54 protein-coding genes and 3 pseudogenes (1 of these 57 running past the window's edge) are annotated in these 57,101 nt (G+C 55.4%); 27 read left to right on the top strand and 30 right to left on the bottom strand.

Features of this window, described 5'->3' with window-relative positions; translation table 11 throughout:
• On the top strand, positions 1–518 hold the 3' portion of the coding sequence (locus AC2FIT_RS16965) for a recombinase family protein (protein ID WP_496831212.1). It extends 49 nt beyond the left edge of the window; 518 of the gene's 567 nt are visible here — the last part of the coding sequence; the start codon falls outside the window, past its left edge; its stop codon occupies positions 516–518.
• Between the two features lie 75 nt (positions 519–593).
• Here AC2FIT_RS16965 and AC2FIT_RS16960 read toward each other — a convergent pair whose 3' ends face one another.
• Positions 594–833 carry a hypothetical protein gene (locus AC2FIT_RS16960; RefSeq protein ID WP_496831211.1) on the bottom strand — a complete coding sequence of 80 codons (240 nt, stop codon included), beginning with the start codon at positions 831–833 and terminating at the stop codon, positions 594–596.
• Between the two features lie 259 nt (positions 834–1,092).
• On the opposite strand from AC2FIT_RS16960, the gene AC2FIT_RS16955 reads away from it, so the two are divergent.
• Genes AC2FIT_RS16955 through AC2FIT_RS16945 form a run of 3 tightly spaced genes read left to right on the top strand, consistent with a single transcriptional unit; the run spans position 1,093 to position 3,242 of the window.
• Entirely contained in the window at positions 1,093–1,593 is a 501-nt protein-coding gene (locus tag AC2FIT_RS16955; protein ID WP_496831210.1) for a Dps family protein, read from the top strand.
• 47 nt (positions 1,594–1,640) lie between these two features.
• Entirely contained in the window at positions 1,641–1,949 is a 309-nt protein-coding gene (locus AC2FIT_RS16950; protein WP_496831209.1) for a sll1863 family stress response protein, read from the top strand.
• Positions 1,950–1,967: 18 nt separating this feature from the next.
• Entirely contained in the window at positions 1,968–3,242 is a 1,275-nt protein-coding gene (locus tag AC2FIT_RS16945) for a DUF2254 domain-containing protein (protein WP_496831208.1), read from the top strand.
• A 340-nt stretch (positions 3,243–3,582) separates the two neighbouring features.
• Here AC2FIT_RS16945 and AC2FIT_RS16940 read toward each other — a convergent pair whose 3' ends face one another.
• Entirely contained in the window at positions 3,583–4,428 is an 846-nt protein-coding gene (locus tag AC2FIT_RS16940) for a LysR family transcriptional regulator (protein ID WP_496831207.1), read from the bottom strand.
• Positions 4,429–4,514: 86 nt separating this feature from the next.
• Between AC2FIT_RS16940 and AC2FIT_RS16935 the strand changes: the two genes are divergently transcribed.
• From AC2FIT_RS16935 to AC2FIT_RS16920, 4 genes are all read left to right on the top strand, one after another.
• Positions 4,515–4,982 carry a c-type cytochrome gene (locus tag AC2FIT_RS16935; protein ID WP_496831206.1) on the top strand — a complete coding sequence of 156 codons (468 nt, stop codon included), beginning with the start codon at positions 4,515–4,517 and terminating at the stop codon, positions 4,980–4,982.
• A gap of 13 nt (positions 4,983–4,995) precedes the next feature.
• Positions 4,996–5,904 (top strand): c-type cytochrome, encoded by a 909-nt coding sequence (locus AC2FIT_RS16930; RefSeq protein WP_496831205.1) that lies wholly within the window; start codon positions 4,996–4,998, stop codon positions 5,902–5,904.
• Positions 5,905–6,061: 157 nt separating this feature from the next.
• Complete coding sequence (locus tag AC2FIT_RS16925) at positions 6,062–6,943, top strand: cation diffusion facilitator family transporter (protein WP_496831204.1); 882 nt, start codon at positions 6,062–6,064, stop codon at positions 6,941–6,943.
• 159 nt (positions 6,944–7,102) lie between these two features.
• Positions 7,103–7,906 carry a hypothetical protein gene (locus tag AC2FIT_RS16920; protein ID WP_496831203.1) on the top strand — a complete coding sequence of 268 codons (804 nt, stop codon included), beginning with the start codon at positions 7,103–7,105 and terminating at the stop codon, positions 7,904–7,906.
• A gap of 94 nt (positions 7,907–8,000) precedes the next feature.
• Here the strand turns inward: AC2FIT_RS16920 and AC2FIT_RS16915 are convergent.
• The 4 genes and pseudogenes from AC2FIT_RS16915 to AC2FIT_RS16900 all read right to left on the bottom strand — a co-directional run bounded on the left by AC2FIT_RS16915 (position 8,001) and on the right by AC2FIT_RS16900 (position 11,882).
• Positions 8,001–9,252, bottom strand: a pseudogene (locus tag AC2FIT_RS16915) (IS3 family transposase).
• Positions 9,253–9,332: 80 nt separating this feature from the next.
• Positions 9,333–9,980 (bottom strand): response regulator, encoded by a 648-nt coding sequence (locus tag AC2FIT_RS16910; RefSeq protein WP_496831202.1) that lies wholly within the window; start codon positions 9,978–9,980, stop codon positions 9,333–9,335.
• Positions 9,977–11,380: a sensor histidine kinase gene (locus AC2FIT_RS16905; protein ID WP_496831201.1), complete on the bottom strand. Its 1,404-nt coding sequence runs from the start codon at positions 11,378–11,380 to the stop codon at positions 9,977–9,979. Before AC2FIT_RS16905 ends, AC2FIT_RS16910 begins: the two co-directional genes overlap by 4 nt.
• 103 nt (positions 11,381–11,483) lie before the next feature.
• On the bottom strand, positions 11,484–11,882 hold the full coding sequence (locus AC2FIT_RS16900; protein ID WP_496831200.1) for a MerR family transcriptional regulator: 399 nt from the start codon (positions 11,880–11,882) through the stop codon (positions 11,484–11,486).
• Between the two features lie 99 nt (positions 11,883–11,981).
• Between AC2FIT_RS16900 and AC2FIT_RS16895 the strand changes: the two genes are divergently transcribed.
• The gene (locus AC2FIT_RS16895; protein ID WP_496831199.1) at positions 11,982–12,305 is read left to right on the top strand and encodes a hypothetical protein; all 324 of its coding nucleotides are present in this window, start codon (positions 11,982–11,984) and stop codon (positions 12,303–12,305) included.
• Between the two features lie 4 nt (positions 12,306–12,309).
• Complete coding sequence (locus tag AC2FIT_RS16890) at positions 12,310–12,528, top strand: GDCCVxC domain-containing (seleno)protein (RefSeq protein ID WP_496831198.1); 219 nt, start codon at positions 12,310–12,312, stop codon at positions 12,526–12,528.
• 191 nt (positions 12,529–12,719) lie between these two features.
• On the opposite strand, the gene AC2FIT_RS16885 is transcribed toward AC2FIT_RS16890, so the two are convergent.
• Positions 12,720–13,613: a MurR/RpiR family transcriptional regulator gene (locus AC2FIT_RS16885; RefSeq protein WP_496831197.1), complete on the bottom strand. Its 894-nt coding sequence runs from the start codon at positions 13,611–13,613 to the stop codon at positions 12,720–12,722.
• Positions 13,614–13,896: 283 nt separating this feature from the next.
• Here AC2FIT_RS16885 and AC2FIT_RS16880 point away from each other — a divergent pair, with 283 nt between their 5' ends.
• Positions 13,897–15,207, top strand: a complete 1,311-nt coding sequence (locus AC2FIT_RS16880; RefSeq protein WP_496831196.1) for a cyanophycinase — start codon at positions 13,897–13,899, stop codon at positions 15,205–15,207.
• Positions 15,208–15,354: 147 nt separating this feature from the next.
• Here AC2FIT_RS16880 and AC2FIT_RS16875 read toward each other — a convergent pair whose 3' ends face one another.
• Positions 15,355–16,137, bottom strand: coding sequence for an IclR family transcriptional regulator (locus tag AC2FIT_RS16875; RefSeq protein ID WP_496831195.1), 783 nt, complete (start codon positions 16,135–16,137; stop codon positions 15,355–15,357).
• 169 nt (positions 16,138–16,306) lie between these two features.
• Here AC2FIT_RS16875 and AC2FIT_RS16870 point away from each other — a divergent pair, with 169 nt between their 5' ends.
• From AC2FIT_RS16870 to AC2FIT_RS16830, 9 genes are all read left to right on the top strand, one after another.
• Positions 16,307–17,446: a TAXI family TRAP transporter solute-binding subunit gene (locus AC2FIT_RS16870; RefSeq protein WP_496831194.1), complete on the top strand. Its 1,140-nt coding sequence runs from the start codon at positions 16,307–16,309 to the stop codon at positions 17,444–17,446.
• A 97-nt stretch (positions 17,447–17,543) separates the two neighbouring features.
• Positions 17,544–18,122, top strand: coding sequence for a hypothetical protein (locus AC2FIT_RS16865; protein WP_496831193.1), 579 nt, complete (start codon positions 17,544–17,546; stop codon positions 18,120–18,122).
• The gene (locus AC2FIT_RS16860; RefSeq protein WP_496831192.1) at positions 18,098–19,501 is read left to right on the top strand and encodes a TRAP transporter permease; all 1,404 of its coding nucleotides are present in this window, start codon (positions 18,098–18,100) and stop codon (positions 19,499–19,501) included. The genes AC2FIT_RS16865 and AC2FIT_RS16860 overlap by 25 nt, the downstream gene beginning before the upstream one ends.
• Positions 19,501–20,994 (top strand): class I adenylate-forming enzyme family protein, encoded by a 1,494-nt coding sequence (locus tag AC2FIT_RS16855; RefSeq protein WP_496831191.1) that lies wholly within the window; start codon positions 19,501–19,503, stop codon positions 20,992–20,994. Before AC2FIT_RS16860 ends, AC2FIT_RS16855 begins: the two co-directional genes overlap by 1 nt.
• A 39-nt stretch (positions 20,995–21,033) precedes the next feature.
• Positions 21,034–22,218, top strand: a complete 1,185-nt coding sequence (locus AC2FIT_RS16850) for an acyl-CoA dehydrogenase family protein (RefSeq protein ID WP_496831274.1) — start codon at positions 21,034–21,036, stop codon at positions 22,216–22,218.
• A 3-nt stretch (positions 22,219–22,221) separates the two neighbouring features.
• Positions 22,222–23,301 (top strand): acyl-CoA dehydrogenase family protein, encoded by a 1,080-nt coding sequence (locus AC2FIT_RS16845; RefSeq protein WP_496831190.1) that lies wholly within the window; start codon positions 22,222–22,224, stop codon positions 23,299–23,301.
• Positions 23,298–23,684: a PaaI family thioesterase gene (locus AC2FIT_RS16840; RefSeq protein ID WP_496831189.1), complete on the top strand. Its 387-nt coding sequence runs from the start codon at positions 23,298–23,300 to the stop codon at positions 23,682–23,684. The genes AC2FIT_RS16845 and AC2FIT_RS16840 overlap by 4 nt, the downstream gene beginning before the upstream one ends.
• Positions 23,685–23,724: 40 nt before the next feature.
• Entirely contained in the window at positions 23,725–25,812 is a 2,088-nt protein-coding gene (locus tag AC2FIT_RS16835; RefSeq protein WP_496831188.1) for a 3-hydroxyacyl-CoA dehydrogenase NAD-binding domain-containing protein, read from the top strand.
• A gap of 10 nt (positions 25,813–25,822) precedes the next feature.
• Positions 25,823–27,001 (top strand): acetyl-CoA C-acyltransferase, encoded by a 1,179-nt coding sequence (locus AC2FIT_RS16830; RefSeq protein WP_496831187.1) that lies wholly within the window; start codon positions 25,823–25,825, stop codon positions 26,999–27,001.
• A 767-nt stretch (positions 27,002–27,768) separates the two neighbouring features.
• On the opposite strand, the gene AC2FIT_RS16825 is transcribed toward AC2FIT_RS16830, so the two are convergent.
• The 10 genes from AC2FIT_RS16825 to AC2FIT_RS16780 are packed head-to-tail and all read right to left on the bottom strand — an operon-like array spanning position 27,769 to position 36,982.
• On the bottom strand, positions 27,769–28,116 hold the full coding sequence (locus AC2FIT_RS16825; protein ID WP_496831186.1) for a RidA family protein: 348 nt from the start codon (positions 28,114–28,116) through the stop codon (positions 27,769–27,771).
• 13 nt (positions 28,117–28,129) lie between these two features.
• Positions 28,130–29,230: an NAD(P)/FAD-dependent oxidoreductase gene (locus AC2FIT_RS16820; RefSeq protein ID WP_496831185.1), complete on the bottom strand. Its 1,101-nt coding sequence runs from the start codon at positions 29,228–29,230 to the stop codon at positions 28,130–28,132.
• Positions 29,227–30,252, bottom strand: coding sequence for a histone deacetylase family protein (locus tag AC2FIT_RS16815; protein WP_496831184.1), 1,026 nt, complete (start codon positions 30,250–30,252; stop codon positions 29,227–29,229). The genes AC2FIT_RS16820 and AC2FIT_RS16815 overlap by 4 nt, the downstream gene beginning before the upstream one ends.
• Positions 30,249–30,725 carry a GNAT family N-acetyltransferase gene (locus AC2FIT_RS16810; protein ID WP_496831183.1) on the bottom strand — a complete coding sequence of 159 codons (477 nt, stop codon included), beginning with the start codon at positions 30,723–30,725 and terminating at the stop codon, positions 30,249–30,251. The genes AC2FIT_RS16815 and AC2FIT_RS16810 overlap by 4 nt, the downstream gene beginning before the upstream one ends.
• A complete protein-coding gene (gene kce / locus AC2FIT_RS16805; protein ID WP_496831182.1) occupies positions 30,725–31,651 on the bottom strand; it encodes a 3,5-dioxohexanoate:acetyl-CoA acetone transferase in 927 nt (308 codons plus the stop codon). The genes AC2FIT_RS16810 and kce overlap by 1 nt, the downstream gene beginning before the upstream one ends.
• A 1-nt stretch (position 31,652) precedes the next feature.
• A complete protein-coding gene (locus tag AC2FIT_RS16800) occupies positions 31,653–32,984 on the bottom strand; it encodes an aminotransferase family protein (RefSeq protein WP_496831181.1) in 1,332 nt (443 codons plus the stop codon).
• Position 32,985: 1 nt separating this feature from the next.
• Positions 32,986–34,062, bottom strand: coding sequence for an ABC transporter ATP-binding protein (locus AC2FIT_RS16795; RefSeq protein WP_496831180.1), 1,077 nt, complete (start codon positions 34,060–34,062; stop codon positions 32,986–32,988).
• 58 nt (positions 34,063–34,120) lie between these two features.
• Positions 34,121–35,260, bottom strand: a complete 1,140-nt coding sequence (locus AC2FIT_RS16790) for an extracellular solute-binding protein (protein ID WP_496831273.1) — start codon at positions 35,258–35,260, stop codon at positions 34,121–34,123.
• Positions 35,261–35,315: 55 nt separating this feature from the next.
• Positions 35,316–36,101: an ABC transporter permease gene (locus tag AC2FIT_RS16785; protein WP_496831272.1), complete on the bottom strand. Its 786-nt coding sequence runs from the start codon at positions 36,099–36,101 to the stop codon at positions 35,316–35,318.
• A gap of 14 nt (positions 36,102–36,115) precedes the next feature.
• Positions 36,116–36,982: an ABC transporter permease gene (locus AC2FIT_RS16780; protein WP_496831179.1), complete on the bottom strand. Its 867-nt coding sequence runs from the start codon at positions 36,980–36,982 to the stop codon at positions 36,116–36,118.
• Between the two features lie 92 nt (positions 36,983–37,074).
• On the opposite strand from AC2FIT_RS16780, the gene AC2FIT_RS16775 reads away from it, so the two are divergent.
• Together AC2FIT_RS16775 and AC2FIT_RS16770 are read left to right on the top strand one after the other, a co-directional pair.
• Entirely contained in the window at positions 37,075–38,043 is a 969-nt protein-coding gene (locus tag AC2FIT_RS16775; RefSeq protein ID WP_496831178.1) for a LysR family transcriptional regulator, read from the top strand.
• Between the two features lie 660 nt (positions 38,044–38,703).
• The gene (locus tag AC2FIT_RS16770) at positions 38,704–39,702 is read left to right on the top strand and encodes a YeeE/YedE thiosulfate transporter family protein (RefSeq protein ID WP_496831177.1); all 999 of its coding nucleotides are present in this window, start codon (positions 38,704–38,706) and stop codon (positions 39,700–39,702) included.
• A gap of 42 nt (positions 39,703–39,744) precedes the next feature.
• On the opposite strand, the gene AC2FIT_RS16765 is transcribed toward AC2FIT_RS16770, so the two are convergent.
• The 7 genes from AC2FIT_RS16765 to AC2FIT_RS16735 form a co-directional block, all read right to left on the bottom strand.
• The gene (locus AC2FIT_RS16765; protein ID WP_496831176.1) at positions 39,745–40,299 is read right to left on the bottom strand and encodes a hypothetical protein; all 555 of its coding nucleotides are present in this window, start codon (positions 40,297–40,299) and stop codon (positions 39,745–39,747) included.
• Positions 40,300–40,495: 196 nt separating this feature from the next.
• Positions 40,496–41,401 carry a sugar kinase gene (locus tag AC2FIT_RS16760; RefSeq protein WP_496831175.1) on the bottom strand — a complete coding sequence of 302 codons (906 nt, stop codon included), beginning with the start codon at positions 41,399–41,401 and terminating at the stop codon, positions 40,496–40,498.
• A complete protein-coding gene (locus tag AC2FIT_RS16755; RefSeq protein ID WP_496831174.1) occupies positions 41,398–42,453 on the bottom strand; it encodes an L-idonate 5-dehydrogenase in 1,056 nt (351 codons plus the stop codon). Before AC2FIT_RS16755 ends, AC2FIT_RS16760 begins: the two co-directional genes overlap by 4 nt.
• 8 nt (positions 42,454–42,461) lie before the next feature.
• A complete protein-coding gene (locus AC2FIT_RS16750) occupies positions 42,462–43,739 on the bottom strand; it encodes a TRAP transporter large permease (RefSeq protein ID WP_496831173.1) in 1,278 nt (425 codons plus the stop codon).
• Complete coding sequence (locus AC2FIT_RS16745; RefSeq protein WP_496831271.1) at positions 43,739–44,236, bottom strand: TRAP transporter small permease; 498 nt, start codon at positions 44,234–44,236, stop codon at positions 43,739–43,741. The genes AC2FIT_RS16750 and AC2FIT_RS16745 overlap by 1 nt, the downstream gene beginning before the upstream one ends.
• Before the next feature lie 67 nt (positions 44,237–44,303).
• Positions 44,304–45,281, bottom strand: a complete 978-nt coding sequence (locus AC2FIT_RS16740; protein ID WP_496831172.1) for a TRAP transporter substrate-binding protein — start codon at positions 45,279–45,281, stop codon at positions 44,304–44,306.
• 20 nt (positions 45,282–45,301) lie between these two features.
• The gene (locus AC2FIT_RS16735; RefSeq protein WP_496831171.1) at positions 45,302–46,012 is read right to left on the bottom strand and encodes a GntR family transcriptional regulator; all 711 of its coding nucleotides are present in this window, start codon (positions 46,010–46,012) and stop codon (positions 45,302–45,304) included.
• Positions 46,013–46,128: 116 nt separating this feature from the next.
• Between AC2FIT_RS16735 and uxuA the strand changes: the two genes are divergently transcribed.
• A complete protein-coding gene (gene uxuA, locus AC2FIT_RS16730) occupies positions 46,129–47,337 on the top strand; it encodes a mannonate dehydratase (protein WP_496831170.1) in 1,209 nt (402 codons plus the stop codon).
• The gene (locus AC2FIT_RS16725) at positions 47,321–48,805 is read left to right on the top strand and encodes a mannitol dehydrogenase family protein (protein ID WP_496831169.1); all 1,485 of its coding nucleotides are present in this window, start codon (positions 47,321–47,323) and stop codon (positions 48,803–48,805) included. Before uxuA ends, AC2FIT_RS16725 begins: the two co-directional genes overlap by 17 nt.
• Before the next feature lie 63 nt (positions 48,806–48,868).
• Here the strand turns inward: AC2FIT_RS16725 and AC2FIT_RS16720 are convergent.
• Positions 48,869–49,180: pseudogene (locus AC2FIT_RS16720) on the bottom strand (transposase family protein); the annotation flags it as partial.
• 220 nt (positions 49,181–49,400) lie between these two features.
• Between AC2FIT_RS16720 and AC2FIT_RS16715 the strand changes: the two are divergent.
• The 3 genes and pseudogenes from AC2FIT_RS16715 to AC2FIT_RS16705 all read left to right on the top strand — a co-directional run bounded on the left by AC2FIT_RS16715 (position 49,401) and on the right by AC2FIT_RS16705 (position 53,259).
• Complete coding sequence (locus tag AC2FIT_RS16715) at positions 49,401–49,814, top strand: universal stress protein (protein ID WP_496831168.1); 414 nt, start codon at positions 49,401–49,403, stop codon at positions 49,812–49,814.
• Between the two features lie 46 nt (positions 49,815–49,860).
• A complete protein-coding gene (locus AC2FIT_RS16710) occupies positions 49,861–51,612 on the top strand; it encodes a BCCT family transporter (protein WP_496831167.1) in 1,752 nt (583 codons plus the stop codon).
• Positions 51,613–51,963: 351 nt separating this feature from the next.
• Positions 51,964–53,259 (top strand): annotated as a pseudogene (locus AC2FIT_RS16705) (MFS transporter).
• 223 nt (positions 53,260–53,482) lie between these two features.
• Here AC2FIT_RS16705 and AC2FIT_RS16700 read toward each other — a convergent pair.
• The 4 genes from AC2FIT_RS16700 to AC2FIT_RS16685 form a co-directional block, all read right to left on the bottom strand.
• On the bottom strand, positions 53,483–53,815 hold the full coding sequence (locus AC2FIT_RS16700; RefSeq protein WP_496831166.1) for a GYD domain-containing protein: 333 nt from the start codon (positions 53,813–53,815) through the stop codon (positions 53,483–53,485).
• Positions 53,816–54,254: 439 nt separating this feature from the next.
• Positions 54,255–55,889: an acyl-CoA synthetase gene (locus AC2FIT_RS16695; RefSeq protein WP_496831165.1), complete on the bottom strand. Its 1,635-nt coding sequence runs from the start codon at positions 55,887–55,889 to the stop codon at positions 54,255–54,257.
• Between the two features lie 4 nt (positions 55,890–55,893).
• Complete coding sequence (locus tag AC2FIT_RS16690; protein ID WP_496831164.1) at positions 55,894–56,694, bottom strand: enoyl-CoA hydratase; 801 nt, start codon at positions 56,692–56,694, stop codon at positions 55,894–55,896.
• Between the two features lie 22 nt (positions 56,695–56,716).
• Positions 56,717–57,101 (bottom strand): OsmC family protein (locus AC2FIT_RS16685; RefSeq protein ID WP_496831163.1); only part of this gene is annotated, 385 nt, incomplete at its 5' end.

Here is a 57,101-nt window from a genome sequence, read left to right as displayed (position 1 = left end):
ACATTCAGGAAGCCAAACTGAAGGCAGCGGGCTGTGAGGTCATCCGCTCGGAAACGGTTTCCAGTGCGTCTCGCGATGATCGTTCCGAGCTGGCGACAGTGATGGAGTTCCTGCGTGACGGCGACGAACTGGTCGTGCACCGCCTGGACCGTCTGGGCCGATCCACCCGTGATGTGTTAAATTTGGTTCACGAGTTGGACGCCAAGGGTGCGTCACTCCGCGTACTCGAACCCGAAGTCACCACCGCCGGTGACATGGGCCGAATGGTCATCACCGTGCTGGGTATGGTGGCCGACATGGAGCTCAAGTTCATCCGTGACAGGCAGCGTGCTGGGATTGACGCCGCTAAGGGCAAAGGCGTCTACAAGGGGAGGCGGAAATCCGTCGATGAGGAGGAGATCCGTCGATTGGCAGGCGAGGGCATCGACAAAGCCCAAATCGCCCGTCAATTGGGGGTGTCGAGAATGACCGTCTACCGCGCGCTCGCAGACACCGAAACCGAAGCCGACGTTGATTGAGACAGCGGCGAAGATGCCGAATGAGCCCAAAGCGGGCATAGTTACTTTGACAGCGGATCGAGCACTATACGGTATTCAAAAGCCGAGCGCGCGATACCGCGAACCGTCCTGGGACTTCACCAGAATGTTCTGCGGACTTTCCTGTCGCTCGTCCACAACCCGAAACTCACCGGAAGGCGCGTCAGTAGGTGGTTCTTCGAACTCATTGGAAATTAGACCGCGGCGGATGAGTTCACGAATGGCGGCCGCTCTGGATGGCAACCTGTTCTCGAACCGCCAATCATCGATTTCTTTAAGCTCTTCGAGGTCGAGCATCAGTTGCAGTTTTTCAGTGCGCTTTGGTGGTCGATTTTGATCAGACACTGGCATGACCTCAGTAGCTTACGTCAGTTACTCCAAGCATGTATGGCAATGGGCCTGTATGTCTGCATCAATGTTGGCATGTTGGACCGGATACCCAGGATCATGAAGTACCCCATGATGTGTCGGATACCCATGTTAAGTATATGTTTTTATTTTACTTTTTACGTATCGCCCTTAAGTTTTACTCCACAAGCAACGAAACGGAGTAATAATGATACAGCAAGTTTTGAAGTCTGAAGTTCAGGAAGAAACGAACGAAACAGGTATCGACAAGAACGCCTGGATCGCCAACGCGGTGACGGAAGTATTGGCCGATACCACGGTCCTGATGGTGAAAACGCAAGGCACACATTGGAACGTCGTGGGCCCACTTTTCCTGCCGATCCATGAGCTCACAGAGCGTCAGTATCGCGACCTTTTCGAAGCCGCGGATGAATTGGCAGAGCGTGTGCGCGCGTTGGGTCAGGTGGCACCCATCTCGTTCACTGACATGGTTAGCCAAGCCAAGCTGAACGAAGAAGAGACGGTCAAAGATGCAGAGGGCATGATCAAACAATTGGTCGCAGACCATGAAGCGATTGCCCGGAACCTACGTGAGACTGCCGCGACCGCCGCCCGTTATGGCGATGGAGCAACAGAGGATCTGATGAACGCCAGGATGGCGAAGCATGAGGAAGCGGTCTGGATGCTCAAGGCAATTGTTGCGGCCTAATGGGCGACTCCCCTTGATCTGAACCACCGCTTGAGAAGAAAGGAAAAATGATGACACGTGTTGGGTACGAGAAAAAAGCACAGCTGCAACTGGATAGTTGGAAGGCCCAGATTGATGTTCTTGAAGCCAAGCTGAAGGTGGCTGAAGCGGATGCCAAACTCGAGCTTGAGGAACAACTCAGCAAGCTCTACCAGTTAAGGTCCGACGCAGAGGCTCAGCTGAAAGAGTTGAAGTCAACCAGCGACGAAGCCTGGGAGGATGTCAAACAGGGCTACGAGGCTGCATGGGACGATATGCAGAGTGCTTTGAAGAAGGCGGCCGACCGGTTCGCGAAAAGCTCCATGCTGGGTTCATGAACAAAGCGCGTGTTGTGAATGGGGACCGGAATGCAAACACCTAGAGACTTAGTGAGGTATTTTCGCGGGTTCCTAACCATCCCTGCCGCCATTAGTCTGTCTGGGCTTTTGGTGGCTGGGGTTGTCTTCAAGACTGAGCATGCGCTTGTGGGCTGGGGTTGGACTACATCCCATTGGCTAAGCGTTTCAAATCGCACTGCGAGCGATGTACTGAGCGCAATCTCGGCAGCATCCATGTCCGCGTTGGTCATGGTCTATTCCATTGTTCTGCTGGTTTACACTTTGGCAGCAGGATCTATTGGACCCAGGCTCTTGCAGCGCTTTGGCGAAGACAGGGTAAATCAGATTGCGGTTGGCTCCCTTGGAGCAACGTTTTTATACAGCTTGATGATCTTGTGGCTGATACGCGACGACACATCCGTTAATTTGGCCGTTGCGATAGGAATAATCTATTCGATCATCTCAGTTCTTTTGCTGTTGCTGTTCGTTCATACAGTATCGACGCGCGTAACAATTGATCAGGAGGCGGCGCGGATTTCTGAAGCCTTGGATCGCCAAGTGACCACCGCAATCGAAAACAGTGCAGATATTCCGTCTTCAGCGGCAATCCCTGAGCACGGGGACAAACGTCAAGTCTCGGCTTCGGGCACTGGATATGTGAACTCGATCGATACCGAAGGTCTGGTGAGTGCGGCCGAAGAAGCAGGAGCAGTCGTCGTTTTTGATGTGCAGCCAGGTGACTTTATGGTTCCAACGGACACTTTGGCCAATGTTTATGGGGATAGTGACGAGAGCCTCAATGATCTAGTGCAAGCAGCAGCTCCGTTGATCCCCGCTCGAGATCCTAATGGAGATATCCGTTTTTCTGTCCATCTTCTCGTTGAAATCGCACTCCGGGCGTTGTCACCGGGTGTCAACGACACGTTTACCGCAATAGTCTGCATCGACCGACTTTCGGCGTCTCTGGCTCGAGCGTGGTCGTCCAAGCTCTGCACGGGTGTGTATCGGGATGACGACGGAGCCGTGCGGGTGGTTTATCCATCCATCACAGCAGAGTCCTTGTTTCACGACTCGATGCCAGCACTGAGACGCGCAGCCAGAGGCAATGGTCTCGTAACAGCAGCCCTCATACGAGCTTTGGCACGTATTGCTGAAGCAGCTCTAGAAGAAGATCTGCGGGCTGTTGTAGATGAACTATCTGCGGTCAGAGATGAGACCCGAGAAAGCGATATGCTTGAGCGCGATATTGATAAGCTTTGCGGTCAAGTAGAAACCGCAATTGAAGGGTTTTAGTCAACCGTCCTGGACCTTTGCAGTCCAGTTCGGCTGGGGGGTGATTTGTGAGTGGGCCATCCCCCAACTTATGAAAAAGTGCTTTTCGATTGGCCTTAGTTGCATTTCATCGAAAGGTAGTCACTGGGTTGTGAAACCAAACGGCTACTTTGTCCCGCACTACCGTCATTAGCTAATCAAGCAGCTAAGGCCCGGAATGAGCCCAGACCTACCAAGCAAAGTTAAAGCTATGCTGCATTTTTGATCAGCAGGTCAGAGCGCAAAGCAGACATATCCGACTGGACTTTGCAAATTTGGAAAGTCAAAAATGCAAGATCTCGAAAATCTGTGTTGCATGAAATCACCTAGCTAGCGCTTCAGATATACGCTCAACTAACGCCTTTTGAACAATGGCAAACCTAGGGGTTTGCGAGATTTCCTCTAACGTCGCGACCCACAGCGGAACTTCAATCTCAGAACATACGTCCTGCGACCTTTTAAGGCGGGTATCCGCATCGCCAAAAAATGACGGCAGAAAGGTTTTTCCAGCTCCCGATGCAGCCATCTGTTGTAGCACCAGAAAACTGTCTGCTCCGTTGGTCATTTCGTCGGCGCTCACATTCGCCTTCAGCCATTTGGCAGGAAGTGAACGGCTTAACGCCCCATCAAGCCTCATCCATTTGCGATTTGGGCAACCATCGTCAAAGACGCCGAAGGACAGCGTTCCTGCACGCTGCCCAACTAGTCCTTCTCCAAGCTTTATCGATGGGCGCACAGCAATGTCTGCTGTCAGTCTGGAAAGATCATGGTGGCTATTTTGGCTCAGCAGAGTCAAATTCAAGCCTGGGTAAAGAAGTGAGATCTCGTTCAGGATGCGAGGGAGAACGATCTGACAAAGACTATCGGTAGACGTAATGCGCACGTGACCCATAGGAGACCGGTTTGCTCCTACAACTGCTCGCTCCACCGACAGCACAGCGTCTTCGACGCTTTCCATGGCCGAAAAGATCGCACTGGCTTCGGGCAGAACGGAATATCCTGACGGGTTTTTTTGAAAAATCCGGCAACCATTGCGCTCTTCGAATGCGGCCACTCTGCGCAAGACTGTGGCATGCGTAACGCCCAGAGCCGCCGCCGCCGCGTTTAACGAACCGTATTTGCTTACGGCTAACGCGTACCTAATATCATTCCAGTTTTCATTGTTCATAAATTAACAGGGGACGACCAATAACAAACAATTACAAGTAAATTCGTTCAAGATAACATTCGGAGTATTGAACAGGGAGACACACCATGATGCAGAAAATTTCGATCATTGCGGCCGGTATTTTATCAGTGGCTGCAATTGGCACTGCCATCGCCCACGAAAGCGAAAACCCGGCTGTGAAGGCTCGAACCTCAATCATGCAACTCTACGCCTTCAATCTTGGTACACTTGGCGGCATGGCCAAAGGCGAGGTGGATTATGATGCCGAGGCCGCAACACGGGCTGCAAACAACCTTGTTGTACTAACGCAGATCGACCAATCCGCGATGTGGCCCCAAGGATCTGACAATGTATCCGATCCGTCCTCCCGAGCGTTACCTGCGATCTGGGAAAATTTCCCCGACGTGGGTGCCAAAGGGCAGGCCATGGCAGACGCCGCTATTGCGATGCAGGCTGCGGCTGGCCAAGATGTTGATGCCCTGAAAACGGCTATGGGCGATCTGGGTGGAAGCTGTTCGGCATGTCACAAAGCGTACAGAGCACCGAAAGACTAAATGGTAGAAAGCTGTGAAGCGGTTTTTCCTTTTCACTGCTTTCGTTGCACTTTTGGTTGGGTTGGCCGGTTTGGTGCTGACCCGACCACAAAGAATGGATCGATCTCAACTTGACGGTTTGAACCCAGATCTCGCCAGAGGTGAAATCGTGTTTTACGCCGCAGGATGCGCATCCTGTCATTCAGCGGCGGATGCGGTTGGTGAAGAAAAGCTCATGCTCTCCGGTGGTCGCCGTTTTGAGACGGAATTCGGCACGTTCATTGCCCCCAACATTTCCAGTGACCCAGAAGTTGGTATTGGGTCCTGGTCTGCCCTAGACCTGGCTAATGCTCTGATCCATGGAACCGGACCCGAAGGGCAGCACTATTTTCCAGCATTCCCCTATACATCTTACGCCAATATGTCGGCGGACGACGTCGTTTCGCTCCATGCATTCCTTGGCACTCTTCCAGCGACACCTTCCCTAAGCGCTGTGCATGAAGTTGGCTTTCCCTTCAACGTTCGACGTGGACTAGGAGGGTGGAAGCTTTTGTTCATGTCACCAGGCTGGGTGGTCGAAGGTGAGCTGACCGACCAACAAAAACATGGCAGGTATTTGGTCGAGGCGCTGGGTCATTGTGCTGAATGCCATACGCCGCGAAATAGTCTAGGTGGTTTGAAACGAGACCTTTGGCTGACAGGTGCACCAAATCCAAGCGGGAAAGGTCGCATCCCCGGCCTTACCTCAAACCAACTTGATTGGTCCGAGGCCGACATTGCCGAATACCTGAAATCTGGCTTCACGCCGGATTATGACAGCGCAGGTGGTGAGATGGTGGAGGTTATCGAGAACACATCTCGCCTCACGGATGAGGATCGTTTGGCGATTGCCGCCTATCTCAAATCTGTTCCTGTTTCGTCGACGGGGCTTCCATCAGAGTAACAGTCATTTGGCGTCTTGCGGCGGGGACCAGATGCTGTCGCCGTTAAGAAGCCGTGAGGCCTATTCCCTTTTCACCAAATACCTGTTTACGTTTTGAACATCGGAGCTCACCAATAACCCGAGTTTCTGTTCATGATTGACTGAGGGTCGTGGTCAAATGGCACAAAAAATTGCTCTTTGGTCCATTCCGATATCCATTGCCGTACTGGCTCTGAAACTTCTCGCTTGGTGGCTGACAGGCTCGGTGGCTTTGTTATCTGACGCGATGGAATCCACCGTGAATGTCGTTGCGGCGCTGTTGGCGTATTTCGCAGTTCGGGTCGCAAACAAGCCTGCTGATGAAAACCACCCCTTCGGTCACAAAAAAGCCGAGTATCTTTCTGCCGTCGTCGAGGGCGTTCTGATTGTGCTGGCAGCGTTCTTGATCATTAGAGCAGCCGCACTAGCGCTCCCGAACCCCCATCTTGAGGATGCACCACTTCTTGGAATCGCCGTCAATGTCATTGCAACGGGCGTGAATGGCGTATGGGCCTACCTATTGCTCAAAATCAGCAGGCGCGAGGGTTCGCCTGCATTGGAGGCAAGCTCCCGGCACATTTTCACAGATGTCATGACTTCAGTTGGTGTCATCGCGGGGCTTATACTTGCGCTTGTTACCGGCTGGCTTATCCTCGACCCAATTCTGGCAATTCTCGTTGCGCTGAACATCTTGTGGGAGGGATCGAAAGTTATTCGAGCATCCGTCGATGGCCTTATGGATGTGAGCCTTTCCGATCATGACTTGCAGACGGTTTCTAACGCTATCGAAGCAAATCTCGGAGCAGCCTTGGAATACCACGACCTAAAAGGGCGTAGATCCGCAAATGTCATATTCGTGGAGTTTCACCTTGTTGTGGACGGCGAAATGCCAGTCAGCGCGGCGCATGATATATGCAATGACATCGAGGAAGAATTGGATCGTTTGTATCCGGGTTCCGTATTTGTCATTCACCTCGAACCTGATGACGAATTGAAGGGTGACGGGGTTAGAACCCACTAAACTGGTCACATGGCTCAGCAAAAACTCTATTGGTTTGACTGATCTGACTAAGACGTTCGGCTTGAAATTCGTCAGACCTAAGCCCGATGTGGGAAAGCCGAACCAGAAGTAACCTGCCTCCAACGTCACGAAGCGTGATGCTCAGAATTGGAGGCGAAAATGAAAATTCAAAGAAAGCTGGGTCAACTTCTTAGTACCGCGGCATTGGCTTCGTTGATTGCGGCGACGCCTTATGTGCCAGCGTTTGATGCCGATGGTCGCCTGCATTTTGAACCGTCCTATGCCTTTGCCAAGAGCGGCAAGGGAAGCGACGGGGATGGTCGCGACGATGATCGTGACGACAACTCTGGGTCAGACAATAGCGGCGGTGGTGGCGACCGGGACGATGATCGTGATGACGATAGAGACGATGATCGCGACGACGACAGAGATGATGACCGTGACGACAAATCGGGATCAGGAAAAAGTGGTCGCGACGACGATGATGATGACTCCAAGCGTTCCAATAAAGGCAGCGGAAAGAAGGATCGGTCTCAAGCAGGGGGCAAACCGTCGGGTTCGGCGGGGATAACGAAGGTCGAAACAAACGCTAACGGCATTGAAGTGCGTTACGCCGACGGAACCAAGGAGGAAATCGAAAACGGTCGGTATGAGAGAAAAAATGCTCAGAACCGAACTGTTGAAGAGCGTCCCGCGACTGGTGCTGACATCTCAAGGCTTCGGTCTTTGGCAAATGGCATCTCAATCGACAACGTGCGTTCTTCCGGGCAAGGCGGCACTGCTGGAAGTCGGCCCACGAAGATCGAACGTCAGGGCAACAATATCGAAGTAAACTATGCCAATGGTTGGAAAGAGGAAATCGAGTTTGGCCGCTACGAGTTGAAAGACCCTTACAACCGGACTGTTGTTGAGAGAAACGCAACGGCCTCTGATCGCCGGAGGCTACGGTCGGTTGCCAACTGAACAGCAGCACCAGTCGATAATTCGTTGGCGGCTTCTGATAGAGAGTGGCCGCCATCGTCGTTAAAGATGACCTGCCCCCCCGAGGCTCCCTCATTCATAACGTGAGTCTGCGGGCCTGGCTTTCATATTCCTCAGTTTCGGTCTGGGCAAGCGCGCCGGCCGCGGAGCCCTCAAATTGCTCAAGCGTCCGGCACGCTTCTGCAGGTGTCTGGTTCCCGAGCGATGAGTGTGGTCTGACGTTGTTGTAATCGTAACGCCATAGCGCCAGCTTTCGGCGGGCATCGTCCAGACTGTCGAACATCTCCTCGTTCAAAAGTCCATCGCGTAGACTGCCGTTGAAGCTCTCGATGAAGGCGTTCTGCTGCGGTTTGCCAGGATCGATGTAGTGCCAGTCGACATTGTTGTCGTTGGCCCATTTCAGGATCGCCCGGCTGGTGAACTCTGATCCATAGTACGTTGGGAATTTCCGGCTGCTTAGGTCAGCAGGTCATGGAGCATCCGGAGCCCCGGACGCCCTGACAGGTTTGCCGCAGAGCCGGACAAGCGCGTCCAGCTCCCGCACGACACGGGCACCTGAAATGCTGGTATCAGCCATCAAGCACAGGTTCTCGCGGCAACAATCATCGTTCACAGCCAGAATGCGGAACCGGTGTGAGGCCCCGAATGTGTCGGACAGGAAATCCAAGGACCAGCGCTCACCTGGCCGCAACGCCTCCGGCATCGGCGTCCTCAATCCCCGCGCCCGCTTCCGGCCCCGTCGTCGCCTGTCGCCCAGTTTCTCCTCCGTGTACAGCCGATACAGCTTCTTGTGGTTCATGATCATTTCCTTGCGCTCCAGCAGCACCCCGATCCGCCGATAGCCGAACCGACGGCGCTTGGCGGCGACGGCCTTCATCTCTTTGCGTATCTCTGGGTTGTCCCCCTCTCATCGAAACTGCGTTTCGACTGCCGGGGCAGGCGGGACGGGCGTTCGTGTCGGACGGTCTGCGGATCGACACTGACAAGTCGGCAGGCCCGGCGTTGCGAGATGTCGTGATCCCGCATCGCTCTGAGCGCTGCCTCTCGCCGCTCATTCGGTGTCGTCAGTTCTTTCCTAGAAGATCCTTCAGAACTGCATTGTCCAGCATCGTATCGGCCAGCAGGCGTTTAAGCCTGGTGTTCTCGTCTTCCATTGCCCTTAGCTTAGCAACGTCGGACACATCCATGCCGCCATATTTCGACTTGTATTTGTAGAACGTGCCCTGGCTGAGACCGTGCTTGCGGCACACCTCCGCCGTCGGCATCCCGGCTTCCTGTTCTTTGATCATCCCAATAATCTGGGCTTCCGTGAAACGGCTCTTTCGCATCTGTTTGCTCCTTCAAGAGGTTGAGCAAACTCTACATCAGATCGAGGGAAGATTCGGGGCGCAGGTCAAAGAGACCGCTGTTAATCTCCCTTGTTCCAAACATCATGTGCAATAAGCGCGGCCTCTACCCGATTTCGCGCATGAAGCTTGGACAGGATTGCCGTCATGTAGTGCTTCACGGTCTTTTCCTGAAGGTCTAACTCTTCAGCGATTTCACGATTACTCAGTCCTTTGGCCAAACGTCTAAGTATTTCTTCCTCACGACGCGTTAGGTCATCAAGAATGCTGCTGTTAATTGACATGCCGGTGTCAGCGTTGAGTTTAAGCAAAACCCGCGAGGCCAAGCCTGGAGAAACGAACCCTTCACCTGCGGCGATGCTGTGTAGGGAAGCAGTCAATTCGCTCGCGGTTACTCCCTTCACAATGTACCCAATCGCGCCCGCCTCCAAGGCGTCCGCGACATCGCTTCTATTCTCTGAGACAGTCAAGATTGCAATGAACGGCGGATTTGCCATCGCTGCAATTTCACGTGTCGCACTTATCCCGCCACCGGGCATCGAGAGGTCAAGAATGGCTATGTCCGGCTGATGCGTGACGACCAGCGATACTGCCTCTTCCGCACTGGACCCAGCAGCTAAAACTTCAAAACCATCAGCTTCATCCAGCGTGCGTTGCAAACCATCCCTGAATATCGGGTGATCATCGGCTATTACGACAGATGTAGTCATGATGTGCCTAACTTTCTGGGAAAGAGTGTCATAGAAACAGTGGTGCCCTCACTGGGTCTCGATGCGACTTCAAACCTACCGCCAATACTCTCGACCCGATCCCGCAAGCCCATAAGCCCCTGGCCACCATCGTCTCGCAACGCGGTTTTTTCTGACCTGTCAAAACCAGGTCCGTCGTCTTTGACCTTTACAACTATGCGGTCGTTCTGCGCCTCAGAGATAACAATGCACTTGGAAGCTGGAGCATATCTCGCGGCATTGGAAAGCGTCTCCTGAAGGAACCGAAAAACGCACAGCTTGTCGGACAATGACAACTCTGGGGCCTGGCTACCCAAAAGTGAAATGTCCGGTCGCAACGGGCTGTGTTCGACGTGATCCTCTACGGCTCTCTTCACAACATCGACGAGTGACAAGCTGTCGATATCTGGCGCGGAAAGCCCTCGCGATATTGCACGAATTTCAGCCAGAGATTTTTGCAAAGACTGCTGAATTTCCTCTGCCTCTTTAGGCCTTTCGGACTCTTTGGAAAACGCCGCCTCCAGTCTAAGTGCGGCGAGCGACAGGTATTGCGCAGGACCATCATGTAGCTCGGCACCGAGTTTTTTGAGGAACCGATCTGTTTGCGTGGCATATCTTTCTGACGCCTCGACCACACGCAAACGCAGCCGAGCATTCTGCTCGGCCATCCTCTCACTTTCTGTCAGACGCTGATTAAGAAGAGCCCCCTGTCGTCTAATTGTCTTGTCACCAATTGCGACGATGGAATACAGAACAATAGTACTTGCCAGAAATGCGGAACCGACGACCAACCAACTTGTTCGCCTAGCCTTGGCCAAATCTATCTCCAGCTGATCAGCTCTTTCGTAGAACTCCGCAACTGCGATGATTTCGCCGGACCAGAGTTCGCGGATGGGACTGTAAACTTCAAGTAGTGGTATCCCCAATGCCGCCTCGGCGGCGCTCTCGGCGTGATCAAGCTCTTCGAAAGAGCCAGAGATATCACCGCTCCACGCTCGCCTTAAGTCATCCGTTGGATTGAAGCGGTTTCCAATTATGTCTGCATCCGAGGCATGCGCAATCACACCGCCTTGCTTCCAGAATTTGTAGGAAACGATGCGGTCACGCATTGGCTGGGTCATAAAAATCTCGTCCAGCGCTCGGCTCGCCTGCTCAGAAAGGCGGTCGCCATGTGCCAATTCCTGGCTGAGCGGGGATACTACGCTTTCCATATACAGCGCTGCGGAGTCGGCGGAGTTTTGCACGACTGCGTTCTGGATTCGATTTGACACCCAGACCCCGACGAATGCGGTAGCAGTACCCATCACGAAAATGCTGGCCGCAAGGAAGACTCGCGACAACGACCAATTGCCAATCGTCAGGTCAGCTACTTTCGTTCTCATCGTGAAATCGACTATGAACTACAATCTGTTATCGCACCACAGACCTTGGTCTGACGTCATTTAGCTAAATCTGAGACCCTGAGCTTCCGCGCAGCGGCCAGAGTCAGATATCATCCATCGTTCTCAGTCTTTGCAGCATCGGGCAGTGAACGTTACCACTATCACAATTGGCTGTAAGCTCACTCAAGGCACGCTCCAGGCGTCTGAGCTCATCAATCTTGCTTCGAACGCTGGCAATGTGTGCCTCGGCCATTTCTTTCACTGACCGGCAATCTTCAGCACTTCCCTCTGACAGCTCTAAAAGCACCTTTGTGTCAGATAGAGGAAACCCCAGGTCGCGGCACTTCTTCAAAAATCGAAGTCTTCCCACATCGTTTGCTGAATAGAGGCGACGATTGTTCAGAGCTCGTGCGGGTCTTGGTACGATACCTTCGCGTTCGTAGTAGCGGATGGTTTCTATGCCGACCCCGCTTTGCCGGGAAGCCTCACCTATCGCAATCATGTGAAGTGCCTCCACTTGATCCTGTAGTTACTACAGGAGTTATACGCTCTGAATGTCGACTCCTCAACACAATCAAATCGAGTACCCAGGGAGCGCATGATGAAGAAATATGTGACTCTCAGCTACCTGGGATCGGTTTCCGCTCTGGGGATCGCAACATGCTGTGTTCTTCCAATGGCCATGATGTTGTTAGGCTTGGGTGGCAGTTGGTTGGCGGTATTCGGAAGAATAGCCGCGACAAGCTATTATGTTCTCGCCATTTCAACAGCGCTCGTCGCGGTTTCATGGATCGTAGCGCATCGAAACGGGACGCTGGCAAATCTGAAATGGTGGCTTGTCGGAAGCACGGCGATCACCGCGCTTTCATGGGCCATCGTGTTCAATGAGGCGCAAATCAACGATTATTTAATCATGCAGATGTGAGACAATGACAAAACAAACTGTGGTGTTGGATAGCACTTTGACCTGCCCTCGGTGTGGACACATTGAAACCGAAAGAATGCCAACTGACTCGTGCCAGTGGTTTTATGAATGCAAATCATGCAAGGCAGTCTTGAAACCATTGGAAGGCGATTGCTGTGTTTTTTGTTCCTACGCAACTGTCCCATGTCCGCCAATTCAAGACGGCAGTTCTTGCTGCGGTTAGCGGCAATGCCAGCTTTCTGCGCATTTCTGACGTTCTACGACCGGGATGCTGCTTGGCAGCGAATTGGAGCTTTGTCCCGCATCCTACCTGTTCAAACAACGCGCAGCGAATGGTCACTGCATCGTGCGTTCCTCTTGTGTTCCTCATAACCCCCATCTGTGCACGTTCGGGGCGGTTGGGCCTTATTGGTTCTACCCCGAGACAAAGCGCGCCAATGCTGCCGCAAGCTTTTCTGACCGCTTGATGTTTTCCACGTCAGAAATGATGAACTCGCTGACCAATGCCTCGATCAGGGCCAGGCCCGGCAACGATGAGGAGGACAGGACAGGGTGTGCGGCTGGGGCGAGAAGCAGCTCGCTGCAGTGCGGAACAATCGGGGCCACCCTTGCGTCGGTCAGGCCCAAAACACGCGCACCGTTTTCCTTGCAATACCGCGTTAATGGCACAACGTCTGCGGAATACCGGGGGAAGGTGATCGCTATCAGAAGGTCAGCCTCTGAAACTGCCACAAGCCGGGCTGCGGCGGCCTCTGTGCCGCCAAGGTCGACCACGCTGTGCACCCCTTCGCGATAGGGTTGCAACCCAAGGCTTAGCATTGCTGCCAGATGTGCGCTCAGGCCAAAACCCATCACCCAGACCTGCCGCGCATCTGCGATCAACTTGCACGCGGTAGAAATGGCACGAAGCATCTCGACATCAGACAGCAACTGCATTTGCGCGTGGGCCGAGGCCAGGCTTTCGCCAGCTGCCCCCGGACCCGGACCCGGCGTGCTGAACCTAAGCCCAAGCTTCGACACCGGTACGATCAGTTCATGCACGGCGTCAGCGACTTGGGCGCGAAACTGGGCATAGCCGTCGACGCCAATCTCCTTCACATAACGGCTGATCGTCGCGGCCGAAATCCCAGTCGCCGCCGACAAATCTTCGATACCGCGCGTCGCAACGAAGACCGGATCTTGAAGGATCAGGTCCGACAGCCGACGCTGCGACGCCGACCCTTCGGTCTTAAGCACCGTGATGCGCCGCCCGATTTCAGACTCTGCGAACTGCTGGTCTGCAGAGACCGACCAGGCTTGAGTTGACATTTTTTCTTTCATTTTATATTCGATGAAAAATAATCGATCATACTATAAACCAGCGACCAATGGCACTCAAGAGCCGACGCCTGGTGGATGCGTACCGTAGTGGTGCCATCAAACAGGGCCTCAAACACGTAATCAAGACAATGGGCGCGTATGCTATGGCGCTCTGGCAGGCGTTAGCTGACGTAACGCCTGCGCCCGTTGTCAAAACGGGGTCTTTTTGGGCGCGGGACGACTGGAACCATCGCCGCCGGGCGTATCCCGGCTACTTAAGGGAGAGAAGACCGTGACAACTACCAAAAATATCATCCAGATGACCGGCCCTATAGCGCGTCGCAGCATTCTGGCAGTCGGCCTGGCCGCAACTGCGGCCCTGGCTTGGATGCCTGCTGCGCCTGCCTTGGCCGATAGCAATTCTGGCGGCGGTCTTTTACTTGTCGGCGGCGCGCTCCGCGCATCCAACACGGCCGTTTACGAGCGTTTCATTTCGATGGCCGGCGGCGTTGATACTGCCCGTATCGGGGTGATCCCGGCCGCGTCGGGCAAGCCTTATCGCAACGCCCGTAAGTTCCTGGACGAGATGGCCGCGTTGGGTATTTCCGAGGACCGACTGATCCTTTTGCCAATTTCCGTCAAAGACGACAGCAAGACTGACGAGGACGAATCGACTTGGGTCGACAATGGCGACAACCCAGAGGTCGTGGCCCAGATAGACGGGCTGAGCGCGATCTGGATGATCGGCGGGGACCAGATGCGTTTGCGCCAAACGCTCCTGAACGCCGAAGGCAAAGCACGACCCGCAGCTGAGGCGATGTCACGCGTTCTGGCACGCGGCGGTGTGATCGGCGGCACCAGTGCTGGTGCGGCGATCATGAGCCAGGCAATGATCGCCTCGGGCGACAGCTATTCCGCGCTAACGGTGGGGTTCGCCGATACCTACGGGTCATCCGCGGAACAGGATTATGGCCCGGTCTGGCTTGATACCGGTCTTGGCATCTTTGAACATGGGGTGATCGACCAGCATTTCGACCGCCAGGCCCGCTATGGCCGTCTGGTTGCCACCACCTACAAGCACCGCGACACCACACCGCTTGGGTTCGGGATTGAGGAGAATACCGCACTTGTCGTGACCGGCAATACCGCCGAAGTGCTGGGCAGCGGCGGAGTGCACGTGATCGACGTGCGCGGCACTGAGCGCAGCGAGGATGGCAGCTATGACAACGTCCGCGTCAGCTTTTTCCAACAGGGCGATGGCTGGACCTTTGGCGAAGGCTTTGTGAACACCTCCGAGAAATACGAAACGATTGGCGGCGACGAGTATTTCCAGACCCCCGATCCGGCCGTCTCTGGCGTTTTCAGCCGCAACGCCACGCTGAAGCACTTTGTCTCTTATGACCTGGTGGACAACGCCTCGGCCAGCGAAGTCGTGACGTACCTGTTCAACCCACGGATTTCCGACAAAGGGTTCGAGCTGCGCTTTAGCCAGGACGAGAACACGAAGGGCTATTGGAAGGCGCTGGATGGACAGGCCGACAGTTATGCCTACACCGACGTGCGTCTCGACATCACGCCAGTCACGGTCGCGATCTCAAAGTAACCACGCAGGACCCCGGAGGCTCTTTCCCGTCTCGCCGGGGTCCATCCCAAACCTTTTCGGGTTCGGCAGATCACTATGAAACAAGTCGGCTTTGCTGCACACGCCACATGACGCTCTCAGCGCGTTGCCTGTAGCAGACTCGCGATGCTATTTGGACGAAAGCTGCCTACCCGCTACCATTAGCCGTTCCGCGTAGTCATTCTCCAACTCTTCGGGTGAGACAAGGAAAGACGGCCCACCGACGTTGAGGCCGTAGATCGTCGAGCCATCCAGCGACGTCACAGGAACAGCGATTGCGTTGATCTCTTTCTTCCAGTCGCCAAAGCTGCGCACATAGCCAAGTGTTTCATAGTCGCCTACGGCAATATCGACACTCGCCTGGATACGGGCCTTTTGCTCCGGGAACTCCGCAGCCCCTAACGAAACAGCCGCTGCCCTTGCATCTGGCTTAAGCCGAGCAAGTATGGCCCGTCCAACAGCGGAGTAAAAAAGAGGCAACCGCGCGCCGACATAAAGCGACAATGTCACCGCTTGCGTAGACTTTTGCGTTGCAACATAAATCGCTCGGTTTCCCACCTGCTCTGCCAGAGCAACGGTGACGTAGGAGTTGGGCCCGACGCTCAGGGCTTCCATTTCGGGCAGATAAAGTTCGCTGACACTCATGGCGGAAAGCGCGCTGAAGCCCAGTTGCAACACCTTCGCGCCCAGCCGGTATTCGCCGGACTCGGGGTTACGAACCAAATGGCCGGTCCGGGTCAATGTGTGTGTAAGCCGCGACACCGTAGGTTTCGCGAGGCCTGATCGCATGGCCAAAGCCGAATTCGAGAGGTAACGGTTTTGGCCATCAAAGGCGGAAAGTATATCCAGCCCGCGCGCCAAGGCGGTCACAAATTGCCGATCAGTTTCAGCGTCGCCATCAAATTTCTCCATACAACTTTTTCTCCCAAATAATCGCGCCATCATTTCGCTATGCGAACCACAAGTCAACATTTAGGCGCTGTTCATTTGAGCATCAGCAAAAAACATTGACTGAAGAATTATTTTGCGAAAGATGCGTTCGCATTGCGAACCTAATTCGCGTTCGAGGGGGATCGATTCTATGAAGTTTCTGACTGCCGTGGCCGCCGCCGCATTATTGGGTGTTTCGACAGCCGCACGTGCTGCTGATCTTAATCTGCCGAAGCAGCTTTCCTGGACGGCCTACGGCACGGGAACCGCTGGCTACAATCAAGCTGTTGCCATTGGCGCTGCCCTGCAAACCGCCACCGGTACCAACCTTCGGATCTTGCCGGGGAAGAACGACGTGTCGCGGACAGAACCCTTGCGTCAGGGCCAGGTGCAATTCTCAGCCACAGGCGTAGGCGGCAGCTTCATGGCGCAAGAGGGCGTCTTCCAGTTTGGTGAGCAGAAATGGGGCCCGCAGCCCATACGTGTATTATTAGCCAACTCCGGTGGTGCCATTAACCTTACGGCTGGAGTTGCAGGTGACGTGGGAATTCAGGAATTCTCTGACCTCAAGGGCAAGCGTGTTGCCTGGGTCACTGGAGCGCCGGCGCTCAACGCAAACACGACGGCTTATCTGGCCTACGCTGGTCTGACTTGGGATGACGTCGAGCGCGTAGATTTCGGTGGCTACTCTGCATCCTGGAAAGGCTTGATCGAAGGTCAGGTTGATGCGGCTTTTGCTTCAACCAATTCGGGACCCGCTTACGAAGCGGCGTCTTCACCGCGCGGACTTTTTTGGCCTGAAATTGATGAGAACAACACCGAGGGTCTTGCACGCATGCAAGAAATCGCGCCGTTTTTCCAAACGAACACGGCCAAAGTTGGCGCGAATATCGACGGAACCGACGGTCACAAAGGCGCTGCGTATGCCTACCCGGTTCTCGTAACTACGGACGCACAAGAAGATGCTCTCGTCTACAATATGACGAAGGCGATGATAGACCTTTACCCAGAGTATGACGGTAAAGCGCCAGGCATCGGTGGCTGGTCCATCGACAACCAGAACTTCGAATGGGTTGTTCCATACCACAAAGGTTCCATCCGCCTGTTCAAAGAGCTGGGTGTATGGACCGACGCGGCCCAGGCGCATAACGACGAACTCCTGCGCCGGCAGCAAGTTCTGCAAGACGCGTGGAACGAGTTGAAGGAAACAGGCGCTGATGACTGGACGACCGCGTGGGAAACCAAGCGCCGGGAAGCACTCAAAGCAGCCGGCCTTCTAGTCGTTTTCTAATCGATCAGACTGTATCTGTCTGGCCCGACGGAAAAGCTGGGCCGGGCTAAAACAATTCTCTGCGGCGCGCTGAACGTGCCGACAAAAAGGTCTTGTTATGCAAGAACTCGAAAACGAAGCCGGAACAGCTGAAACCTACGACACCGGGCGCAATCTGGCGCTGATCGTCGGCACAACTGGCGCAATTCTTCTTGTCGTTCATCAGTTGTTCAACATTCAGCTGTTCGGAATCGTGCTTTTGGATGGCAGGTATCTTGCCCTTCTCGCAGCCACCTTCCTGTCGCTGAGTTTTCTTGTCTTCAATCGTCGCGGCGAGCGTCTTGGACCAGTCGCCTTTTATGACTGGATTCTTGCCACCGTCGCTGTTGCCAGCGGTGTCTATCTGGCTTGGGTGGCGAAGCTCAATCTATCCGAAGGCTGGGAATACGCAGCCCCCCAAACGGCCCAATGGGTCGCCTATGTGTTTTTTGCCCTTGTCTTGGAAGCTACACGCCGAGCCGGCGGAAAAGTCCTGTTCGCAATCGTGGCCCTTTTTTCGCTTTATCCAACCTTCGCAGGAGATGTGCCAGATCCGTTTTCCGGATTTCAGAGTACATTTTCGGAAGCGATTGCCTATCACGTTTATTCCTCTGAAAGCATCTTGGCATTCCCATGCGCGCGTTCGGGGGTGTGGTGATCGGCTTCATTATCTTTGGCGCCGTGCTTCAACACACGGGCGGCGAGCAGTTCTTCAACGATCTCGCCCTTGCCCTTGTCGGCCGATACCGCGGTGGTGCCGCGAAGGTTTCGATCTTTGCCAGCGGGTTCATGGGTTCGATGTCTGGCAGTGTGATTTCCAACATCCTGACAACTGGTGCGGTATCGATCCCGGCGATGCGTCGTACTGGCTTCTCAGCGAAGACAGCCGCAGCGACCGAGGCCTGCGCCTCGACAGGGGGTGTGTTGATACCACCGATCATGGGTGCGACGGCCTTTGTCATGGCCTTTTTCCTGTCGATGCCTTATGTCGAGATCGCGATTGCCGCCGCGATACCATCCCTGCTGTTTTACTTTGGGCTTTTTGTTCAGATTGACGCCTATTCCGCACGCCTTGGTCTGCGCGGCATGTCCGGGCCCGATCTGCCTCGGCTAAATGCAACCTTGCGGGAAGGTTGGCCCTATGTGCTGGTTTTTGCAGTTCTGATTTTCATGATGATCGTGCTGCGCCAGGAAACTGCTGCACCTTTCTATGCGACGGTTCTGCTGCTTTTCGTCAACCAGATTTTCCCCCATTACCGCCTTACGGTAGCAGGCCTCATTGACGTTCTTAAACGTGTCGGAACCGGTTTGACCGAATTGACAGCAATCATTCTTGGCGTCGGTTTAATTGTCGGCTCTTTCTCGGCCACTGGCCTAGCAGGTACGCTGGTAAACGAGCTTCTGGCCCTGGCTGGAGATAACGTCTTTATCCTGTTGATCGCCGGTGCCATGACAGCCTTTGTCTTTGGCATGGGTATGACGGTAACCGCCTGCTATATTTTCTTGGCTGTGGTTCTTGCGCCCGCACTGGAGGCAGGTGGCCTCAACATACTCGCGGTGCATCTCTTCATTCTTTATTGGGGCATGGTCAGCTACATCACACCTCCTGTGGCGCTTGGCGCCTATGCTGCGGCGACCATGGCGGGCACAAGCGCGATGAAGGCAGGACTGGAGGCCATGCGACTGGGTGGAATTATCTACATCGCGCCATTTTTCTTTGTGCTCAATCCTGCGCTGGTTGCGCAATCCCCGGCGATCGAAGTCTTTATCGCTGTAACCTGTGCCCTTTTGGGTCTGGCTTTGATGTGCATGGCGCTTCAGGGCTACGTTATCTTTTTAGGACCGCTTTCCGGCGCAGGCGAGTTTCCGTTGCGCATTGTCCTTTTTGTTGCGGGGTTTTTGATTGCCCTGCCAGAAATGGACTATGTAGGCGTACCCTTCGGACCAAGCCTGATTGCTGGTATCCTTGTTGCGATCCTACCCCTTCTCGTGGCCCTGCGGCGGCGCAGCACAGACCTTGCGGGAGAAAACACCTGATGAACCGGATCCACGAAATCCTGATTGCAGCGGATCAAAACTCTATTGCACTATCGGATTATGACGGTCGAACCTACACATATGGCGAACTCAATGAGATGAGCCAACTGGCCGCTGAACGCCTGGTAGACCATGGCGTGCGTCCCGGCGACCGGGTGCTGCTTATCAGCGAAAACTGCGCGGCCTATCTTGTAGCGATCTTTGCGCTGAGCCGCCTTGAAGCCTGGGCGGTTCTGGTCAATGCGCGCCTTACAGATACTGAAGTTCTGCGACTTTCTGAGCTGAGCGAGGCACGCTGTGCTCTATTTACGCCAGATGCATCGCCAGCATCCGCAGCGCACGCTGATCGCATGGGCCGGGTTGAGCTAAAACCTCTGGCTTGTGGCTCGCTTACTGTATCCGCTATCCGCGACGTACAGGTTGAACCCGTCGAGCCTGACCGCACGCAAACCGCGATCCTGATATATACGACCGGCACCGTGGGTGAGCCAAAAGGCGTGATGCTGACTCATGGGAACCTTTTGTTTGTATCCCAACTTTCTGCCGACGCCCGGCGCCTTATGCCGTCAGATGTGATGCTGGCTGTGTTGCCGGGCACGCATATCTTTGGGCTTTCTTCTGTTTTTCTTGGTGCCGTTCGTGGCGGGACACGCTTGATCGTGCGCCCCCGTTTTGACGTGGATGATGTGATTGAGCAGTTGAAGACAGCGACGCTTTTTCCGGCTGTTCCCCAGATCTTTGCCGCAATCAACAAGCGTCTGCGCGAGCAGAAGGTCGAAAAAGCCGATCACAACCTGCGCTACATCTATGCCGGTGGTGCGCCTTTGGACATGGCACTGAAAACGCAGACCGAGAATCTTTTTGGCCTGGCACTTCACAATGGATATGGGCTTTCGGAATGTTCGCCAAGCGTGGCGCTTACACTGATGGACGCACCGCGCAATGACAGCGCCGTAGGCCCCCCGCTGCCGGGCGTTGAAGTCCGCCTTGAAAACCCAAATGACGACGGAGTCGGCGAACTATGTGTCCGCGGCGAAAACGTCATGAAAGGCTATTTCCGCAATCCTGAAGCCACACGCAAAGCCATGACAGACGATGGCTTTTTCCGCACCGGAGATCTGGCCAAGCAAGAAGAAGACGGCACACTGCATATCGTGGGCCGCGCGAAGGAGCTGATCATTCACTCTGGCTTTAATGTTTACCCACCAGAGGTCGAGGCCGTATTGGCCGCGCATCCCGCCGTAACTTTGGCCGCAGTTGTGGGCCGCGCCCGCGACAGCAATGAGGACGTGATCGGCTTTGTCAGCGCGCATGCACAAGTATCTGAATCAGAGCTGCGCGAGTGGGCGCGGGAACGCATGGCAGCCTATAAGGTGCCGACGCGCGTGATCGTCTCTGATGCCCTGCCGCAAGCAGCCACGGGCAAGATCATCAAGCACAAACTGTTGTCTCACTTTGCTGATGTCTTGGACCGCGCACCCAATGCGGAGTGAATGGCAAAGCCACCGGACAATGGCGCGAAAGGACATGAAATGAACCTGGATTACTCAGATACGGAACAGGCCTTTCAGGCCGAAGTTCGCGCCTTTCTGGCGGAAAACCTGCCAAAAGATCTTGTTGCCAAAACAAGCTCGGGCCGAGAGCTGACCAGAGAGGATATTGAGCGTTGGCACGCGATCCTGAACGCGCGCGGTTGGCTCGCGGCGACTTGGCCAGAAGAATATGGCGGCGCCGGCTGGAACGTTGTTGAACGCCACATCTTTGCGGAAGAATGCGCCCTTGCTGGTGCGCCACGTCTGCTGTCTTTTGGGCTTGCGATGCTGGGCCCTGTTCTGATCCGCTATGGCACAGACGAACAGAAGGCCGAATATCTTCCCCGTATTCTGGATGGCCGCGATTGGTGGTGTCAGGGTTTTTCCGAGCCGGGTGCCGGTTCGGACCTGGCAAGCCTAAAAACCCGTGCCGAGCGTGATGTCGATCATTACGTGATCAATGGTCAGAAAACATGGACAACCCTTGGTCAACACGCCAACCGCATCTTCTGTCTCGTGCGCACATCGCAAACGGCTAAGCCTCAGGAAGGCATCAGCTTTGTCCTCGTGGACCTGGACACGCCCGGCATCGAAATGCGCCCTATCCGTCTAATCGACGGTGGCCATGAGGTGAACGAGGTCTTTTTTACCAACGTGCGCGTCCCTGTCGCAAATATCGTTGGCGCGGAAAACGAAGGCTGGACAGTGGCGAAATATCTGCTGACCCACGAGCGTACCAACATCGCCGGTGTCGGCTTTTCAGCGCGCGATCTGGAGCGCTATCATCAGATGGCCGCTGATGTGCGTCGCGATGGTGTATCTTTGGCAGAGCACCCGCTTTATGCGGCACAAGCAGTCGAACTTGAGGCGGATTTGGAAGCCTTGCGCGTGGCCAATCTGCGCGCCCTCGCGCGGACGCGGGATGGCGCAGCAAGCGGTATCGACAGTTCGCTGATGAAAATCCGCGGTACTCAGGTACGCCAAGGCATCCTGAGCCTCTATCGCTCGGCCCTTGGCCATGCGGCGGCGCCAGATGCAGAAAGCCTGTCTGATAATGAGATCGCCTTGCCACCCGAAGCCGCCCGCGCGGCCCCCGTTTATTTCAACAACAGAAAGCTGTCGATTTACGGTGGCTCCAACGAGATTCAGCGCAATATCGTCGCAAAAACACTGTTCAGGGATTAGCCGATGAATTTTGAACGCAGCGAAGATCACGCCATGCTGGCCGATATGTTCGGCCGGTTCTTGCAAGAAACCAGCACACCAGAGCGGCGCAACGACACGGCCTGGACAGCGCCTTTCTTTGATCAAACAGCCTGGTCGGAAATGGTTGAACTGGGGATACTAGGCGCATTTGTTTCAGAAGACCTTGGCGGATTGGGTGGCTCCGCCGAAGATGTTTCGGTTGTCTTTGAAGAAATTGGCCGTGCACTCAGTACCGATCCTTATCTGGGCACTCTTTTGGGTCTGCGTCTTTTGGCCGAGTGCGGCGAAACTGATCTTGTCGAGCAGATCATGGCCGGTGCCCACCGCCCCGCATTTGCTGTTTTTGAGCCGGAAATCTCGCAGGATCTTTCCCTAATCGGCGCGGTCGCAGACGAAGATGGCAAGCTGACTGGTCGTAAATCCTCGGTTTACGGCGCGCCGGGTGCCGACCTATTGTTGATTGCTGCCCGAAACGATCAGGGTCTTGGCCTGTACCTGATAGAAGACGTCACTTCTGTTCAACTTCTCGCGGCACCTATGCAGGATGGTGGCGGTATCGCTGACCTGCTGCTTGAAGGAACCCCGGCAAGGCCTCTAAAAGCAGCCAGCGCAGAACTTATCGAAAATGTGCTGGATTTGGGGCGTATCGCGCTTTGTGCCGAGGCCGTGGGCGCGATGGAAGCTCTTGTCTCAATGACAACAGACTACCTGAAGCAGCGCAAACAATTTGGCCGTAGCATCGCCTCGTTCCAAGCCTTGCAACATCGTATTGTGGATATGACCATGTGGATGGAACAAGCCCGGTCGATCACAATCCGCGCCGTTGCAAGCTATGGGACTAGAGATCAGCGTCGCCATACTTCGATGGCAAAAAACCTGATTGGGCGCGCGGCTGAGCTCTGCGCCGAAGAGGCTATTCAGCTGCACGGCGGCATCGGTATGACGTGGGAATACCCGGGCGCGCACTACGCGAAACGCCTGATCATGCTGGATCACCAACTCGGTGGGCGTCACGATCACGCAATGCGTCTGATTGCCATGAAAAAAGAGAATGCGGCATGAACACAGACGACGAGTCCGCCGCACAAAGCTTTGTTGGCTATGAATCCAGCGTCTTCGGCGAAGGCAGCGGTATCTGCGCGCTGAACATTGGACCGCAACACCTTAACAGAGTGAACGTTTTGCATGGCGGTTTCGTAGCCATGCTTCTGGATAATGGGTGCGGTCTGGCCGTTCGAAATGACAGCGGCGATCCTGATCGCGCGGTTCTCACCATGTCGCTGTCGGTGAATTACATCGCCCCTGCAAGCTCTGGCCGGGTGGTTGCCACGGGCAATGTCACAGGTGGTGGCAAAAGCACCAAGTTTGCTTCGGCTGAACTGCGCACCGAGGATGGCACTTTGTTGGCGACGGCCTCGGGTGTTTTCAAGCTTTTGAGAGAGTAAGAAATATTCAAGCCCGTGTGGCACATCAACAGGATACACCATGACCTCTGTTGTCTATTATGACGTTCAAGACGGTATCGCCGTCATTTCAATCGATAACCCCCCGGTTAATGCGCTTTCACAGCCCGTGCGTGCCGAGTTGCAGTCACTGGCGCAGAAAGCATCCAACGATGCGGGCGTTCAAGCCGTTGTTGTGGCTTGCGCGGGCCGAACCTTTGTTGCAGGCGCCGACATTCGCGAATTCGGTAAACCTCCCGTTGAGCCCTTGCTGCCGGATGTCATCAACGCGCTAGAGGCCATTCCCAAACCAACTGTTGCAGCCCTGCACGGCACGGCCCTTGGTGGAGGTCTGGAATTGGCGCTTGGGTGTCATTATCGCGTCGCCACCGCAAAGGCACGCTTTGCCCTTCCCGAAGTCACGTTGGGCCTTCTGCCCGGCGCTGGTGGCACCCAGCGACTACCACGCCTTGTTTCGTTTGAGACGGCGATTGATATGATCACGACCGGCAAGCAAATTGGAGCGAAGGAAGCCTCCGCGCTTGGGCTTGTCGATCTTGTCACCAACACGACAGATGTGACTGCCGCAGCCGTTGCATTTGCAAAAGACCTGGTGAAGGACGGCAAAGGCCCACGCCCCGTCTCCGCCTTGGACGTGAAGCGCCATGATCCATCGGTCTTTGAAACGGCGCGTGCCAAGTTGAGCAAGACCCGTGCGGGGCAGCTTGCCCCCCTCGCCTGCGTGGATGCACTTGAGGCTGTGGCGAAACTGCCCTTTGCCGAAGGTCTCAGTGCAGAACGCAAACTATTCCGAAAGATGATGGAAACCGATCAACGAAGCGCACTGATCCATGCTTTCTTTTCGGAACGCAAAGTTGCGAAACTGCCGGAGCTCGAAGGCGTTGAGCCCCGGAACGTTGCACAGATCGGCGTGGTTGGTGGCGGCACCATGGGTGCCGGTATCGCAACCTCAGCCCTTCTCTCGGGTCTTGATGTCACTCTGATCGAACGAGATCCCGAGAGCGCTGAACGAGCGCATCAGACTGTCGCGAGTACACTGGAAAGTTCGGTAAAGCGCGGCAAGATTGATCAGGCGACGTTTGAAACGCTGATGTCCAAACGCTTCCACGCTGAAAGCGACTATGCGGCCCTGTCTGAGACTGATCTGGTAATCGAAGCCGTTTTTGAAAGCATGGAGGTGAAGAAGGATGTCTTCACCCAGCTTGATCTTGTTTGCAAACCGGGCACTGTGCTTGCCAGCAACACCTCTTACCTCGATATTAACGAAATCGCCCAAGTGACAAGCCGCCCGCAGGACGTTGTTGGCCTTCACTTCTTTTCTCCGGCTCATGTGATGAAACTGCTAGAGGTAGTCGTCGCCGACCAAACGTCGCCAGCTGTCACCGCGACAGGCTTTGCTCTTGCCAAGACGATGCGCAAGATCGCTGTGCGAGCGGGGGTCTGTGATGGGTTTATTGGCAATCGCATTTTGTCGCATTACCGAAAAGCCGTTGATGGCACCGTACTGGCAGGCGCAAGCCCATTTGCCGTTGATCGTGCCTTGCGGGAATTTGGCCTCGCCATGGGACCATTTGCCGTAAGCGACCTTGCAGGTTTGGATATCGGCTGGGCCACGCGCAAACGCCTCGCCCCCACACGCGACCCGCGCGAGACCTATGCCGAGTTTGCGGATCGCATCTGCGAAGCAGGCCGTTTTGGCCGCAAGACCGGTCGTGGGTTCTATATCTACGGTGAGGGCGGTCCAACACCTGACCCTGAAGTGGACGTCATCATTGCGGACGAACGTAAGGCCAAGGGCATCACGCCGCGCGAACTGGGTGACGGCGAAATTGTGGATCGCTTTATGGCGGCGATGATCAACGAAGCAGCACGCGTTGTCGCAGAAGGCATCGCCCGGCGTCCACTTGATGTGGATGTCGTCTTGCTCAATGGATATGGGTTCCCCCGCTGGCGCGGCGGTCCTATGCACTATGCCGATGCTGTTGGCCCAGCAAAAATCCTTGAAGACATCCATAGGTTTGCCAAGGAGGATGCATTTCTTTGGCAACCTGCCCCCCTACTGGAAAAGCTTGCCTCCGAAGGCAAACTCTTCTCTAGCCTGAACGACTAAGGACATTTCCATGAAACAAGCAGTTATCGTCTCAACAGCCCGGACAGGTCTTGCAAAATCTTATCGTGGTGCCTTAAACGAAACCCATGGTGCAACCATGGCCGGCCACGCAATCGAGCATGCGGTAAAGCGTGCAGGCGTCAACCCTGACATTCTGGAAGATGCGTTCATCGGCTGCGGCTACCCCGAAGGCTGGACTGGCAGCAACATCGCGCGGCAGTCTGTTGTCCGTGCGGGTCTGCCCGTAACCGTAGCCGCCACAACGATTAACCGTTTCTGTTCGTCGGGTTTGCAGGCAGTGGCGATGGCCTCTCATACAATCGTGCAGGAAGGTGTGCCGGCCGCAATTGCAGGCGGTGTGGAAAGCATCAGCCAAATGCCTCCGTCTCGGCCCCCGCAAGCACAGGAAAGTTGGATTGTCGAAAACAAGCCCGAGCTTTATTTCAACATGATCCAGACTGCCGACATCGTTGCCAAGCGCTATAACGTCAGCCGTGATGCGCAAGACGCGTTGGCCTTGGAAAGTCAGAAACGTACCGCTGCCGCACAAGCCGCGGGAAAGCTGGACGATGAGATTGTGCCGATCACTGTCACCCAGGCGTTCAAAGACAAGGAAACAGGCGAGGTCACCCGCAAGGACGTGACCTTCAGCATGGATGATTGCAACCGTCCAAATACCACGCTCGAGGGTCTTGCAGGTCTCGCCCCCGTGCGCGGCGACGGCAACTTCGTCACAGCGGGCAACGCATCTCAGCTGTCTGATGGGGCATCTGCGCTTGTTGTGATGGACGCCGACGTGGCCGCTCATGAAGGCATTGAACCGCTTGGCGCGTTCAGGGGATTTGCCGTTGCTGGCTGCGAACCCGATGAAATGGGTATTGGCCCTGTCTTTGCCGTACCGCGCCTGTTGGAACGCCATGGCCTGAAGGTGAGCGACATTGACCTCTGGGAATTGAACGAAGCCTTCGCTAGCCAAGCGCTGTATTGTCGGGACCGCCTGGAAATCGACCCGGAAATTTGCAATGTCAACGGTGGCTCAATCTCTATCGGTCACCCTTTTGGCATGACAGGGGCCCGCATGACAGGGCATTTGATGATTGAAGGTAGACGTCGCGGCGCGAAGTTGGGCGTTGTCACTATGTGCATCGGTGGAGGTCAGGGGGCCGCCGGGTTGTTCGAGATTTTCTGAACGGGCACTCCTGGCGGGCTGTTGCACTGTTCCGCCGTATGACTCTGGTCGGAGCAAGAAAGGCCTCACATGACCCGTTAGCCCGCGTTCAAAAGTCAGCGTTTTCCGGCTGATGTCAACTTCGGGCGCGGGCAGACCATTCTGAAACACCGGGAAAAGAGCAAACGGAGGACAATCGTATCCAGGCGCTTGCTTCACTGCAAATCCGCAGCATAGTCGGACCAATCGGATGGGCCACACCCTCTCTTAGATCAAGCCGCAGCTTGTCGCAAAACCCCTGACAACGGACAGGCGCAAGCCCGCTCCAAGGGAGACAAGAAAGTAAAGCGGCGACCACGTACCCGCAAATCGAAGTTGGGGGGCTTTCCTTGCGACACGCCGAAGTTTCCGAAGTCCGCATGCGACAACGACGGGGACATGACCACCAAGCATAAATCGGTTCCTTCAGCGGCTGTTGCTTGCCAGAAGAAATCCAATTTTTCTGGTAAAAACCGGTGCAATCACTATCTCGACAGGCCCCGCTCAAACGCCACCGCTTTTCTGCGGCTATCATCCTATGTGCTGTGCGTATGTATCTGCGGCACCCGCTTTCGCATCAAGATACAGCTGATCTTCTCTCGGAGCGTTGCGTGATGGTTGATCGCCTGACGCTGTATCCTTGGGTGCAGCAATTCGGGCCGCAATTGGCTGACCGCGCTGAAGGACGCGCCGTAGGAAAGCCCTAGGCTGGCTTATAGACGAAACCACCCTGCGGGTCGGCTGCAAGCTCAGCGCGCCGCGACCACTATGAACTCCACCAGGTATTCGGGGGTTGCCAGCTTAGCCTCACCGCAGGCACGGGCTGGCGCGTGCCCCTCTGGCACCCAGGCGTCCCAGACGGCATTCATTGCGGCGAAATCCTTCATATCGGCTAACCAGATTGTTGTCTGAAGAATGCGTGTCTTGTCACTTCCAACCTCGGCGAGCAACGCATCGATCTTGTCAAGGCAATCCTGCGTCTGCTGCGCGACCGGCGCACCGGCGGTGCCAACCTGACCTGCAAGGTAGATCGTATCACCATGTTCAACGATCTGACTCATGCGCGTGGCGGTATGATGTCGAGTGATGTCTGTCATGTTTTCCTCGTGGTCAGGGATTGAAACGACTCGGATCAAGCGCCCGAACGATGTCAGGTTGCAAGCCGGGATTGGAATTGCAGATCAAGGCAGCAGTTAAACGAGCCAACGCCGGGGCGGTTTGGACACCATAACCTCCCTGCCCAGCCAGCCAGTAAAAACCTTCAGCCTTCGGGTCATATCCGACAACCGGCGTGCGATCATTTGAAAAAGTACGCAGACCAGCCCAACTGGTTTCGACGCGCGTGACTGGGATGGAAACGGCTTGTTCGAAACGATGAAGGCCCTCTGCCAAAACCATGTCTTCAACCCACGCGTCATGGGGGTCGACAAGGTCCTCATCTGCTGGGCTGACCATCAGCTTACCCGCTTCTGGCTTGGCGTACCATTGCTCGGTCGCGCTGGCGAAAAGAGGCCAATTCCGGATTTCGTAACCCGAGGGCGCAGGTAACAACGCTGCCGAGCGACGCATTGGCAATAAACGAATGTCAGTCGCATTTGCCTTCCGGGCTATTCCTTCAGCCCAGGCTCCTGCGGCGTTGATCACCGTCGGGGCCTGGAAGCACTGATCACCGGCCTGCACGGTCCAGAAGCCGGAGCTTCGGTGTAGCCCTGTAACTGGTGCGTTGGCTTCAACCTTGCCACCGCGTACCTTCAGCAATCGGACATACCCTGCAAGCATTCGGTCAACGTCGATATCCTGCGCGTCCCACTCAATCACGGCACCTGCGATAGCGTCTTTTCGCAAGATCGGAACCAGTTCGACCGCTTGAGCAGGTGTCAGTTCCTCAAGCCCGGTTGACCCGGTTTTGTAGGCGTCGAGCGCATCGAGCTCTTCGTCCGTCGCCACCAGCATCTCACCACGAGGAGACAGAAGGCTTTGTTCGCTCACTCCGTCGGGCTCTTGCAGAAACGGAGCGGATTCCGTGTTTAATGCGCGGAGCGTCTCGTTGCCATAGTTGCGAATAAAAATTGCGGCAGAGCGACCCGTTGCGTGGTAGCCAACCTGGTTTTCGGCTTCAAGAACAAGAACAGACATATCGCCCGCTAGCTCAGCCGCGGCACTGATCCCGGCAATTCCGCCGCCGATCACAATGGCATCCGCAGTTTTCACGCCGCCTCCTGAAATCCGGTTAGAACCCGTGTCAGGTTTTCACCCAGACTATCGGACAAATAGCCACCTTCCTGCACGAACAACACGGGCAGTCCTGTTTTCGCAAGAGCTGTACCAATGCGCGCAAACCCGTCTTGCGTTACAGCCAAACCTTTAAACGGATCGTCAATTGATGCATCCAACCCGAGCGCCACGACAAGGGCGTCTGCACCAAAGCTTTGAACCCGCTGCAAACCCGTATCCAGCGTTGCCATATAGTCGTCATCGCCGGTTCCCCGTTCCAATGGCAGGTTAAGGTTGTAACCCATTCCTCGCCCTTCCCCACGCTCTTGTGCGTGGCCCCAGAAGAATGGGTAAAAGCGCGCCGGGTCGGCATGGATTGAAACCGTCAACACGTCGTCGCGCGTATAGAAGATGCCCTGAGTTCCGTTTCCGTGATGCACATCAACATCCAATATTGCTGGTCGAAGGCCCGCCGCGCGCAAACGTTCCGCAGCAATTCCGGAGTTGTTCAAAAAACAAAAACCGCCCGCCAGATCCCCAAACGCGTGATGTCCGGGGGGACGCGAAAGCACATAAGCTGACCTTTCCTCGCCCCTGATCAGGTCAGCCCCCGAGATCGCCGATTGAGCAGACCAATAAGCAGCCTCCCACGTCCCTTCAGAGATTGGGCAAGCGGTGTCGGCCTGATGAAACCCGGCCTGTCCAACGGCAGACTTGGGATACCCATCTGTCCGGGCCGCAGGATGAATGTTCGGGATAACTTCCTCACCTGCGTCGGGAATCCTACGCCAGCGTGAATAGATATTTTGCAGGAAAGTCAGGTATTCCGCCGAGTGCAGTGCCGCAATCGGCCCAAGCCCAGCGTCTCTTGGAGCCTGGAAAACGCAACCTGCGGCCTCCGCTCCGGCCATCAATACTTCGATCCGCTTTGGCTGTTCCGGATTGGGTAAGATTGCCCCGTTCGCCATGAAGTGTTTCGGATCGTGTCGCCACTGCCGCGCGTCAAACACCGCTTTCATTTTTCACCTCTCAGGGCCGCACACCCGGCCTTGTCCAAGATAAGTTCGATTTGCCCCTCAAGGGGCTCAAACCCCAACTGGTCGTAGAACCGTCGAGCGTTGAGGCTGTCATCATACACGCTGAGCTTGATAAAATTGGCGCCCCACAACTCGACCCCATCTGCCAGAGCTGCACTTAACAGGCGTGCGCCAAGTCGCCTTCCACGCACTTCCGGAGCAGCCCATAAATCAGAAACAAAAATCCCGGCACCGCCTCGCGTTGTCGAAAAAACCGGGGAATATAGCGCCACGCCCACGATCTCATCCGTTTCGGCAAGAACGGCGCGAAAGCCCGGCACATCCGCCCAGCCCACGTTTTCAAGGTCCGCCGCCCGGGCGGTATGTTGGTCATTCAAATCGTCTGACAAGCGCCGCAGTACCGTGTTTAGGCGCTCGGCATCACGCTGTTCGGCGACACGCAAACTAACCTGCATCAGAAAGCCGTCCTGTCTGCGCCTTTCAGACCCAGCATTACCCGCGCTTCGGTTGGGCTAGCCACCTCTCGGCCAAGATCTTCGACAATTCGGCGAATTTTCTGTACTTGCTCGGCGTTTGATTTTGCCAGTACCCCGCGCGATATCATCAGGCTGTCCTCCAGCCCGACGCGGACGTGGCCGCCCATTGCCGCTGCCATCGTGATCAGCGGCATCTGATGGCGCCCTGCTGCCAGAACAGAATAGTAATAATCCTGCCCAAACAGTTTGTCTGCTATCAATTTCATATGCGTCAGGTTTTCGGGGTCCGGCCCGATCCCACCCAGCACTCCAAATACGAACTGAATAAATAGCGGCCCCTCGACCAAGCCACGGTCGACGAAATGGCGCAGCATGTAAAGATGGCCGACATCATAGCATTCGAACTCGAACCGCGCACCGCGTTCGGTGCCCATCTCGGCCAAAATGCGCACCATGTCCCGCGGCGTATTCTTGAAGACCAGGTCATCTGAATTGCGCAGAAACGGTTCTTCCCAATCGTGTTTCCACTCGGAAATTCGGTCAGCCGCCGGATAAAGCGCAAAATTCATCGTGCCCATGTTCAGGCTGCACATTTCCGGTTCGGCGCGCTTTGGAGCTGCGAGGCGGTCGTCAAGCGACATTACTGCGCTGCCCCCGGTGGAAATATTCAAAACAGCATCGGTGGACTGTTTGATCCGAGGCAAGAAGCCCATGAAATCGTCAACACTGGCCGAGGGTTGCCCGGTATCAGGATTTCGGGCGTGTAGATGCAGGATTGCGGCCCCAGCCTCCGCCGCTTCGACAGATTGCGCCGTAATCTCATCGGGCGTGACTGGCAGATGCGGCGACATTGTTGGTGTATGGATCGAGCCCGTGATTGCGCATGTGATCAGAATTTTGGACATGTTACGCTGCCTTTCCAGCGATCTCGCCGGAAAACTGGGTCAGTGAAGCATCGAGACCTTCGATAATTTCGTCCAAATTCGTGTCAGACGTGATCAGCGGCGGGCATACAAGAATATGATCCCCTTCTATCCCGTCACGCGTACGCCGAGAGTAGACGATCAGCCCCTTTTCATAGGCAATATCCACAACTCTCTGATAGGCATTCCACTCTTTGGGCAACGGGGTCTTTTTGTCCCTGTCAGCCATCAGTTCAAAGGCCGTCAGCAGACCTTTACCACGCACATCCCCGATCATGTCATGCTTTTGCATCAAGCCATGCAACCGCGCGAGCAGTTTTTCCCCCATGCGGGTTGCATTTGCACAGAGACCTTGGGATTCGATTTCCTCGACAACAGCCAACCCGGCGGCGCAGGCCAGCGGATTGCCGGCATAAGTATACCCATGCGCAAACCCACCTGCATCCAGCACGGCTTCGACCAGATAGTCATCCGCGATCGTTGCGCCCAACGGCACGTAACCTGATCCAATACCTTTGGACATGACCAGAATATCAGGGCGGGCAGACCAATGATCCGAGCCCAGAAAGCGTCCTGTGCGCCCTGCCCCGGTCATCACCTCGTCAGCTATCATCAGGATGCCATATTCGTCGCAGATCTCGCGGATACGCTCCATGTAACCGACCGGCGGCACCAATGCCCCGGTTGATGCCCCACCGATCGGCTCGACAATGAAAGCCATCACACTTTCCGGCCCTTCCTCTTCAATTTTTGCGGCCAGCATGTCGGCATAGTGGCGACCGGTTTCTGGGTCATTGGGGTCAAGACCATCAAGATACGCTCGCGGTGCGGGGATCTTGGACATCTGCCGCAACATCGGCTCGAAAGGCGCGCTCAGCGGTTCATAGCCTGTCACGGCAAGCGCCCCCAAAGTGCTGCCGTGGTATGAAGGCTGCCGTGAAATAACCTTCCATCGACTGCCCTGCCCGACGGCTTTCATGTACTGCCTAGCAAGCTTCAGCGCACTTTCCACAGCCTCCGAACCGCCCGAGACAAAGAAAACCTTGTTCAGCCCCTCGGGGGACAGCGCAGCCAACCTTGCGGCCAGTTTCTCAGAAGCTTCTGTTTCAAAATGAAGGCGATAGCCGAAGGTCGATTTCTCCATCTGCTGCCGCATTGCGGCCAGCACGTTGGGATTTGAATGCCCTATATTGCAAACCATCGCGCCAGATGAACCATCCAGATAGCGTTTACCATCCTTATCCCACATATAGACGCCGCGGGCCTGATCCAGAACGGGTTTGCGACCCCGGCCCTGATAGAACAGATGAGACATGTCAGCCCCCCTGCAGCGCCGCGCAATCCTGCGCGCGGAAACCAACGGTCACCATGTTGCCCTCGGCAAACGGTGTGTCGTCAATCATGTTGATGGCCTGCAATTGCGTGTCACCCACGCGCACGAAATAGCGTACCGTTTGACCCTGATAATCAACTGTTTCGACACGAGCGGGGGCAGTGATAAGCCCATCGGTCACTGTTTTCTCATCAAACAACGTCAGTTTTTCCGCACGCAGCACCAGCTTGGCCGGTCCCTGTTGAACCTGAGCGGCTTTGTCCGAAGGCACGCAGACTTTTCCAAACAGCGGAGCATCGACCACTACGCCGTGAGTGTCCTTTTGTTCGCAATGCCCAGCCAAAATGTTGGATGCCCCAAGGAAATTTGCCACAAACTCGCTAGCTGGCGTGTTGTACACGTCTGAAGGCGAGCCGACTTGTTCGACACGTCCAGCGCTCATCACCACTATCGTGTCGGACATGGCCAGCGCTTCGGATTGGTCATGCGTGACGAACACAGTCGTCACTCCAATCTGGTGCTGAATACGTTTCAGTTCGACCCGCATGTCTTCTCGCAGGTTGGCATCCAACGCGGAAAGCGGTTCATCCAGCAACAGCACCTCGGGTTCGACAACAATCGCCCGCGCAAGCGCGATGCGCTGCTGCTGCCCACCTGACAAAGCCTTGGGGTACCGGTCCCCAACATCCGGCAATTGCACCAAGTCCAAAGCCGCCTTCACCTTGCCCGCAATGTCGGCCTTGGGCACATCACGATATTTCAGTCCGAACGCCACGTTTTCAGCCACGGTTTTATGCGGAAAGAGTGCGTAGTTCTGGAAGACAATACCAAGGTTTCGTTTGTGAATTGGCACATCGTTGACACGCTTGCCGCCAATCAAGATCTCTCCCTCGGTCGGGTCCAGCAAACCGGCAATCATCCGAAGGTTGGTAGTTTTACCGCAACCCGATGGCCCAAGAAGGGTAACGAAGGCCCCCTCGGGAATTTCGAGGTTGGTGGGATGCACCGCCGTGAACGATCCAAAGCGCTTCACGATGTTTTTCAGTGTGACGGAACTCAATGGAACATTCTCCGGATTCTTGGGCTTCCCCGGGGTTAAACCCGGGGAAGAGATTGATTCAGTAGCCCTTCTGGACACGACCAAAGGTCTTGGACCATCCGGCCTCGTGCCCGTTCCAGTAGTCGGGATTGGCGAAGGTCAGACCAGCCAGCGTTCCTGTCGGGTCAAACGCCGGCAGAGTCGGAATCTTTTCACCCAGATCGACCTTTTTCGGGTCAAGCGCCGGAGGATAATTCTGCCCCTCGGCAACTGCAATCGACGTTTCCGGCGCCAGCATGAAGTTCAGCAGCTCCTCGCAAGCCTCCATCGGCGATCCCTTGATCACGAACAGGCATTCCTGCCAGCCAAACCCATTGGGAGGATCTATGTAACCGATGTCATGACCTTGCTCTTGCAACGCATAAATGCGGCCCGACCAGCCTTCGGTCACATAGATTTCTTCTTCGGCCAGCAAGCTCATCAACTCAGCGCCAGAGGTCCAGTATTTCAGCGCGAGATCTCGGTGCGCACGAACCGCATCCCACGCGGCTTCTTCATCGGTGACGCCGTTGGGGTCCTGATCCGTTTGCAACGCGGCGTACCACATCCGGGTGCGCCAATCGCTCCATCCGCCGATCTTACCTTTCAGGTTTTCGTCGATCAGGATTTTCGCGCCCATTTCCTGCATCTGGTCATCGCTGACATACTTGCGGTTGTAGGCCAACCCGGTGGTTCCATAGTCGTATGGAACACAGCTCAACTTACCGTCTGTCACCCCACGGAACACATCCACCAGTTTAGGGATCACGAATTCCAGGTTCGGAATGTTGTCTTCGTTCAGTTCCGAAGTCAGTTCCAACCCGTGATAGCGCGCGTAGTCGAAAACGCCGGACAGGTGGGCGATGTTGTACTCTCCCGGCTGGCTGGCCTTGACGCGGCTCAGGTATTCGTCGCCTCCCCCAAAGGTTCCGTCAACTACGGCAATGCCGGTTTTCTCGGTGTAGGGATCGAAAGCGTGCTTGCGAAACGCTTCGGAAACGACACCGCCCCAGCCGTCGAAACGGACTTGATCAGTGGCGGCATGCGCATATTTGGCAAAAGGCGTCTGGACACCGTAGGCCAGGCCGGCCGCACCGATTAGCCCCAGAAAACCGCGGCGGTCGATGTCTCCGTTCATATAGCGTTCGCGAAGGCGTTCGTATCGAGTGGTATTGTCCATTTTCTTGGTCATTTATCTCTCCTTGTCGGGTGTTCAGTTTTGAAAGTGGCGGTTCCTATGTGCCGCTCTTTTTGGCCAATTGCCGTGCGATCCCGACCCCCAGAAGGGGCAGTCCAACGGTCATGACAATCATCACGGTGCCAAGCGCGTTGATCTCGGGTGAGATCGAATTCCGCAACATGGCAAAGATCTGGGTGGGGACGGTTTCAACACCACCGGGCTTCCAGAACAACGTGCCGGTGATGTCGTCGAAGCTAATCGTAAATGCGAACAGTGCACCGGCCAGAACTGCTGGCAACATTAGCGGCAGGGTGATCTGAAAAAAGGTCTGAACCGGAGTTGCGCCAAGGCTCATCGCGGCCTCCTCAACATCGCGCTTTATGCTGATCAGCCGGGCCTGCACCACCAATATCACGAAAGGCAGGGTGAATATCACGTGACCAAACAGCAGCAGTGCAAAGCTTTTGTTGATGCCAAGAAAGTTCAGGAACAACAAAAGGGCGACAGCCAGAACAACCTCAGGCACCAGTATCGGCGCAATCAGCAAGGTCGAGATGGTATTGGCACCCGGCACCCTGTAGCGCACCAATGCAAGGCTTGCCAAAACCCCAAGCGTGGTCGAAATCAGCGCGGTCATTAGCCCCAACACGATCGACGTCCGGAAGGCCCGCAGAATTGCCTCATTGTTCCACAGCTCAACAAACCAGCGAAGCGAAAATCCAGTCATCGGGAAGCTGCCGAATTGCGAGGCATTGAAGCTGAGCAGCACGACAACGGCCACCGGCAGAAACATGAAAATGTAAACACCAATTGACCATGCCCGGATCAGGTTCCATCCCATTTTTCCACCTTCCATCAACCCAGCCCCTTCATCAGCTGAGCCATGCCCAGATACCGGTTGTAGATCATCACCAGCGCCCCCAATACAGCCAACAACATCAGGCTCAGTGCGGAACCAAGCGGCCAGTTGAGTTGGGTGATAATGGCTTCGAAAACGAGGTTCGCGAACATGGCATCCCGCGGTCCGCCAAGGACCAGTGGCGTGATGTAAGTCCCTGCACCCAAGACAAAACAAAGCAACCCACCGGCGGCTAACCCGGGCAGCGATAGCGGCAAGGTAACTTGCAGAAACGTCTCCCATTTGGTTGCACCAAGCGAGTTTGCGGCGTCTTCCAGATTGGTATCGATCCCATCGAGACTGACATAGATGTTCAGGATCATGAATGGCAGGAGGAAGTGCACCAGGCCCAAGATGACCGTTGCTTCGTTGTAAAGCATCTGTATCGGTTCAGAGATAATCCCAAGCGACAACAGCAGCGAATTGAATGCACCGGACACGCCCAGAATGTTGATCCAGCTCATCGTGCGAATGATGTAACTGATCCAAAACGGCAGCATCAAAAGCAGCAGCAAAATTGCCTTGTTCCCCCTCGATCTGGCGATGAAATAGGCCGAAGGGTATCCCATGATCGCACAGACAATGGTTGTGATTGCAGCAATGCGAAGGGTGCTGATCAGGATATCGCGGTAGAACGGATCGGTCAGTGCTTCGTTCCAGTTATCCAGATAAAATCCGACCTGATCCGCCCCCGTCGCCGTGCGAAGCCAAAAGCTGTAGACCACTATGAACATCAAGGGCACGAACAGCAGCAATGCCACTGCGGCAAGTGCTGGTGAAAGCAAAATCCACGGCTGTCGCGCTTCGCGGGTTTCGATTGACATTTCGGGCCTCGGGTAAACTCTTGCCCTTACAGTGCTAATGCTACAATCATAGATCAAATAGATAATTAGAATTCTGAGTATAGTTGCTATCTATGACCGACTTAGCCAGCCAATACGATCCCGACCGAGTAGCGCGTGAGTTGGATTGGAACCTGCTGCGTACCTTTGTTGTTCTTGCGGAAAGTCATTCTATTACCGATGCCGCCAATCAACTTGGGCTTCGTCAGCCTTCCGTTTCTGCGGCTTTAAAAAAACTCGAAGACCGGATTGGCCGCAAACTGCTCGACCGATCACCGGGCCGATATGCGCTGACCGATGCAGGCCGCCTGCTTTATCGTGAAGCTGTCGAGATCAACGGATCCGTGTTGCGTCTTTCGACCTTGCTACGAGACTTGACGGACAAGGTTCAGGGCAACATCAAGATCGCAGTTGCCAGCCACGTCGTGTGCCCCGTGCTCGATGACGCTCTGGCCCGTTTCCATGCAAACCATCCCGCTGCAACTTTCTCACTCGAAGTACATTCCAGCGCCGATGCCATTGCCGAGGTCGCGGCGAAACGGGCATCCTTTGCGGTTTGCCTAGTGAAGGATCACAACCCCAAACTCGAATACCGCCGCCTATATCGTGAATACTTTGGGCTGTTCTGTGGCCCTAATCACCCGCTGTTTGGACGAAAGGACCTGTGCCTCTCGGATCTGGCGGGGCAAAGCTCGGTAAGTTTCGAAACGGACCGCCTCCAGGATGTACTGCGACCGGTCACTGTCATGAGGGCTCAAGCCGAATTGGGGCAGAAGATCACCGGCGTCTCAAGCCATTTGGAAGAAGTCCGGCGCATGATTATGGCTGGTCTTGGTATCGGCCCCCTCCCCCTGCACGTTGCTGCCCGGGATGTCCGCGATCAGCAACTTTGGCAGGTTCCTCCTTACGAAGGTCTGCCCGCCATCGACGTTCACGTTGTCTGGAACCCGGCCACGGTCAAAAACCGAGCTGAGGAATTGCTGCTGCAGGAAATCCTGACCGCAATTGAGACAACACCGATGGAAGTACGCACTTACCGCTAGGTTTTCCACTCAACCGTATTGCTGTAGTCGGGCAGCTGTTTCTTTGGATGAGTGTCCAACAGCGCGTGTGAGTTGCCACGTTAAGCGTCGTTCGATTGCTCCTGTTTTTATTTGGACGTGGGTGGCATCGACGAATTCATCACCCGTCAGCTATAAGAGGCACCGGTTTCCTTCTCAGATCATTGCGCACGCGGTGCAGCCCCATGTAGGCTGCTTCAAACCTGAAATCCTTTGTTGCTCAACCCCCTAAACCTGTCCGGTAGGTACCGACGTCAGACACGTTGGATTAATGCAATCGGTTACAGCGAAAGGATGAAAGGTGACCGTCACGCAACGCATAGCTCGGTTCCGGGCGGAAAGCTTGAATGCATCCTAATTCATTAGCCTTGAAGAAACAGCAGAAAGATTGGAGGATTGGTGTGCAGACTTCAATTAGGAACCTCCGCACGGGGCTATCGGGCGCAAGGTCTTGGCAGACGTGATGAAATTAGTTCACGACACCAGCCCGGGAACCTGATGGAACCGCGGAAAATCTAACACCGGCCAAAGGCACGTTAGATAGCATACCATTAACTCGCAGACTTTCGTTGTGGACGGGGACCAGCGGGAGGCAGATCATAGGTTATTCTTGGTTGCTCATTATCCCGCCAACTAACGTGTATGCAAAGGATGGTGTCGGTGCTCTCGAATTTGCTTATATTTTTGCTTGCGTTTTTGGTGGGTTACTCTATCCGACGTGGTTCGGTTTGTGTTGTACTCGCCACGAGAGCTTTGGTGGTTAACAAAAAGACTTCTCGTATGAGAGCTTTCGGAGTGGCGGCAGCAGGTGCCGGTGCAGTAATCGTTCCTCTCCACTGGGTGTTTCCGGAACAAGTTGGCCTCGCCTCCGGTGCTTCGCCGACACTGAATACCTTGCTTGCCGGCGCCGCGTTTGGCATCGGAGCATGGCTGAACGGCGCTTGTGGGCTTGGCACTCTTGCGCATTTAACCGGTGGGAACCTTAAGTTTCTCGTGACGGTGCTTGGAATTTTGGTTGGATCCCTGGCCGTCATCTTTCTTTATACCGATACGAATAGCCTGAGAGAGATGCCGTCTGCGCTTGACACGTATTCTCTACCGGCTTTGGCTCTCGTCACTCTGTATGGTCTCATATTTTTTTCGGCGGTGTCTCGACGCATGTTTCGCTGGGTAAGCGGTATACGAGACGGAACCGGGTTTCGTTTGGGCCCGTACCGGGCAACGCTCATCGTGGGTGTGGGTGGTGGCATTTTATTCGCGACGACGGAAAACTGGATTTACATGGGAATGCTGACCACCCACGCCTTACAGTTGTTTGATCCCAGCAAACAGGCAGGCACGTGGGTGGCGTTAGTAGCCGCCATACTTGTCGTTCTCGGAGGGGTCGTATCTGCCCTTGCAAACCGTGACTTTCGTTTTGAGATCCCCAAATTCCGGTCCGCAATTCGATCCTTTTTTGGCGGCGCTTTGATGGGCGTAGCGGCTGTGTTCATACCCGGAGGGAATGGCTGGCAACTGGTTTTTGGTGTGCCATCGCTCGCCCCTAACGCGATTAGCGCATATCTGGCCATGTCAGCAGTTCTGTGTCTGGCTTTCCTCATCACGAAAAAAGTCGGCATATCGGATTTGAACACGAACTAACTCATACCTTTGCTGACCAGACGTATACGAAGAAAAGAACGTCTATTCGATCAGGTCGCGAAGCCGAGATTGCTGCTGAAAATCTGCCCACGCATCGTCAAAGCCTTCCAAAGGCCAATTCAGTGTACGGGACACACCGTGTCTGTCGCGGAAGTCAAAAAGGAAAGCACCGCCTTGTCTCATCTGACCGATCAAGTCGTCGGCGTCATCTTCGTAGAAATCACATCCAAGCCCGGTGAGGCATCCGGGCCAACGGGTGCGCCAAACGGCCTCTCCTCCCCGCTCGATGCGAAACCCATTGGGGTGGAAAAAAGTCCCCGGCTCTATTCCAAATTCAACCTTGTACCCTGTGTCTTCCGGGACAATAAAGATAAATTGGCCTGCGAAGTTTGGACGTGGTGAGAAGACGTCCACCCATCTTAAGTAACATCGTTGAACAAGCTCGCCATATTCTACCCGCTCGTCACATATAGAGTTCCAAATGCCAAATCTGGCGTGATGCGTACCCTTCCAGTTGCTTGCGGTATCATTACCCTGCAAGTCCTGAGCAGATGTCGCGGTGGCTGCCAATAGCAGTAAGGCCAAAAGCTTTTTCATGCGTGTTAGGTGTCGTTGCGCATCCAAATTATCAATTCACGATCATGAGAGGATGTATCGCAAGTTAGCTCGCGCGTAATAGTAATTTATTTCAATAACTTAAATGACCACGCAAACAGTCGAATTCAGTTTCATCGATCCAGCGGCCACTGCCATATTCCGCATCCGGACACACCGCCAGCCGCAAAGCCTAATATCAAACAGGGATTATCGCACCTCGAAAACCAATAATTCTGCGTGCCAATTCGTGACCCTGATCAAGCGCCTCTGACTGGGACAGCCCCGACAATTTTGCAGCCAGATAACCCCCGTTAAACCCATCGCCAGCTGCTGTAGTATCCACAACGTTTCGCGCTGGTTCAAAGGAGGATGTGGTCGTGACTTCGTTGATGGATTTTGGCCCCAAGACACCCCGTTTCAACGCACCAACACAGCCCGTATAGTCGCTAAACCGGGTGAGGACTTCAGCCTCGTCTTTCTCGTGAAATACGGCCAACTCATCATCCACCGAAGGCAGGGCAAAGTCGCACCGGCGCCACGATGCCCCGATTATTTCGCGTGCTGCATGTTCCGACTCCCAGAGCTTAGGGCGATAGTTCGAGTCGAAGGCAAGAAGCCCCCCCCGCGCGCGATAGCTGTCAATCCAGTCCAGAAGGCAAAGCCGGACGTTCTGCGGCAGGATGGCCAGAGTAATCGCGGACAGGTAGATAAGATCGAACCCTGCGAGCATGTCAAAGCGTGGCTCTGCCTCTGCCTGAAACAACTGCCGTGCTGCTGAGTTCTGTCGCCAGTACTGAAAACTCCGCTCACCTGCTTCATCGGTGCTGATCGCATAAACTCCGGGTAGTTTATTTCTCAACTGTGTCAATCGAGACGTGTCGATGTTCTGCTCGGCTATGAACCTGACAATGTCATCGGACAGGCGGTCATCCCCCAGAAGGCTGACAAAACTCACGCTATGGTTCTCGGGCAACATACGACGCAGGTAGATCGCTGTGTTGAGAACATCCCCTGCCACCCCGACCTGCGCCGGCCCGGGGACCGTGGACACTTGCAATTCAAGCATCACCTCACCGACACATGCAATTTTCATGCCGCTCATAACTTGCGATCCTTTTTGAACGTAAGGTGGACTTTTATGGCCTGAGTTCTGTCCCCGGCAAGATCGAAGGCCGCGGTGGCATCTTCGATGTTGAAGGATCGGCTAATTATTGGTTCGACGTTGATTTCACTACTGTCAATCAGCCGCACGGCCTCGGCAAATTCAGGATGAAACCGATGGGTTCCGATCATTCGGATTTCTTTGCTTACGATTACGTTCAGGGGCAGGCTGACCTCTCCGGCGACGCCAACCAATATCATGGTTCCACGTGGTCTGAGCATGGTCAATGCAGCGGCAATGGCAGCAGGCGATCCGGTACATTCGAACACCACGTCAAACTGTCCCATGTTCAGGCGGAAAGGCTCCAATGCCTCGGGTCGATCCGCGACGTTGATTGTTTCAGACGCCCCCATCTCTTTCGCGACTGACAGAGGAAAATCGTGAAGGTCCGTCACGATCAAGTCGCGCGGATTATTCCGAGCAACGACTGAGGTCATCAGCGCACCGATCGGCCCCGCTCCGGTAATCAAAATGGTTTTTCCGTGAAGGCAATCTGCCTGTGCCTCGGCATGAAGACATACAGCAAGAGGTTCCGCACAAGCGGCCTGTTTCACAGGTATCGGATTGGTGAAACGGTGCACGCGCGAGGCGGGTACGGTCAGGATTTCGCGAAACATCCCCTGTTCGTGCGGCATTCGGTATGCAGAGCCCATGAAATGCATCTCTGTGCAGTGATTGAACTCGTTCCTTTTGCAGAAACCGCACCGCCCACATGGAAGGCTAGGGTTGATCGCCACCAGATCACCTGCGGCAAACCCGGTCACGTTCATCCCGACCTGCGTCACATGACCGGCCGCCTCATGGCCGACAATGATCGGTTCCCGCACCCTGATCTGACCTATGCCCCCGTCGTGATAATAATGCAGATCGGAACCGCAGATCCCCCCGGCACCAACCGCGATCCGCACGTCATCCGGTCCGAGATCACGAACGGTCTGAGTTTCAATCCTCAGGTCATGGGCCGCATGTAGCCGACAGATTCGCGTTTCCATGATGCACCTTATGGAAGGATCTGATTAGGCAACCAGGTTGCCAGTGCCGGGATGTAAGACACCATCAACAGGACGATCAGGTTGCTGAGAAGGAACGGAAAGATTGCACGCACCACCGGTGTCAGGGGCAATTTGGCAATTCCGGCGCATACAAACAGGCACACGCCGACCGGCGGGGTCGTCAAGCCGATCATTAGGTTGAGAACCGCAAATGTCGCAAAGTGCAAAGGTTCGATACCCACAGCAGTGGCCAGCGACAGCAGAGGTACAAACAGGATGATCAGCGCGGCAATCGTCTCCATGAACATGCCAACGAACAGCAGGAGGATGTTGATGATCAGAATAACCAGAATGGGGTTTTCAGTGATCGTCAGTACGCCAGATGCAATAGCTTGGGGGATGCGTTCCGAAACGAGGATCCACCCGAACACATTGGCAAATCCGACCAGCGCCAGAATGGCCGCGGCAGAGACAGCGCTGTCCGATATGATCTTGGGCACCAGCCGCACCGGCAGCTCACGATAGACAAAAGCGCCGACAACAAAGGCATAGACACTTGCAACAATGGCGGTTTCCGTTGGTGTCGCAATGCCACTGAGCAGCCCATAGAGAATGATCCCGGTCATCGCGAGGGCCCAGAATGCACCGCCAAACGCTTTTCCGATTTCACTAAAGCCCTGCCACTCTTGCCGTGGAAAGTTTTTGCGCACGGAAATGACGTAGCACGTCGCCATCATGCCCAAACCCATCAGCACACCCGGGATCGCCCCGGCAAGAAACATCTTGCCGACTGAAATACCGGACAAGGCACCGACGATGATCATCGGGACACTCGGCGGAATGATGGGGCCTACGGTTGAAGACGCGGCTGTGACCGCAGCCGAAAAATCGGCAGGGTATCCAGCCTTCTTCATGCCGGGGATCATTACGCCACCGATTGAGGCCGCATCAGCCACTGCTGTGCCCGTGATCCCCCCGAACAGCATGGACGCACCGATATTGGTCAGGCCCAGACCGCCGCGTATCCATCCAACGAGTGCATTTGCAAACCGAATGATGCGTTCGGTTATCCCGCCGTTGTTCATCAGGTTTCCGGCAAGAATAAAGCCCGGGATACTAAGCAGAACAAAGACATCCATGCCTGCATAGATTTTTTGTGGCATTACAACCAGCGGAATATCCGCAAGCAACAGATAGGCCATCGAGGACAAGCCAAGTGTGATGGCGACGGGAATGCCCACCATTAGTCCGACTACGAAAACCGCGAATAGGACAAAGACTTCCATTATTGTTCTGCTCCACTGGCGCTTTGGGGTCGGTATTCGATTTTTGCCCAATCAAGGACGAAGCGCAGGGCAGCAAAGGCCGCGAGCAGGCCCAAAAGTAGCAAGACGCTGAAGTGCACGAACTCCATAGGCAGCGCCAAGGCAGGAGAGCTTTGCAATGTGCCAATCTTTACGTATTTTATGGCACCGGGAATTAGGGTGATGCTGAGAATGGCCGTCGCAGCAGATGCCAGCATCCTTAGCTTTCTGGGCAGATCTCCGGGAAGTGCATCGCAGATGACATCGACGTTCACCAAATCTCCGGTCAACAGTGCAACACCAGTGCCAAATGCAGTCAGGTAAATCAGGGCAAAGCGGGTCAGCTCTTCGGTCCAGACCGGCGAGTTGCCAATGGTACGGCCGACCACCTGAGTGAGCACCGCGATGATCAAAACTGAATAGGCGGCGAGCGCGCCAATCCTGCATATCAATGTCATAGAGTGGTGGACACGCTTCATCACGGCCTTTCCCCTTCGAAAACATCTGCCGCTGATCAAACCAGCGGCAGATGGGTTTGCTGATGACTTAGTTCTGGCTGTTGAACAGCTCTTCAACGATCGGCTTGATCTCATCGTTGACATTGGCCAGCACTGCGTCTTTCGCCTTCGCCGCATAGGCTGTGCCATCGACCTCGACGAAGGTCATGCCGTTTGCCTCAAGATGCGCCCGGTCGTCCGCCAGGCTGGTGTCCAGCAATCCGCGCTCATAAGCCTGCGCACGCGCGGCTGCCTCCATCACATGGGCCTGATCCTCTTCGCTGAGCGATTGCCAGGTGGATTCCGCAATCGTCAGATAGATCCACGAACGGACATGCTGCGTCAGGTTCACATGGCTTTGGACTTCGTTGAAGTTGGCCGAGCGGATCAGGGCAAGGGGGTTTTCCTGCGATCCGATGGTGCCGTTTTGAAGGGAAGTAAAGACTTCCGAAAACGCCATTGGGGTCGGGTTGGCGCCAAGAGCACTCCAGACGTCGACAAACAGCGGAACGTTGGGAACGCGCATTTTCTGGCCATTCAGGTCATCGGGATGCGCGATCGGGCGGTTCGAGGTCAGGTTACGAGGACCGCGCGCGAAATAGGCAATCGGGCGGATCTGAGCCTTTTCGACGATCTGCGCTTCAATCTGATCACCGATTTCACCGCCAGCGACCTCATCCATGTGTTCGGTTGAGGCATAGGCATACGGAACCGCCAACAACGCGGCCATCGGCGCCCAGTTCTGCAGGCTTTCACCGGTGATTGTCATATCAACCGTACCCAGCTGCATACCGTTGATCAGGTCGATTTCCTTGCCCAGTGATTCATTGGGAAAGATTTCCACGGCAATGCGCCCATCGGTGAGCGTATTGAGCTCGTCGCCGAATTTGACAGCAGCAAGGTGCCAGGCGTTTTGCTCGTTTGCCAGATGGCCGAGTTTCAGCGTGACTTCCTGCGCAGAAGCCACCCCGCCGATGAGTTGAGACAGCAGCCCTGCGACCACCAGGTTTTTGAGCCTAAACACCATTTTTTCCTCCGTTTTGGTGACTATGCGTCAATCAGTTCGGGGTCGAACCGATCAAAGAATTCTTTGTTCTCGCGAACAATTTTCGGCAGATCATTGATCAACCTCCGCAGGTGCTTGCGCATGGCGGCTGAGGCCTGCGTTGCATCCTGACGTTCGATCTGATCCACTATTTTCCCGTGCTCTTCGACCAGTTGCTCGGCGGGGAATTGCCCAAGACTGAGGAAGCGCACACGGTCCATTTGACTGTTGAGCCCTTCCAGGAACTTCCAGGCGATTTCTTTTCCAGCTGCTTCCGCCAAGGTTCGGTGAAACTTCGTATCTTCGTTGATGAAATCCGGGCGCGATGTTTTGGCGACCTTCAACTGGTTCTTCAACTGACTGCGAAGGTCTTTGATCAACGCCCTGTCGGCTGAGCCCGCCAACTCCGAGACAATGTCAGCCTCGACTGCCTCACGCACGAACCTGGACTGCAACACAGTCGGAAAGTCGATCTTTGTGACCTGCGTCTTTCTCTGCGGCCGCACAATCACAAGACCTTCCTCCGAAAGCTTTATGAAGGTCTCACGCACAGGTTGGCGGCTGATTTCATAGTGCCGCGCAAGCTCTGGTTCAGATAGTTTGGAGCCCGGCGGCAGATCGTTCTTGATGATCCGTTCGCGCAATATCCGATAGATCTGCGGTGTTATCGCCGCGTCGCGATCGAAAGCATCATTGATAACGACTTCATGCACTACGTTGTCCTCCTGCGTGTTGTTTCTCGTAAACTTCCATACAAGTCAACAAGAATCTTGACAGGCTTTCCCGGATGGCAGAAAAAGCAGACGCAAGAATTCAGGAGGAAGGCACAATGCAAGAGACTTGGAGATGGTTCGGTCCACAGGATCAGGTCTCTTTAAGCGATGTCACACAGGCAGGCGCATCTGGGATTGTCACAGCCCTTCACCACATACCGCCCGGTGTGATCTGGCCTCTGTCTGAAATAACCGAGCGCCGGGACTATATTGCGGGAAACTCCGTACGTTCTCAGCGTCCGCTTAATTGGTCTGTTGTTGAAAGCCTGCCGGTTTCAGAGGATATCAAAAGGCAAACAGGCAGTTGGCGCGAGCATGTCGAACACTACAAAACCAGCCTTGAAAATATTGCTTTAGCCGGTATCGAGGTCATCTGTTACAATTTCATGCCGCTTCTCGACTGGACCAGAACGGACCTTGCATATGAGGTGGACACAGGCGCCACCTGCATGAGGTTCGATCTTGTCGACTTCATCATGTTTGACGTCTTCATATTGAAGCGTCACGGTGCATCTGAAGGACATGATGACAGGCTTGTCACAGAAGCGCATCATCGGTTCCAGTCGACAAACGAGACGTACAAAAAGCGCCTCGTTGACAATATCGTTTGCGGGTTGCCAGGCGCGGCAGAGCATTTCAGCCTTGATGACATAAAAGAGCAGCTGGCGATTTACGCTGCTTTCGATCACGATCAATTGGCACGCAATCAAACTGATTTTCTTGAAGAAGTCGCACCTGTTGCCCAGAAACTGGGGCTGCGGCTCTGTTGCCACCCAGATGATCCACCGGTGCCGTTGCTGGGCCTGCCCCGGATCATGTCGACAGAGGCCGATTACAAACGGCTCATCGAAGCAGTAGATATTCCCGCCAACGGAATCACGCTCTGCTCGGGCTCATTGGGGGCCCGGTCCGACAATGATCTGTCGGGCATGATGGATCGATTGGGTGACAGGGTTCATTTCCTGCATCTTCGCAACGTCCGCCGCGAGCATGATGGTGTGTTTGGATCATTTCACGAATCCGAACATCTGAGTGGTGATGTCGACATGCCCAGTTTGGTCGCCGCAATCCTTCGCGAAGAAAACCGACGCAAATCTTCTGGCCGCGCCGACCATTCGATTCCACTTCGGCCCGATCATGGTCAGGACATTCTGGATGATCTGACGCGCAAGGCTCAACCCGGTTACCCGGCAATAGGACGTCTCAAGGGCCTAGCGGAACTACGGGGTTTGATTGATGGATTGTCATATGAAAGCCGCCGATGACCTGCGGTTAAGTGGGCGTTCACTTTCAAACGCCTCTCGCAATGTCGGACGCCCCGGGTACGATCCCACCACACATGGAACGGGGATTGTCCACATCGGGCTTGGGGCGTTCCATCGTGCACATCAAGCGGCATATACTGACACCGCGCTGGCAGCATCTGGTGGGGACTGGCGCATTGCGGCTATCAGCATGCGCTCAACTGAAATTGCGCAAAAGTTGGCCAAACAAGACGGTTTCTATACTCTGATTAAAAAAGCACCAAGCCAGACCCGCGCGCGTATCATAGCCAGTATTTCCACGGCTCTTGCACTTCGAATTCAGCGCGCCGAAGTCATGGCGCTGCTGACATCACCAGATGTGAAAATCGTTAGTCTGACTGTTACTGAAAAAGGGTATTGCTACAACACACACGATCATAGGCTGGATTTGGACAACGCAACCATCCGTCACGATCTTGCCGAGTTCGACCAACCGATCAGCGTTCCGGGTCTTATCGTTAAATCTCTAAGTGAACGCCGCAATCTGGGATTGAAAGGGTTCACAGTGCTCAGTTGTGACAACCTTCCCAACAATGGTGAAATCACAAGACATGTTGTGCTGGACTTCTCTGACAGGATTGATCCGCATCTTTCGAACTGGATCAAAAACAATGTGACCTTCCCATCAACGATGGTGGATAGAATAACGCCCGAAACAACGGATGACTTTGTCGAAGAAGCAACGAAAACCGTGGGAGTTTTTGATGCGGTTCCTGTACAGACAGAGCCATTCAGCCAGTGGGTGATAGAAGACGACTTCAAATATGATCGCCCTGCCTGGGATGCCGCCGGAGCGATTTTTGTCGAAGACGTTGCTCCGTATGAAAAGATGAAGCTGCGAATGCTGAATGGATCGCACTCGCTTTTGGCCTACGCCGGACATGTGGCTGGGATAAAAACCGTCAGCGAATGTATGAGTACCCCAGAGCTGCGCGATCTTGTGCAACTCCATTTGGCCGCAGTCAGCACGAAGTTAACGCCACTGGCCGGGGTTAACTATACCACCTACTCACACAAGCTAATCGAACGCTTCGAGAACCCCGACATCCAGCATGCGACCTACCAGATCGCGATGGATGGCAGCATGAAAATGCCTCAACGTATTTTTGAACCCGCAGAAGAAGCGTTGGTAGAAGGCGCATCCATCCAGACCTACGCATTCGCGACAGCGGTCTGGTTCCGATACCTACTGGGAAAATCCGAAAACGGAAATCACTATAATCTTCGCGATCCGAGAGAGCGGGAAATCCATAAACTGTTGGCGGGAAAAAAAGACGCAAGGGCAATCTTTGGTGCCTTGAAAATGGCAGACGGTTTGTTGCCCCAAAAGCTGTTCGCGAATGAAACATGGGCAAAAACGGTCATCGAAAGTCTCGACCAAATCTTGACTGGTGGGGTTCTTCGATCTGCAGCATCCGCTGTTGCATGAAAGCCACCTCAAGGTCTGGTAGCGGGGTGGTCGAGGAAAAGGAAGTGCCATTGGAGGTTGGAACATCAGCTCGTCTTGGACGTCTCCGTTGGCATCAATGGCCCGCATCAGCCAATGTTTCACTCCGTTGATCGAAACGACGATCTCGTCCATGCACCATATGACGGCTGGCCGGGGACGATAGCGCCGGATACAAGCCGCGAACTTGGGGCCCGAACCAGTTCACCCAGGGACGGATAGACTTACGGCTGACGATGACGCCGCGCTCGGTCCGAAAATTCACGACATCCGCCGCGCTTGGTACAAACCGATGATATGTCGACACCGAGTAAGCGACTACTTCACGGGTAAACCATAGCCCTTCAGACGCGGCAATCAACGATCATTTCCCAGCACCGACGACCTCAGAGACTCCCTCACGACGGTTCAGCGCAGGCGCAGGTGATCTGGGTGCTTCGCTTTGCAAATGCAGGCCAATTTGTTACACAGATGAAAACGAGGCGGCATTTCAGGGCCGCGTTCTGCTAGCATCACCGTGACGGTGTACGTGTTCCCCCCTGAAATGACCGGCTCTAGGCAAAGGAGGGATTTTCTATTGTTTAATCACATCATGGTGCCGGTCGACCTTGCGCATCCTGACGCGTTGCAGTCTGCGCTGAAGGTCGCGGCGGATCTGGCCGGGCACTACAGCGCGCGAGTGTCGTACGTCGGTGTTACAGGTCCCCAACCAAGTTCGGTGGCCCATAACCCAGAGGAGTTCGGCGCGAAGCTCGCAGAATTTGCCGCGGCACAGAAGGCCAAGCATGGAATTCCGGACACGGCTGCACATGCCGTAATGTCGCACGACCCGGCCGTCGAGATCGACCATGTGCTCGAAAAGGCAGTAAGCGACCTCGATGCCGACCTCGTGATCATGGCCTCGCACATTCCGCGCCATTTCGACCTCGGCTCTCACGGTGGACGGGTCGCTTCGCACACAAGCGCATCGGTGATGCTAGTGCGCGCATGACGCCGAACCGGACACCGCAACAAACGCCAGAACAGGGAACGTAACGATGACCGACCAAAATTATACCGAAGACGTCGACGCCCAGGGCATACCTTCCCCTGAGGGCGACCATCACCTTATCAAGACGGACTACGACATCGGGCAAGACAACGTGGAAGGCAACGTCGGGCCCATCCCGTTTGACATCCACAACCCGGTCTTCGCGATCTCGGGACTTGTGGTGATGGCCTTCGTTTTCTTCACTCTCGCTCTGCCGGATTATGCCGGCACGGCCTTTTCGGCCATGTTCTCTTTCGTGACTCAAACCTTCGATTGGTTCTTCCTGTCGGTAGGTAACCTCGTCGTTCTGTTTTGCCTCGCCCTGATCGTGCTTCCCCTCGGATCGGTAAGGCTGGGAGGTGCTGACGCGACACCTGATTATGGCTATGTCGGGTGGTTCGCGATGCTTTTTGCCGCTGGTATGGGCATCGGGCTGATGTTCTATGGTGTTAGCGAGCCGATGAGTCACTTCGCCTCGTCCCTTGGAGGGACGACGATTGGCGAGGACGGTTTGCGAACCGACTGGGCTCCGCTCGGCGGCGCAGCTGGGAACGAGGCCGAGGCGGTACGCCTTGGCATGGCTGCTACGATCTACCATTGGGGCCTGCATCCTTGGGCCATGTATGCCGTGGTTGCGCTTGCCCTGGCGCTTTTCACCTACAACAAGGGGCTGCCACTGACGATCCGCTCGGCCTTTTACCCGATCTTTGGGGACCGGGTCTGGGGCTGGACGGGCCATGTCATCGATACGCTTGCGGTGTTCGCAACTCTTTTCGGACTCGCAACGTCGCTCGGCTTCGGCGCAACGCAGGCGGCGAATGGGCTTACGGTTCTCTACGGCTCCGGTGTCGCGGAGGAGGGAACGCGGAGCTTCCTGGGGCTGCCTTTCGGCAACACAGAAGACTCGGGGACGATTGATAGTGGCGCACTGCTTGTGATTCTAATCACCGCAATCACCATCGTGGCACTGATCTCTGTCATCCGCGGTCTCGACGGTGGGGTCAAACGCCTGTCCGAGATCAACATGGGGCTTGCCGTACTTCTCTTGCTGTTTGTACTGCTGGTCGGCCCCACATTGGCGCTTATCTCGGGCTTCTTCTCGTCGCTGGGCGCGTATTTCGAGTATCTACCAGCGTTGATGAACCCGTTCGGACGCGAGGACACGAACTTTGTCCAAGGCTGGACGGCCTTCTACTGGGCGTGGTGGATTTCCTGGTCGCCCTTTGTCGGAATGTTCATCGCGCGCGTCAGCCGCGGTCGCACGGTGCGAGAGTTCATCATCTGCGTTCTACTAATCCCGTCTCTCGTCTGCGTCCTGTGGATGAGCGTTTTCGGCGGTACGGCAATCCAGCAATTTCTCGTGGATGGCTACGAAGGCGTCGTAAACGCGCCGCTGGAACTGAAGCTCTTCGAGATGCTGTCGCAGCTTCCGCTGGCATCCATCACTTCGCTTGTGGGTATCATTCTCGTGATCGTGTTCTTTGTCACCTCGTCGGACTCAGGCAGCCTCGTGATTGATACGATCACAGCGGGAGGCAAGATCGACGCGCCTGTGCCGCAACGGGTGTTCTGGTGCACGTTCGAGGGCGCGGTCGCCATCGTGCTGCTGCTTTCGGCAGGGGGATTGGCCTCGCTGCAATCCATGGTGATTTCCACCGGCTTGCCGTTTGCGGTCGTCCTCGTGCTTCTGTGCGTCTGCATTGTCATGGGATTGCGCACGGAACGTGCAGCGGTCATGGCACCCTCATCGGCGAAGTAGAACGCCAGGCCCATTTCGGCAGTGAAATTTTATGGCGTAGCTCTTGGAACGCCGCCGAACGTCAATCGGCGGCGTTTCCATTTTCGACGACTGAGACCGTGACCTATCAGCGCGGCAACGGCCGAACGGCGTAAGCTTGACCGCAGAATGGCGCTGCAGTGGTGAACGTTGGACGGTCACCGTTATCGAGAATGGAACAGCGTTCAGTCCAAATTCTGGGTATGCCGGCTCGCGTTGCAGGAAGCTATGTCGCAAATCATCGAAAATAAGCGGTTACGGTGACGACAGGGCATCTCGTGTCGGGCGACGCTTCAGATAAACTTGGCAACCGAATGAATTGAGATCCAGCCCATGGTGCAAGTCCTTTCGGGCGTCTGGGCATTTCTGCTTGGCATCGTCCTGATTATGCTTGGCAACAGTATGCACTTCACGTTGATCGGACTGCGCGGGGGGATTGAGGGATTCTCTGCGGCGGAACTTGCCATCGTAACGTCTGGTTACTTTCTCGGCTTACTGTCCGAAGCCCGTTTCACGCCGTTGCTGATCAAGCGGGTCGGACACGTTAGGGTCTTCGCGGCGCTGGGTAGCTTCATGTCAGCCGGACTCATTGCCTTCACACTGCTGGCAGAACCCTGGGTCTAGACACTGCTGAGGGTGCTCGTCGGATTATGCATGTCCGGCATTTATGTCACAGCGGAAAGCTGGCTGAACAACGCCACAATCAACGAGTAGAGCGGCAAGGTTTTGTCGACCTACATGATAGCGCGAACCCTCGGGATTATCGGCGCGCAGGGTCTTTTGACGCTCGAAGATGCGGCAACCTCAGCCCTCTTCGTCGCGGCATTGATCCTTGTCTCCGTCTCTTTCGCGCCGATCCTTTTGTCCGTCACGCCTGCCCCGGCGGTAGAGGTCGCGCGCCCGATGTCTTTCCGCGATCTTGTTTCGGGTTCGCCACTTGGCGCAATTGGCATTTTCCTTCTTGGCAGCATCTATGGCACCCAATCCGGAATGGGGGCGATCTTCGGCAGCGAGATCGCTATGGCGGCGAATGAGATCGCACTTTTCGTCGCGATGCTCTTCGCTGGAGCACTGGTTTTGCAGTTTCCAACTGGCTGGCTGTCGGACCGACTGGACCGCCGCAAAGTGATCCTTGGGACGGCTGCGAGGGGTGCGCTGGCCTGTGGGCTTGGCTGGATAGCGGGCATCGGCCCTCTCCCGACTGTGGAGCGTACTCTTTAGCCGATCATGGCCGCAGCGTTTCTTGCAGACGGCATGACGACACCGCTCTACGCGCTTTTGCTGGCATATACCAATGACTACTTGCCGACCGAGGACATGGACGCCGCCTCCGGCGGCCTTGTCTTCACCTTTGGACTGGTGGCAATTCTGGGGCCTCTCCTGACCGGTTGGGCCATGCAAGGCCTGGGACCGGGCGGGTTTTGGCTCGTCACGGGCGCTACTTTCACTAACCTCGCGCTTTACGCCGCCTATCGCATGTCGCGGCGCGCAGCGCCGCAAGCTTCTGAGACGGATGCCTATCTCGGCGTTTTGCCCACGGCCTCGGCCGTAGCGATCGAGACGGCAGGAGCCTGGTCTGCCGAACAGGGCGAGGGCGGGGAAGACGGTGATGGCGAGAACGGCACCTGAGGCTTACTCTGCGATTTCGGTCAAGGCAATCCGCGATGCCACGACAGCATTGGGCTGCTTTGTCCACATGATGGACCTTGGCTCTTCGAAAAGTTGGGTCTGCTATTCACGCCTAAGCAGTCAACGGACAGAAGGACGCGAATGATTACGTCGAGCCCTTAGCGGTCGAACACACATTGCTTCAGTTTGGCGGTTGAAGCGGCCGGCCGGCAAACGGATGAGATCAGCTTCCGGGCGCTTGGTATTTCCCAATGATGTCGTTGGCGGTATTCGCCATTTCTGCGAACTCCGCTGAAGTCCAGGCCTGCACAGTTTCCACGTCGCTGACGGAACCAGAATGCACTGCGACCATAATTGCTGATACCGCGCTTTCCATATCCGCCCCTTCAGTAATCATAACAAAATCGTTGCGACCTGTTGTCAGGTAGTAAGAGAGAATTTTGGCGTCAACGGCATCGGTAAGAGCCTTCAAAGAGGGCATGCGGTCTTCCGGTTTCGCCATCAACCCGTCAACCCCAGACTTGGTCAAGCGACCCGTTGTTATGAACTTTGGCATAAGTATTCCCCCCGATGTTACAGGGCTGACAAGGTATCATATCGACTACTGTTATGCACCATGAGAGTCGTCGCTCTAAGTCTTCTTGCTGAGCCAAACGGCACAATCAGCAAGGCTTTAGCATGTAAAAAGATTGCCTATCCATCTAAGATGGCGTTCTTTTGTTCGATCTTATGGTTCTACATCAATGCGAACGGCTGCTCTTTCTAGCACAACAAACACTCAGTAAATTTTTCCGAACGCCTGCCCCGGACCAAAACTACCGAACGCCGCGTGGGACACGAACGGGTAGGAACCCGTTCCAAGCTTCCATTGACCGGACTGACCTCGACCCTTAAAAGCCGTTTTTACTTCTATAGCGTGCGATACCGCTGCCTGCCTTTTCGAACGTTGGCTGCATTTTTAAAGCAACCCGCTGGCTTAAGTGCGGCGCCTTTGGTCAGGACGCAATTTTCTTTGCCAGTTCGCGCAAAGCAAATTTCTGGATCTTCCCGGTCGAGGTCCTTGGTATCGACATGAACACAAACCTGCCGGGAACCTTGTAGGGCGCCAGACAGCCGCGACACCAGCTGCGCAGGATCTCTGCATCGGCCTTCTGCCCCTTGGACAATTCAACAAATGCACAGGGGGTTTCGCCCCATTTTTCGTGCGGCATTGCCACCACGGCAGCCACCTCAACCGCCGGGTGGCGGTAAAGCGCCTCCTCGACCTCGATAGAGGAGATATTCTCGCCGCCCGAGATAATAATGTCCTTTGACCTGTCCTTGAGCTGGATGTAGCCATCGGGATGCATGACCCCCAGATCCCCGGAGTGGAACCAGCCACCGGCAAAGGCCTCCTCGGTGGCCTTGGGGTTGCGGAAGTAGCCCTTCATCACGACGTTTCCGCGAAACATCACCTCGCCCATAGTCTGGCCGTCGCGCGGCACCGACTGCATGGTTTCCGGGTCCATCACGTCCAACTGCTCCAGCGGGAGGTAGCGTACGCCTTGGCGCGCCTTCAGCGCGGCTTGCTCGGCGGGCGGCAGATCGGCCCAGCTGCGATGCCAGTCATTGACCACCGCAGGACCATAGGTTTCGGTCAGCCCGTACAGATGGGTCACCTCAAAGCCTGCGGCTTTCATATCCGCCAACAGGCTTTCGGGCGGTGGCGCAGCGGCCGTAAAGAATTGCACCGGCTGGGCCAGGTCGCGCTTGGCCTCCTGCGGGGCCGAGACCAACAGCGACATCACGATGGGGGCACCGCACAGGTGGGTTACACCTTCGTCCGCTAGTGCGTTCCAGATCGGTTCCGCCCGGACCTGGCGTAGACACACATGGGTGCCCGCAATGGCAGACAGCGTCCAGGGGAAACACCAGCCGTTGCAGTGGAACATCGGCAAAGTCCAAAGATAGACCGCGTGTTTCTGCATTGAGGTGGTTAGCGCATTACCCTGCGCCAGCAGATAGGCACCCCGGTGGTGCGAGACCACGCCCTTGGGGTCGCCGGTGGTGCCGGATGTATAATTGATCGAAATCGCATCCCACTCATTCTCGGGCATTCGCCAGACAAAATCCGGGTTGCCGCGGGTCAGGAATACCTCATAGTCGGCGGCGTTCGCATCTGTTTGAGCACCGTCATACTCTGGATCGTCGTACTGGATCAGGACCGGTGAAACCGTGGCGAGTGCCAGAGCCTCCTGCATCAGCGGCATGAACTCTCGGTCCACAATCAACAGTTTCGACATAGCGTGGTCGAGCTGGAATGCGATTACCGCCGCATCCAACCTTGTGTTGATCGAATGCAGCACCGCGCCGCACATCGGCACGCCGTAATGGCATTCCAGCATGGCGGGAGTATTGGGCAGTACCACCGACACGGTGTCGCCACAGCCGATACCGTTCTTTGTCAGGGCCGAAGCAAGCCGCCGCGAGCGCGCAAAAAACTCTGCATAGCTGCGTCGCAGCCGCCCATGCACTATTGCGGTCCGATTGGGAAAGACGCTGGCAGCGCGGTCCAGGAAAGTCAACGGCGTCAAAGGTTGATAGTTCGCGGGGGTGCGGTCCAGACCGGTGTTATACGGGTTTTCCGTCATGGTCTCATTGATCCTGCCATTCGGGCCTACGTTTTTCAATGAAGGCGCTTATGCCCTCTTCAGCATCGCGGGCGAGCATGTTGTCCACCATCACTCCGGAGGCATAGGTATAGGCGTCGGCCAAGGGCATTTCCCGTTGCGCATAGTAGGCTCGTTTGCCGGTGGCCAGGGTCATGACGGACTTGGATGCGATTTTGCGGGCCATCTCCATCGTGGCCTCCCGCAGCTGCGCGGGCGGGACCGCGTGGTTTATCAAGCCGATCTCTTCTGCCCGCCGGGCCGGAGTCATGTTGCCGGTCAGCAGCATCTCCATTGCATGCTTGCTGGCAATATTGCGCGACAGGGCCACCATCGGTGTCGAACAGAACAGTCCGATATGCACCCCTGGCGTGCTGAACTGCGCGGTGTCCTCGGCAAAGGCCAAGTCACAGCTGGCCACCAGCTGGCAGCCCGCCGCGGTGGCAATCCCCGTAACCTCGGCAATCACCGGCTTGGGGCAGTTCACGATCGCCTGCATTGTGGCAGAGCACATCGACATCACCTTGGCAAAATAGGCTCGTCCGCCGTCAGCAGCCACGCGTCCAGCAATCATCTCCTTGAGGTCATGACCTGCGCAATAGGCCGGGCCGTTTGCCGCCAGAACTACAACGCGCACCTGCGGGTTTTCTCCCGCTTCGGCAAAGGCTTCCGACAGAACCGCCAGCATTGCCTCGGAAAGCGCGTTGCGGCGTTTGATGTCGTTCAGGGTCAGGCGCAGGATGCCAGCGGCATCCAGGTCGCGCAGCAGGATGCCGCTTTCTTGCACGGATCAGATCCTTCGAAAGAGATTACTTGATGTTGATTTCGACCGTGTCGGCCAACGTGTTGGCGATGAAGCAGTAGCGATGGGCGCGGTGTTGCATCTCGGCCAGCTGCGCGTCGCTGACGTTGAAACCGGTGTCAAAGCGCACCACGGGGTGCAGATCGATCCGGATGACGGACATCCGACCCTTGGGATTCCTGCCCAGATGTGCCTCGGCGTAGTCGTGGTAGCTGGCCACCGGCCAGCCAGCCTTGGCGCAGAGCGCTAGGAAGGTCATCATATGGCAGCTCGACAGGGCCGAAGCCAGTGCCTGTTCGGGGTTGGTGTTGGCCGGATCGCCGCCCCAATCGGGGGCGGAGTCCACTTCTACCTCGTGGCTGTTTTTGAACTGAACCCTGTGCGCGTTGGAG

Source organism: Ruegeria sp. YTSA135 (assembly GCF_059610165.1).
This window is presented reverse-complemented; position numbering and strand designations above follow the sequence as displayed.

Excerpts from the sequence above, each read along its gene's own strand:
- AC2FIT_RS16960 (WP_496831211.1), bottom strand. The coding sequence starts at position 833 with ATGCTCGACCTCGAAGAGCTTAAAGAAATCGATGATTGGCGGTTCGAG.
- AC2FIT_RS16955 (WP_496831210.1), top strand. The coding sequence starts at position 1,093 with ATGATACAGCAAGTTTTGAAGTCTGAAGTTCAGGAAGAAACGAACGAA.
- AC2FIT_RS16950 (WP_496831209.1), top strand. The coding sequence starts at position 1,641 with ATGATGACACGTGTTGGGTACGAGAAAAAAGCACAGCTGCAACTGGAT.
- AC2FIT_RS16945 (WP_496831208.1), top strand. The coding sequence starts at position 1,968 with ATGGGGACCGGAATGCAAACACCTAGAGACTTAGTGAGGTATTTTCGC.
- AC2FIT_RS16940 (WP_496831207.1), bottom strand. The coding sequence starts at position 4,428 with ATGAACAATGAAAACTGGAATGATATTAGGTACGCGTTAGCCGTAAGC.
- AC2FIT_RS16935 (WP_496831206.1), top strand. The coding sequence starts at position 4,515 with ATGATGCAGAAAATTTCGATCATTGCGGCCGGTATTTTATCAGTGGCT.
- AC2FIT_RS16925 (WP_496831204.1), top strand. The coding sequence starts at position 6,062 with ATGGCACAAAAAATTGCTCTTTGGTCCATTCCGATATCCATTGCCGTA.
- AC2FIT_RS16920 (WP_496831203.1), top strand. The coding sequence starts at position 7,103 with ATGAAAATTCAAAGAAAGCTGGGTCAACTTCTTAGTACCGCGGCATTG.
- AC2FIT_RS16910 (WP_496831202.1), bottom strand. The coding sequence starts at position 9,980 with ATGACTACATCTGTCGTAATAGCCGATGATCACCCGATATTCAGGGAT.
- AC2FIT_RS16905 (WP_496831201.1), bottom strand. The coding sequence starts at position 11,380 with ATGAGAACGAAAGTAGCTGACCTGACGATTGGCAATTGGTCGTTGTCG.
- AC2FIT_RS16900 (WP_496831200.1), bottom strand. The coding sequence starts at position 11,882 with ATGATTGCGATAGGTGAGGCTTCCCGGCAAAGCGGGGTCGGCATAGAA.
- AC2FIT_RS16895 (WP_496831199.1), top strand. The coding sequence starts at position 11,982 with ATGAAGAAATATGTGACTCTCAGCTACCTGGGATCGGTTTCCGCTCTG.
- AC2FIT_RS16890 (WP_496831198.1), top strand. The coding sequence starts at position 12,310 with ATGACAAAACAAACTGTGGTGTTGGATAGCACTTTGACCTGCCCTCGG.
- AC2FIT_RS16885 (WP_496831197.1), bottom strand. The coding sequence starts at position 13,613 with ATGTCAACTCAAGCCTGGTCGGTCTCTGCAGACCAGCAGTTCGCAGAG.
- AC2FIT_RS16875 (WP_496831195.1), bottom strand. The coding sequence starts at position 16,137 with ATGGAGAAATTTGATGGCGACGCTGAAACTGATCGGCAATTTGTGACC.
- AC2FIT_RS16870 (WP_496831194.1), top strand. The coding sequence starts at position 16,307 with ATGAAGTTTCTGACTGCCGTGGCCGCCGCCGCATTATTGGGTGTTTCG.
- AC2FIT_RS16865 (WP_496831193.1), top strand. The coding sequence starts at position 17,544 with ATGCAAGAACTCGAAAACGAAGCCGGAACAGCTGAAACCTACGACACC.
- AC2FIT_RS16860 (WP_496831192.1), top strand. The coding sequence starts at position 18,098 with ATGCGCGCGTTCGGGGGTGTGGTGATCGGCTTCATTATCTTTGGCGCC.
- AC2FIT_RS16855 (WP_496831191.1), top strand. The coding sequence starts at position 19,501 with ATGAACCGGATCCACGAAATCCTGATTGCAGCGGATCAAAACTCTATT.
- AC2FIT_RS16850 (WP_496831274.1), top strand. The coding sequence starts at position 21,034 with ATGAACCTGGATTACTCAGATACGGAACAGGCCTTTCAGGCCGAAGTT.
- AC2FIT_RS16845 (WP_496831190.1), top strand. The coding sequence starts at position 22,222 with ATGAATTTTGAACGCAGCGAAGATCACGCCATGCTGGCCGATATGTTC.
- AC2FIT_RS16840 (WP_496831189.1), top strand. The coding sequence starts at position 23,298 with ATGAACACAGACGACGAGTCCGCCGCACAAAGCTTTGTTGGCTATGAA.
- AC2FIT_RS16835 (WP_496831188.1), top strand. The coding sequence starts at position 23,725 with ATGACCTCTGTTGTCTATTATGACGTTCAAGACGGTATCGCCGTCATT.
- AC2FIT_RS16830 (WP_496831187.1), top strand. The coding sequence starts at position 25,823 with ATGAAACAAGCAGTTATCGTCTCAACAGCCCGGACAGGTCTTGCAAAA.
- AC2FIT_RS16825 (WP_496831186.1), bottom strand. The coding sequence starts at position 28,116 with ATGACAGACATCACTCGACATCATACCGCCACGCGCATGAGTCAGATC.
- AC2FIT_RS16815 (WP_496831184.1), bottom strand. The coding sequence starts at position 30,252 with ATGAAAGCGGTGTTTGACGCGCGGCAGTGGCGACACGATCCGAAACAC.
- AC2FIT_RS16810 (WP_496831183.1), bottom strand. The coding sequence starts at position 30,725 with ATGCAGGTTAGTTTGCGTGTCGCCGAACAGCGTGATGCCGAGCGCCTA.
- kce (WP_496831182.1), bottom strand. The coding sequence starts at position 31,651 with ATGTCCAAAATTCTGATCACATGCGCAATCACGGGCTCGATCCATACA.
- AC2FIT_RS16800 (WP_496831181.1), bottom strand. The coding sequence starts at position 32,984 with ATGTCTCATCTGTTCTATCAGGGCCGGGGTCGCAAACCCGTTCTGGAT.
- AC2FIT_RS16790 (WP_496831273.1), bottom strand. The coding sequence starts at position 35,260 with ATGGACAATACCACTCGATACGAACGCCTTCGCGAACGCTATATGAAC.
- AC2FIT_RS16785 (WP_496831272.1), bottom strand. The coding sequence starts at position 36,101 with ATGGGATGGAACCTGATCCGGGCATGGTCAATTGGTGTTTACATTTTC.
- AC2FIT_RS16780 (WP_496831179.1), bottom strand. The coding sequence starts at position 36,982 with ATGTCAATCGAAACCCGCGAAGCGCGACAGCCGTGGATTTTGCTTTCA.
- AC2FIT_RS16775 (WP_496831178.1), top strand. The coding sequence starts at position 37,075 with ATGACCGACTTAGCCAGCCAATACGATCCCGACCGAGTAGCGCGTGAG.
- AC2FIT_RS16770 (WP_496831177.1), top strand. The coding sequence starts at position 38,704 with ATGCAAAGGATGGTGTCGGTGCTCTCGAATTTGCTTATATTTTTGCTT.
- AC2FIT_RS16765 (WP_496831176.1), bottom strand. The coding sequence starts at position 40,299 with ATGAAAAAGCTTTTGGCCTTACTGCTATTGGCAGCCACCGCGACATCT.
- AC2FIT_RS16760 (WP_496831175.1), bottom strand. The coding sequence starts at position 41,401 with ATGAGCGGCATGAAAATTGCATGTGTCGGTGAGGTGATGCTTGAATTG.
- AC2FIT_RS16755 (WP_496831174.1), bottom strand. The coding sequence starts at position 42,453 with ATGGAAACGCGAATCTGTCGGCTACATGCGGCCCATGACCTGAGGATT.
- AC2FIT_RS16750 (WP_496831173.1), bottom strand. The coding sequence starts at position 43,739 with ATGGAAGTCTTTGTCCTATTCGCGGTTTTCGTAGTCGGACTAATGGTG.
- AC2FIT_RS16745 (WP_496831271.1), bottom strand. The coding sequence starts at position 44,236 with ATGAAGCGTGTCCACCACTCTATGACATTGATATGCAGGATTGGCGCG.
- AC2FIT_RS16740 (WP_496831172.1), bottom strand. The coding sequence starts at position 45,281 with ATGGTGTTTAGGCTCAAAAACCTGGTGGTCGCAGGGCTGCTGTCTCAA.
- uxuA (WP_496831170.1), top strand. The coding sequence starts at position 46,129 with ATGCAAGAGACTTGGAGATGGTTCGGTCCACAGGATCAGGTCTCTTTA.
- AC2FIT_RS16725 (WP_496831169.1), top strand. The coding sequence starts at position 47,321 with ATGAAAGCCGCCGATGACCTGCGGTTAAGTGGGCGTTCACTTTCAAAC.
- AC2FIT_RS16710 (WP_496831167.1), top strand. The coding sequence starts at position 49,861 with ATGACCGACCAAAATTATACCGAAGACGTCGACGCCCAGGGCATACCT.
- AC2FIT_RS16700 (WP_496831166.1), bottom strand. The coding sequence starts at position 53,815 with ATGCCAAAGTTCATAACAACGGGTCGCTTGACCAAGTCTGGGGTTGAC.
- AC2FIT_RS16695 (WP_496831165.1), bottom strand. The coding sequence starts at position 55,889 with ATGACGGAAAACCCGTATAACACCGGTCTGGACCGCACCCCCGCGAAC.